Raw genomic sequence first — 57671 nt, forward strand, 5'->3', positions numbered from 1 at the left:
ACCCACCCCCCCCCACCCTGCTTCCCCCTTTTTTTTCTTATTCTCCGCCCCGCCCCCCCCCCCCCCCCCCCCCCCCCCGGGGGGGGGGGGGGGCCCCCCCCCCCCCCCCCGCCCCTCGCGTGCGTGGGGTGTGTGCCGGCGCCCGGGGTGCGAACCGGGCCCCGGGCTGCTAACGCGTCTCCCGCGCCGGGCGCCGGACCGCCGTCGCCGCCCGGTGCAGGGCCGCCGACCAGGCCGTTGTCGTCGCCGACCAACGCAGAGACAGGGACCAGGCCAGCCGCACGGCGGAGCGCGGAGCCAGCGCGGCACGCAGACGGGTCACCCGGGTGGCGGAGTGGCGGAGGCCGTCGCGGACGTGGTGGATGTCGGCGGCGAGGCCGGCGACGGGGTGCTGACGGGGGGCGTAGAGGGCCTGCTCGACCGCCGTGGCGATGCGGCGCGCGGCCTGGGCCGGCACGTCCACAAGGCCGCCTTCGCGGACGAGCCGGGCGACGGCACGGCGTGGCGTCTCGGAGTCGTCGGGCAGGACCCCGTAGTCCCACGCGGTGTCGACCAGCTCACGCCACGCGTCGAGCACCCGGTGCTGCCCCAGCCGCCGGGCCCGCACGCGCCGCCGCCACAGCATCGGTAGCAACGGCACGACGACCACGACCGCGCCGACGAACAACAGCACCACGCCGAGCAGCAGGGCCGGCAGCACCCCGCCGCCCGCCACGCCCAGCAGCCAGCCCCAGAGGCCGCCGCTCTTCGGGCCGCTGCCGGAGACCGCGGCGAGCGGGTCGCAGTCACCCTGCTGCGCCTGCTTGGCGGTGCACGTGGGCGACGCGGAGGCGCTCGCGCTGGGCGCCGCGCTGTTGTTGCGGGGCGGCACGTCGGGGCTGCTGGAGCCGGAGTTCGCCGAGGTCGGGTCCTGCGTGTAGTCGGGCTGCGAGCCGCGGGTCGGGGTGGGCTCGAAACGGGTCCAGCCGATGCCCTCGAAGTACAGCTCGGGCCAGGCGTGGGCGTCCTTCAGCCCGACCGTGTACGAGCCGTCGGTCTGCGGGGTGCCGGGCGTGAAGCCCACCGCGACGCGGGCCGGGATGCCCAGGGTCCTGGCCATGGCGGCCATGGTGAAGGCGAAGTGGACGCAGAAGCCTTCCTTGTTCTTCAGGAACTTGGCGATCGCGTCCACCCCGGTGCCCGAGGACACCGAAGTGCTGTACGTGAACTGGCCGTTGGTGAACCAGTTCTGCAGGGCGACGGCCTGCTCGTACTCGTTCGTGGCGTTCTTGGTGATCGACAGGGCGGTGTTCTTGACCACGGCCGGCAGCGAGTCCGGGACCGCCGTGTACTCGCGGACCAGGTTCGCCGAGGGGCTGGGCGCCGCGGCGAGTTGGGCGGCGGTCGGCTCCACCTGGAGGCTGGTCACCGAGTAACTGACGCCCGAGGTGGTCTGGCCACGGTCGCCGATGATCGTGCGGCCCACCGGCTCGTACCGCCAACGGCCGTTCACCCGGACCTGCTTGGCCGGGTAGGGGAGCGGCAGCCACAGCTGCCCGTAGTCCTTGGCCGCGGCGACGTTGGTCTGGACTTCGGTGGTCTTGATCTGCGGGCCGAGCCCCGCCGGGGTGGGCAGTTGAGCCGGTACACCGGTGAGGGACCGTTTGGCGGACTGCCACTGCTCGCCGTTGAACTCGTCGAGGGAGACGATCCGCAGATACAGGTCCGAGGTGTTCTTGGCGTTGGTCCGGTAGGTGAGGACGTCGCGATTGTCGGGCTGGTTGAGATTGTCCGTGAGGGCGACCAGCGGGTTGACCGCGAGGATCGAGCCTCCGCGTCCGGTGCCCTGGCCCGCGCCGGTGGCCGCCAGCAGACCGCCGCTGAGCGAGGGCAGCGCGGCGGGCGCGATCAGGGCGATGCCCAGCGCCATCGCGCCGATCCTGCGGCCGGTACGCACCGGGGCGGTCGCCGACCCCTCGGAACCCGAACCCCTGGAGAAGGCGGACGCCCCGCCCGCGTAACCGGCCGCCGCAGAACCGCCGCCCGGGCCGCCGAAGACCCGCCCCCAGCGCGACAGCCGGTCGCGGCCCTCGGCCAGCAACAGCAGCAGGTAGCCGGCCGCCGCGATCAGGAACCACAGCCAGCGGCTGCCCCCGCCCGCCAGCCCCGCCGCGATCGAGTACAGCGCCAGCAGCGGCAGCCCCGCCGGGGCCGCGCTGCCGTAGGTGACCGCCAGCGCGTCCACCGCCAGGGCGATCAGCAGTACCCCGCCGACCAGCAGCAGCCGGATTCCGGTGGTGACCGGCGCCGGGATCGCGAACTGGCTGACGTCCTGCACACCGGTGGTCAGCAGTTCGCCGAAGTGCCGGAAGACGCCCGTCCCCGGCAGGAAGCCGAGGAAGGCCTGCTGCTGCGCGAAGATCAGCGTCAGCAGCAGCAGGGAGGCCGCCGCCTGCGCCAGGATCGTCAGCGGCCGGGCCAGCGGCACCCGCCGGGCCAGCGCCCCGACCGAGCTCTGGATGATCACCAGGAAGAGGGCCTGGAGTATCCAGGCGCTGCTGTCCGTCAGCGGCAGCAGGGAGCAGGCCGCCATGATCGAGGCGGCCGCCGCGCACACCGCCAGCCTGGCACGTCCGCTCATCATCGGGCCCCCGCCTCCTCACGCGACCGGTAGCGGTCGGCCCGCTGCCACAGCTCGTCCAGCCCCTCGCCGGCCGCCGCCGGCAGCACCGTCCAGCCCGCCTCGCGCAGCATCCGCACCGTGCGCTTCTCCCCGCTCTCGCGTACGGCCTCCGGCGCGGGGTCGGCGCCCGTCGGCGGTACGTCCGGACAGCCGTCGTCGGTCTCGCGCAGGGCGGCCGTCCAGGCGGAGCTGTCCGTCACGAAGGCCACGGCGCCGCCCGTACGCTGGCGCATCCGGCCGACTATGGCCGCCTGCTCCTCGTCCAGGTCGCCCAGGAACGCCACCAGCAGCCCCTCGCTGCCGGCCCGCAGCACCTCATGGGCCCGGGAGAGCCCGGCCGCGTGCTCCTCGGAGTGGTCGATCACCGCGAGGGTGTCCAGCAGCACCCCGGCGGCGTCGGAGGAGTCGGTGACGCCGAAGCCGCCCACCCCGTCGGGGCCGGGCACCGAGCTGCCGGTGTCGGTGAGCAGCCGTACCGAGTAGCCGCGCTCCAGCATGTGCACGGCCACCGACGCCGCCCCGGCGACCGCCCACTCGAAGGCGGAGTCGGGCCCGGCGCCGTAGAAGGCCTCCCGCCGGGTGTCGAGCAGCACGGTGCAGCGGGCCTTGTGCGGCTGCTCCTCGCGGCGGACCATCAGCTCGCCGTACTTGGCGGTGGACCGCCAGTGCACCCGCCGCAGGTCGTCGCCGTGGCGGTAGCCGCGCGGTATGACGTCGTCCTCGCCGGCCAGCGACAGGGCCCGGGTGCGGCTCTCGCCGTAGCCGGAGGCCTCGCCGGCCAGCCGCACCGGCGGCAGCGGCTGGACCTTGGGGACCACGGTGAGGGTGTCGTAGGCGCTGAAGGAGCGGGTCAGCTCGCACATGCCGAAAGGATCCGTCAGCCGCAGCTGCAGCGGCCCCAGCGGATAGCGCCCGCGCAGATCGGAGCGGACCCGGTACGACACCTCGCGGTGCCCGCCCGGCTCCACCCGGTCCAGTACGAAACGCGGCCTGGGCCCGAGCACGTAAGGCACCCGGTCCTGGAGCATCAGCAGCCCGGTCGGCACCCGCGACACGTTGTCGACCCGCAGATGCACCCGGGCCTCGGACATCGCGGGCACCCGGGACGGCGCCAGCCGCCGGCTGCCCGCCACCCGGTAGCGCGTCCGGTGCAGCACGACCACGCACACCAGCGGCAGCGCCGCCAGCAGCAGCCCGACCCGCAGCAGATCCGGCTGGCCCAGCACGTAGGCGCACACCGCGGCCGCCACGCCCGCCGCCAGGAAGGACCGCCCGCGCGTCGTCAGCCCCGCGAGGGCCGCCCGCAGCCCGCTGCCCGGATCACCCGAGGGGTCCGGGGCGCCGGGGGCGGGACCAGGTCCGGAGCCGGACATCACAACCCCCGCGCCCCGCCGGGCGACGGGTGGCCGTACGGGTCCGGCACCGGCGTGCGCTGCACGATCTCGGCCACCACCTGCTCAGGCGTACGCCGGTTCAACTGCGCCTGCGCGGTGGGCAGCAGACGGTGCGCCAGCACCGCCGACGCCAGCGTCTGCACGTCGTCCGGCAGCACGAACTCCCGCCCGTCCAGTGCCGCCGCCGCTCTCGCCGCCCGCACCAGGTGCAGCGTCGCGCGCGGTGACGCGCCCAGCCGCAGGTCCGGGTGCTGGCGGGTCGCGCTCACCAGCGCCACCGCATACCGCTGCACCGGCGCCGAGACATGCACCGTACGCACCGCCTCGACCAGCTTCACGATCTCGTGCGCATGCGCGACCGGCTGTACGTCGTCCAGCGCCGGGGCGCCGCCGTGCACATCCAGCATCTGCAGCTCGGCCTCGGCGCTCGGGTAACCGATCGACACCCGGGCCATGAAGCGGTCGCGCTGCGCCTCGGGGAGTGGATAGGTGCCCTCCATCTCCACCGGGTTCTGGGTGGCGATGACCATAAAAGGGCTGGGCAGCTCATAGGTGGCACCGTCCACGGTGACCTGCCGCTCCTCCATCGACTCCAGCAGTGCCGACTGGGTCTTGGGCGAGGCGCGGTTGATCTCGTCCCCGACCACGATCTGCGCGAAGATCGCACCGGGCTTGAACTCGAAGTCCCGCCGCTGCTGGTCGAAGACGCTGACCCCGGTGATGTCGGACGGCAGCAGATCCGGCGTGAACTGGATGCGCCGCACCGAGCAGTCGATGGACCGCGCCAGCGCCTTGGCCAGCATGGTCTTGCCCACGCCCGGCACATCCTCGATCAGCAGATGCCCCTCGGCGAGCAGCACGGTCAGCGAAAGCCGTACGACCTCGGGCTTGCCCTCGATCACGTTCTCCACCGAGCGGCGCACCCGCTCCGCGGTGGTGGTCAGATCCGTAAGGCTCGCTCGTGCGTCATAGGTCGTCACCCCGGCCCTCCTCGGCCCAATTCCCCGTTCGCGTCCCTGACCTCGGGCGAGGTGGCGCGTTCGGAGCATTCTTACTCCAACTATGCTCCGCGTCACTCGTCTTCCGTTACTCAGTCGTGATTTCCCGCAGTAGTCCGGTGTGCACATCGAAGACAAACCCTCGAACGTCGTCCGTATGTGCTAGGAACGGCGACGTCCGCACCCGCTTCATCGACTGCCGTACGTCCTGGTCCACATCCCGGAAGGACTCGACGGACCAGGTCGGCCGCTGCCCGACCTCGTCCTCCAGTTGCGTCCGGAAATCCTCGGTGAGCGTCTCGAGGCCGCAGCCGGTGTGGTGGATCAGCACGATCGACTCGGTGCCGAGGGCGCGCTGGCTGATCGTGAGCGAGCGGATGGTGTCGTCGGTGACGACTCCGCCCGCATTGCGGATCGTGTGACAGTCACCCAGCTCCAGGCCCAGGGCGGCGTGCAGGTCGAGGCGGGCGTCCATGCACGCGACCACCGCCACCTTCAGGACCGGCCGGGCGTCCATGCCGGGATCGCGGAACTGGTCCGCATAGCGCCGGTTCGCCTCGACGAGCCGGTCGGTGACGGAGTCAGTGCCTCGGGTCGGCTGCTGCTCAGATATCGACATGACACGACCGTAGATGGCGCCAGGCCTTCCGACCTGCTGTGAGGTCCCACAAATCTCGGTCAATCGGCTGCATTGTGAGGTAACCCACAAGCGGGCGCCCCGGTTCCCCCAAAGGGATGAATCGGGAAGCGGGTGTCCGCGCGGGCGTGTGCGCCGGGGCGGGGTTCTCGTTGACCGTGGGGCTTAGTGGAGTAAAGTGGCGCGAAGTGGGTCGCCTGAGCCCGGCCCGAATTGCCTGACCAGCTGCGGGAGGTGCGGATGTTCCTCGGGACGTACGCGCCGCGGCTGGACGACAAGAGCCGGCTGGTGCTGCCCGCCAAGTTCCGCGAGCCGCTCGCCGAGGGCCTGGTGATCACCAAAGGGCAGGAGCGCTGCCTGTACGTTTGGCCGCTCGCCGAGTTCCAGGCGATGACCGAGCGGCTGCGCGAGGTCCCCGTCACCTCGAAGTCCGCCCGGGACTACATGCGCGTGCTCTTCGCCGGCGCACATGACGAGGTGCCCGACAAGCAGGGCCGCGTCACCCTCCCGCAGGGCCTGCGTGAATACGCCGGACTGCGCCGCGACTGCGCCGTCATCGGTGCCAACACCCGGGTCGAGGTGTGGGACACGACCGCCTGGGAGGGCTATCTGGCGGCCCAGGAAGACGCTTTCTCGGCGTTGTCCCAGGAGGTGCCGCCGGGCTTACTGTGACCCTCCCCCGGACTCCGTCCGGGGCCCCAACCGTAGCCTGCTGTCTCACGTACGCGTACGTGACGCTCGGCCTCCTCCCGCTCCCCGGTCCGCTGGCACTACTTCCCCGGTGCCAGCTGCCCTCCAGAGCGGGCGGGGACCAAGTGGTACGTCCCGAACACATGAGAAGGGCCCGATGAGCACCACCCCCTCCCACGTCCCCGTGATGCTGCGGCGCTGCCTGGACCTGCTGGCGCCCGCGCTGGCCACAAGGCCGGATGGGGTTCCCCATGCCGAAGGCCAGGGGCCGGTCGTGGTGGACGCCACGCTCGGGCTCGGCGGTCACAGCGAGGCACTGCTCGCGGAGTTCCCGCAGGCCCGGCTCATCGCGATCGACCGCGACCCGGCGGCGCTCAAGCTCGCCGGCGAGCGACTCGCCCCGTACGGCGACCGGGCCACCCTCGTGCACGCCGTCTACGACGAGCTGCCCGAGGTCCTCGACCGGCTCGGGATCCCCAGGGTCCAGGGCATCCTCTTCGACCTCGGCGTCTCCTCCATGCAGCTCGACGAGGCCGAGCGCGGCTTCGCCTACGCGCAGGACGCGCCCCTCGACATGCGGATGAACCAGAGCACGGGCATCAGCGCCGCCGAGGTGCTCAACACGTATCCGCCCGGCGAGCTGGTGCGGATCCTGCGCATGTACGGCGAGGAGAAGTTCGCCCGCAAGATCGTCGACGCGGTCGTACGGGAGCGGGACAAGGAGCCCTTCACCAACAGCGCCCGCCTGGTCGACCTGATCCGCGCCGCCCTGCCCCAGGCCGCGAAACGCACCGGCGGCAACCCCGCCAAGCGCACCTTCCAGGCCCTCCGCATCGAGGTCAACGGCGAGCTCGCCTCCGTCGAACGCGCCATCCCCGCCGCCGTCGCGGCCCTCGCGGTCGGCGGCCGCATCGCCGTCCTGTCCTACCAGTCCCTCGAGGACCGCATCGTCAAGCAGGTCTTCGCCGCCGGCGCCGCCAACACCGCACCCCCGGGCCTCCCCGTCGTCCCCGAGCGCTACCAACCGCGCCTCAAGCTCCTCACCCGCGGCGCCGAACTCCCCACCGAACTCGAAATCGCCGAAAACCGCCGGGCCGCCCCCGCCCGCCTCCGGGGGGCGGAGCGCATCCGCGAGGAGGAGCCCCGGTGAGCGGCGGGGGACTGCGGATGCCGTCGCGGCGGCCGGGGGCGGCGCGGTCGCCGTTCGTGCTGCTGATCGTGTTGCTGCTGGCCGGCGGGCTGTTCTCGCTGTTGTTGCTGAACTCGGCGGTGGTCCAGGACTCCTTCCAGCTGAACGATCTGCAGAAGCAGACGACGCAGCTCACGGACGAGGAGCAGGCCCTGCAGCAGGAGGTCGACGGGTACTCCGCACCGGACGCGCTGGACAAGCGGGCGCGTGAGCTCGGAATGGTCCCCGGGGGGAACCCGGCCTTCCTCGCGCCGGACGGGAAGGTGCGCGGCCAGGCGGACGCGGCGACCAGCGAGCCGCTCCCCGAGCCCTCCGTAACCCCGACCCCGACGTCGACGCCCACGCAAACGCCCACGCAAACGCCCACGCCGACACTGACGCCGTCGCCCACCGCGACGCCGACACCGACCGCGACCCCGAGCGTGACGGCCGCCGTGACCGCGACGCCCAGCGCCTCGGCGCAGGCCTCCGCAGCGGCCGCCGTTCAGACGACCACGAGGAGCAACGGGTGAGCGGGGACACGCCGCCGCGCAGGCGGCAGGGACGGCCCGACCGGCCGACGGCGCGGCCGGGGACACCCCAGCGCGCCCCGCGCAAGGCGGCGGCGCAGCCGCCACCACGGCGCCGCCCGCCGGACAGGCGGCCGGTGACAGCCTCCGGAGGCACGACGCTGCGGCTGGGCAAGCCGCGGCCGCGGCTGCGGCTGGTGAGCCTGGCGCTGACGCTGGTGATGCTGACGTTCGTCGTACGGCTGCTCCAGGTGCAGGCCGTCGACGCCTCCGCGTTCGCCTCGAAGGCCGAGGCCAACCGCTACCTCACGTCGACGCTGCCCGCCGAGCGCGGCACGATCACCGACCGGGACGGCGTGGACCTGGCCAACACCGTGGACGCGTACGACATCACGGCCGACCCGATGCTGTTCACGACGGCGGAGACCCAGGTGGACGACGCCCCGCAACAGGCGGCGGAGCTGCTCGCCCCGATCGTCGGCGGCGACGAGAAGAAGATCGCCAAGCAGCTCGCGAACTACCCCGCCTCCCGCAACGAGGTCGTCGCCAAACAGCAGTCGCCCCAGGTCTGGAACCAGATCAAGGACCTGCAGAGCGCCCTCGCCGACAAGGCCGCCAAGGGCAAGGGCGCCAACGTCCTGCTCGGCATCTTCCACCAGGCGCACAGCAAGCGGGTCTACCCCAACAACGACCTCGCCGCCGGAGTCATCGGCTTCGTCAACTCCGAGGGCAAGGGCGGCGGCGGCCTGGAGCAGCAGTACAACACCGAGCTGGCCGGCAAGGACGGCACGATCACCTACGCCCAGTCCGGCGGCCGCCGGATCCCGACCGCCGGCGTGCGGGAGAAGGCCGCCCAACCCGGCTCGACGGTCGAGCTGACCGTCGACCGGGACATCCAGTGGGCGGCCCAGCAGGCCATCAGCGACCAGGTCCGGCAGTCCTCCGCCGACCGGGGCTACGTCATCGTCCAGGACTCGCAGACCGGCGAGATCCTGGCCATGGCGAACTCGCCCGGCTACGACCCCAACGACCTCAGCAAGGCGGACTCCTCCGCCATGGGCAACGCCGCCCTCCAGGACGCGTACGAGCCCGGCAGTGTCAGCAAGCTGATGTCGATGGCCGCCGTCCTGGACGCGGGCGTGGCCACCCCCACCACCAAGGTCACGGTCCCGGGAACCCTTCCCCGCGCGGACCGCGTCTTCCACGACGACGTGGACCACGGCACGTGGCATCTGACGCTCAACGGGGTACTCGCCAAGTCCAGCAACATCGGCACGATCCTCGCCGCCGAACAGCTCGGCAAGACCCAGAAGCAGGCGAACAAGGTGCTCTACTCGTATTTGCGGAAGTTCGGGATCGGTCAGCAGACCGGCCTCGGCTTCCCCGGCGAGACCTCCGGCATCCTGGCCAAGCCGCAGGACTGGAACGCCTCGCAGCAGTACACGATCCCCTTCGGCCAGGGCCTGTCCCTCAATGCCCTGCAGGCCACGTCCGTCTACTCCACGATCGCCAACGGCGGCGTGCGGGTCGAGCCCACCCTCGTCAAGGGCACCACCGGCGCCGACGGCAAGTACGTCCCCGCGGCGACCCCCAAGAAGACCCGCGTCGTCAGCAAGCAGACCGCCACCACGCTCTCCCAGATGCTGGAGTCGGTCGTGGGCGACGAGCAGGGCACCGGCATCAAGGCCCGCATCGCCGGCTACCGCGTCGCGGGCAAGACCGGCACGGCCAACCGAGTGGACCCGGAAACGGGTCTGTACAGCGGCTACACGGCCTCCTTCATGGGCTTCGCGCCCGCCGACAAGCCCCGGATCACCGTCTCCTGCGTGATCCAGAACCCGACCAGCGGCAGCTACTTCGGCGGCCAGATCTGCGGGCCGGTCTTCAAGAACGTCATGGAGTTCGCCCTGAAGAAGCTGAAGGTCGAGCCCACCGGGACCAAGGCGCCCAGCCTGCCGGTCGACTGGAACCCGTCGAAATCGTGACAGCCGTGAGCGGAATCACGCCTTCCTCCCCACCCGGGGCCTCTTTTGGCCCCGGGACCGGCCCGGCGGGTACTCTCACCGCCGTGCCACTCGCTGATCAGTCCCAAGGAAAACCCGGAGCGAAACGGCCGGGTGCCCCCCGCCCGTCCCAGGTCCGGCCCAAGCCGCTGGCGGAGCTGGCCGACCGGCTCGGCGTCGCCCTGCCGTCCGCGTCCCCGCAGGTCCACGCCACCGGCATCACCCACGACTCCCGGGCCGTCCGCCCCGGCGACGTCTACGCGGCCCTGCCCGGCGCCCGCCTCCACGGCGCCGACTTCGCCGCCCAGGCCGCCGAGCTCGGCGCGGTCGCCGTCCTCACCGACCCGGCCGGCGCCGAGCGCGCCGCCGCCACCGGCCTGCCGGTGCTGGCGGTGGAGAACCCCCGCTCCCGGATGGGCGAGCTGGCCGCCACGATCTACGACCGGCCGGGTGACGCCCTGCTGCAGATCGGCATCACCGGCACCTCCGGGAAGACCACCACCGCCTATCTGGTCGAGGGCGGCCTGCGCGCGGTCCACGGCACCGCCACGGGCCTGATCGGCACGGTCGAGTCGCGGATCGGCGACGAGCGGCTCAAGAGCGAACGTACGACCCCCGAGGCCACCGACCTCCAGGCGCTGTTCGCGGTGATGCGCGAGCGCGGCGTGGAGTCGGTCGTCATGGAGGTCTCCAGCCACGCCCTGGTGCTCGGCCGGGTGGACGGCGCGGTCTTCGACGTCGCCGTCTTCACCAACCTCAGCCCCGAGCACATGGAATTCCACTCCGGCATGGAGGATTACTTCCAGGCCAAGGCGCAGCTGTTCACCCCGCGCCGGGCCCGGCTGGCCGTGGTCAACCTCGACGACGAGTACGGCCGCCGGCTCGCCGCCGAGGCCACGGTCCCGGTGACCACCTTCTCCGCCGAGGGCCACCCCGACGCCGACTGGCGCGCCGAGGGCGTCGAGATCGGGCCGATGGGCTCCCGCTTCACCGCCGTCGGCCCCAAGGGCGAGCGGGTCGCCGCCGCCGCGCCGCTGCCCGGGCCCTTCAACGTCGCCAACGCGCTGGCCGCGATCACCGCCCTGGTCACCGCCGGGATCGACCCGCAGCTCGCCGCCCAGGGCGTCGCCGCCGTGCCGGGCGTGCCGGGCCGCCTCGAACGGGTCGACGCCGGCCAGCCGTATCTGGCGGTCGTGGACTACGCCCACAAGACCGATGCCGTGGAGTCCGTGCTGCATGCCCTGCGCAAGGTCACCGACGGCAGCCTGCACATCGTCATCGGCTGCGGTGGTGACCGCGACACCACCAAACGCGGCCCCATGGGCGCCGCCGCCGCGCGGCTGTCCGACACCGCCGTACTGACCTCCGACAACCCGCGTTCGGAGGACCCCCTCGCCATCCTCGCCGCCATGCTGGCCGGGGCCGCCGAGGTCCCCGCCCACGAGCGCGGCCACGTCGTGGTGGAGCCCGACCGGGCCGCCGCCATCGCCGCCGCCGTCGCCCGCGCCCGCCCCGGGGACACCGTGCTGGTCGCGGGCAAGGGCCATGAGCAGGGCCAGGACATCGCCGGGGTGATCAGGCCCTTCGATGACCGCGACGTCCTGCGTACGGCGATCCAGGCCATCCAGAACGAGAAGGACCAGGACCAGCTGTGATCCCACTCACCCTCGCCGAGGTCGCACACGCGGTCGGCGGGAGCACGCACGACATACCGGACCCGCAGGCCCTCGTCACCGGGGCCGTGGTCATCGACTCCCGCCAGGTCGAGCCGGGCAGCCTCTTCGTCGCCTTCGACGGCGAGCACGTCGACGGCCACGACTACGCCGGGCAGGCCGTGGAGGCCGGTGCTGTCGCCGTCCTGGCCACCCGGCCCGTCGGCGTGCCCGCCATCGTCGTGGACGACGTACAGGCCGCCCTCGGCAGGCTCGCGAAGTACGTCATCGAACGGCTGGGCGCCACCCTCGTCGCCCTCACCGGATCGGCCGGCAAGACCAGCACCAAGGACCTGATCGCCCAGCTCCTCGAGCGGATCGCGCCGACCGTCTGGCCGGCCGGCTCGCTCAACAACGAGATCGGGCTGCCGCTGACCGCGCTGCGCGCCGACGAGTCCACCCGGCACCTCGTGCTGGAGATGGGCTCCCGGGGCATCGGGCACATCCGCTACCTCACCCAGCTGACCCCGCCCCGCATCGGCGTCGTCCTCAACGTCGGCACCGCCCACATCGGCGAGTTCGGCGGCCGCGAGCAGATCGCCCTGGGCAAGGGCGAACTCGTCGAGGCCCTGCCCGCGGCAGATGCAGGCGGCCTCGCCGTCCTGAACGCCGACGACCCCCTCGTACGGGCCATGGCGAGCCGCACCAAAGCGCGCGTCGTCCTCTTCGGCGAAGCCGCAGACGCGGACGTACGGGCCGAGAACGTACGACTCAACGACCGAGGTCAGGCGGTATTCACACTCGTTACACCTACCGGGTGCAGCGAAGTGACCTTGCGCCTGTACGGTGAGCATCACGTGTCGAACGCGCTCGCCGCGGCCGCCGTCGCCCGTGAACTGGGCATGTCCGTCGAGGAGATCGCCACCGCGCTCTCCACGGCCGGGACGCTCTCCCGCTGGCGTATGGAGGTCGTCGATCGGCCGGACGGCGTGACGGTGGTCAATGACGCCTACAACGCGAACCCCGACTCCATGCGGGCCGCCCTGCGCGCGCTCGCGGCCATGGGCCGGGGCCGGCGTACGTGGGCGGTGCTCGGCGAGATGGCGGAGCTCGGAGGGGAATCCCTCACCGAGCACGACGCGGTCGGGCGGCTCGCCGTCCGGCTCAACGTCAGCAAGCTCGTGGCGGTGGGCGGCCCTGCGGCCGCCTGGCTGCAAATGGGCGCCTACAACGAGGGTTCGTGGGGTGAGGAGTCGGTGCACGTGTCCGACGCTGAGGCGGCGATCGATCTGTTGCGCAGCGAACTGCGTCCGGGAGACGTCGTGCTGGTGAAGGCATCGCGTTCTGTGGGCCTGGAGCGGGTGGCGATCGCGCTTCTCGACGGCGCTGAGGGCGGGGTCACCGCCTGATGAAGCAGATCCTCATCTCCGGTGTCATCAGCCTGTTCCTGTCGCTGGTCGGTACCCCGCTGCTGATCAAGCTGCTGGCCCGCAAGGGCTACGGCCAGTTCATCCGCGACGACGGCCCCAAGGAACACCACAGCAAGCGCGGCACGCCCACCATGGGCGGTATCGCCTTCATCCTGGCCACGCTCGTCGCATACGCCGTCACGAAGGTGATCACCTCCGAGCGGCCGACCATCTCCGGCCTGCTGGTGCTCTTCCTCTTCGCCGGTATGGGCGTGGTCGGCTTCCTCGACGACTACATCAAGATCGTCAAGCAGCGCAGCCTCGGCCTGCGCGCCAAGGCGAAGATGGCCGGCCAGCTGATCGTCGGCATCACCTTCGCCGTCCTGTCGCTGCAGTTCGCCGACGCCCGGGGTCAGACCCCGGCCTCCACGAAGCTGTCCTTCACCCAGGACTTCGGCTGGTCGGTCGGCCCGGTGATCTTCGTCATCTGGGCGCTGTTCATGATCCTCGCCATGTCGAACGGCGTGAACCTCACCGACGGCCTCGACGGCCTTGCCACCGGCGCCTCCGTCATGGTCTTCGCCGCCTACACCGTCATCGGCGTCTGGCAGTACGGCCAGTGGTGCGGCAACCCGCTGATCGCGGACAGCGCGTGTTACGAGGTACGCAATCCCCTTGACCTGGCAGTCGTCTCGGCAGCCCTGATGGGCGCGTGCTTCGGCTTCCTGTGGTGGAACACCTCGCCCGCCAAGATCTTCATGGGCGACACGGGGTCGCTCGCGCTCGGCGGCGCGCTGGCCGGTCTCGCGATCCTGTCGCGTACGGAGCTGCTGATCGCCATCCTCGGCGGCCTCTTCGTCCTCATCACCATGTCCGTCGTCATCCAGGTCGGCTCCTTCCGCCTCACCGGCAAACGCGTCTTCCGCATGGCGCCGTTGCAGCACCACTTCGAGCTCAAGGGCTGGGGCGAAGTCCTCGTCGTCGTCCGCTTCTGGATCATCCAAGGCATGTGCATGGCGGTAGGCCTGGGCCTCTTCTACGCGGGCTGGGTGGCGGCGAAGTGAATGCCGCTCCGCGGAGCTGCGCGTTCACCGGGGCTGCGCCCCGGACCCCGCCCTACGCCCTGACGGGCGTGGGCGGCAAGGCTGCGGTCGACCCCGGGTTGGGGGTGGCCCGTTCCGAGGCGGAACGGGCTGGCCCAACCCGGCCACCGGTGGATAGCCGCCGACGAAACGGCAACCAGGCACAGGGGGTGGCGGCGTGACCGCGACGCGACTTGACCTGGCAGGACGGCACGTCACCGTCGCAGGCCTGGGCGTGAGCGGCGTGCCTGCCGCCAAGGTCCTCCGGGACCTCGGGGCGCAGGTCACCGTCGTCGACGGTGCCGACCACGAGAAGGCCCGCGCCCAGGCGGCTGAGCTGCAAGCCCTTGGGATCACGGTCCGCCTTGGCGACGGCGCGACGCTGCCGGAGGGCACGGAGCTGATCGTCACGACCCCTGGGTGGAAGCCGAGCAGCCCGCTCTTCGCCGCGGCGGAAGCCGCCGGCGTGCCCGTCTGGGGCGACGTGGAGCTCGCCTGGCGCCTGCGCGACACCCCGTCGGGAAGGGCTCCGGCCCCCTGGCTGGCCGTCACCGGGACGAACGGCAAGACGACGACCGTCCAGATGCTGGCGAGCATCCTGCGGGCCGCAGGCCTGCGTACGGCGGCGGTCGGCAACATCGGCGTGTCACTCCTGGACGTGGTCCTCGGGGACGAGCCGTACGACGTGCTCGCGGTCGAGCTGTCCAGCTACCAGCTGCACTGGGCGCCCTCCATCCGCGCCCACTCCGCCGTCGTCCTCAATCTCGCGCCGGACCACCTGGACTGGCACGGCTCGATGGAGGCGTACGCGGCCGACAAGGGCCGGATCTACCAGGGCAACCAGGTCGCGTGCGTCTACAACGTCGCCGACCCGGCCACCGAAGCCCTCGTCCGTGAGGCGGACGTCGAAGAGGGCGCCCGGGCGATCGGGTTCACGCTGGGCAGCCCGCGGCCCTCCGAGTTCGGGGTCGTGGACGGCATCCTGCTCGACCGGGCCTTCGTCGAGGACCGGCAGAAGAACGCCCAGGAGCTGGCCGAGGTCTCCGACATCAACCCGCCGGCCCCGCACAACATCGCCAACGCCCTCGCCGCCGCAGCCCTGGCCCGCGCCTTCGGCGTGCCGCCGGCCGCCGTACGCGACGGTCTGCGGGCCTTCACGCCCGACGCCCACCGCATCGCGCACGTCGCCACCGTGAACGACGTCGCGTACGTGGACGACTCCAAGGCCACCAACACCCATGCCGCCGAGGCCTCGTTGGCGGCGTACGAGCCCGTCGTCTGGATCGCCGGGGGCCTCGCCAAGGGGGCCAGCTTCGACGACCTGGTGACGGGCGCCGCCAAGCGGCTGCGCGGCGTCGTGCTCATCGGCGCCGACCGCGCCCTCATCCGGGAAGCGCTCGCGCGACACGCGCCCGAGGTCCCGGTCGTCGACCTCGACCGCACCGACACTGGGGCGATGGCGGCGGCGGTCGCCGCAGCGGCCGGTCTCGCCCACCCCGGCGACACGGTCCTGCTGGCCCCGGCCTGTGCCTCGATGGACATGTTCGCGAACTACAACGTCCGCGGAGACGCCTTCGCCCAGGCCGTACGGGACTTGCCGACAGGCACGTAGGCATCAAGGAGGGACATGACGGCCGACGACCACGACGGCAGTCTCTTTTCCCGCGTCCGGGCTGTCGCGGGGGGAGCCGGGCAAGCCCTGCGCGATGCCCTGGTACCGAGATCCGTGCCCGGCTCCGTGCCGGCTGCCGCGGGCCTCGCCCTGCGGGAGCGCACCACGGCCCGCCCGTCACAGGCCTCCGTGCCCCGGCCGGGCGGCCGCCCACGGGCCCCGCACCCGCCCGGCGGGCCCCGCCGCCCCAGCGCCCTGCGCGGGGCCGTAGCGGCCTTCGAGAAGGCGAAGCGGGCCTGGGACCGCCCCCTGACGGCGTACTACGTGCTGCTCGGCAGCAGCCTGCTGATCACCGCGCTCGGCCTGGTGATGGTCTTCTCGGCCTCGCAGATCAAGGCCCTCGAATACGGCCTGCCGTCCACGTACTACTTCCGCAAGCAGCTCTTCGCCGCCTTCCTGGGCACCGGCCTGCTGATCACCGCCTCCCGACTCCCGGTCCGCCTGCACCGGGCCTTCGCGTATCCCCTGCTGCTGGGCTCGGCCTTCCTGATGTGCCTGGTCCAGGTGCCGGGGATAGGGGAGTCGGTCAACGGCAACCAGAACTGGCTCTATCTCGGCGGCCCCTTCCAGCTCCAGCCCAGCGAATTCGGCAAGCTCGCACTCGTCCTGTGGGGCGCGGACCTGCTGGCCCGCAAGGACGCCAAGAACCTGCTCGCCCAGTGGAAGCACATGCTGGTGCCGCTGGTCCCGGTCGCCTTCATGATCCTCGGCCTGATCATGCTCGGCGGCGACATGGGCACCGCCATCATCCTCACCGCGATCCTCTTCGGCCTGCTGTGGCTGGCCGGCGCCCCGACCAGGCTCTTCGCGGGCGTCCTCAGCGTCGCCGGCGTCATCGGCATCCTGCTCATCAAGACCAGCGGCAACCGCATGGACCGGCTCGCCTGCATCGGCGCGACCGAGGTGACTCCCGGTGGCGGCTGCTGGCAGGCCGTGCACGGGATCTACGCGCTCGCCTCCGGCGGATGGTTCGGTTCCGGTCTCGGCGCGAGTGTGGAAAAATGGGGCCAACTCCCCGAACCGCACACCGACTTCATCTTCGCCGTGACAGGGGAGGAACTGGGTCTGGCGGGGACGCTGTCGGTGCTCGCACTCTTCGCGGCTCTAGGCTATGCGGGTATCCGCGTGGCCGGTCGTACGGAGGACGCCTTCGTCAGGTTTGCCGCGGGAGGCGTGACGACGTGGATCACGGCCCAGGCCGTGGTCAACATCGGTGCGGTGCTCGGCCTGCTGCCGATCGCCGGAGTCCCGCTCCCGCTGTTCTCCTACGGGGGATCGGCTCTCCTGCCGACCATGTTCGCGATCGGGCTGCTGATCTGCTTCGCGAGAAGCGAGCCCGCGGCGCGAGCGGCACTGGCCGCGCGGGGACCCGGCTTCCTGACGGGAGCCACGAAACGGACGATGAGGCGGTTCGTCAGACGGCGGCCGTCCGGAGAGCGGTGAATTTCGGTGCATGTCGTACTCGCTGGTGGGGGGACCGCCGGCCACATCGAGCCCGCGCTCGCCCTCGCCGACGCCCTGCGCAGGCAGGACCCGACCGTGGGCATCACGGCGCTCGGCACGGAGCGCGGCCTGGAGACCCGACTGGTCCCGGAACGCGGCTACGACCTGGCACTCATCCCGGCTGTCCCACTGCCGCGCAGGCCCACGCCCGAGCTGATCACCGTCCCCGGGCGGCTGCGCGGCACGATCAAGGCCGCCGAGCAGATCCTCGAGCGTACGAAGGCCGACTGCGTCGTCGGCTTCGGCGGCTACGTGGCCCTGCCGGGGTATCTCGCGGCCAAGCGCCTCGGCGTGCCGATCGTCGTCCACGAGGCCAACGCCCGTCCGGGCCTCGCCAACAAGATCGGCTCCCGCTACGCCCACGCCGTCGCGGTCTCCACCCCCGACAGCAAGCTGCGCGACTCCCGCTACATCGGCATCCCGCTCCGCCGCTCCATCGCCACCCTCGACCGGGCCGCCGTCCGCCCCGAGGCCCGCGCCGCGTTCGGCCTCGACCCGAACCTGCCCACGCTGCTGGTCTCCGGCGGCTCCCAGGGCGCGCGCCGCCTCAACGAGGTCATCGCCACGGTCGCTCCGCGGCTGCAGCAGTCCGGCGTCCAGATCCTGCACGCCGTCGGCCCCAAGAACGAGCTCCCCCGGGCCGACAACATGCCCGGCATGCCGCAGTACCTGCCGGTGTCCTACCTGGACCGCATGGACCTCGCCTATGCCGCCGCCGACATGATGCTCTGCCGCGCCGGCGCCATGACCGTCGCCGAGCTCTCCGCGGTCGGCCTCCCCGCGGCGTACGTCCCGCTCCCCATCGGCAACGGCGAGCAGCGTCTCAACGCCCAGCCCGTCGTCAAGGCCGGCGGCGGCCTCCTCGTCGATGACGCCGAACTCACCCCCGAATGGGTCCTCTCCACCGTCCTCCCCGTCCTCACCGACCCCCACCGCCTCTACGAAATGTCCCGCGCCGCCGCGGAATTCGGCCGCCGCGACGCGGACGAGCTTCTCGTCGGCATGGTCTACGAAGCGGTGGCCGCGCGGCGCTGACCGCCCGGCCACGGACTGCCCCCAACCCACCGGTGTTCGGTGGGTTCCGGCACCAACGGCGCCGCGAAGCGCAAAATGGAGCCCGCCGACAGACACGCACCGCACTCCGGAGGGCCCCGTGGCCGCAACGACCACCGCCGAGCAGCAGCAAGCGGCCCCGCCGTCGGCGCCGGTACGGCGTCGGCGGGCCACCTTGGTGGTCCTGATCGCGGCGACCGTGCTGGTCGCGGGCGGCACGTGGTTGCTGTACGGCTCGTCCTGGCTGCGGGTCACGCAGGTGAAGGTAACCGGCACCAAGGTGCTGACGCCGGTCGAGGTGGAGGCGGCGGCAGCGGTGCCGCTGGGGGGTCCGCTGGCGTCGGCGGACACGGACGGGATCGCGAGCCGGCTGAGGAAGCGGCTGCCCCGGATCGACCATGTGGACGTGGAACGGTCATGGCCGCACACGATCGCGCTGAAAGTGACCGAGAGAACGCCCGCCGCCCTTCTCGAAAGTAACGGAAAGTACGTCGAAGTGGACGCGGGCGGAGTCCGCTTCGCCACCATCGACAGCGCCCCGAGCGGGGTCCCGCTGGTGGAATTGACGCCGGCTCATGGCGCCGGCTACCGCTATTTCGGGACAAAGACACTGCTGCGGGCGGCCGTGAAAGTGGCCGGTGAGCTCCCGGACGCCGTGCGCCGCCAGGCGCGGGTCGTCCGGGTCACTTCCTACGACGGCATCACCGTCCGGCTGTCGGGCGGGCGGACCGTCGTATGGGGGAGCGCGGAGAACGGCGCGGAGAAAGCCGCCGTGCTCACGGCACTGATGAAAGCGGCGAAAGGCGCGGATCAGTTCGACGTGAGCGCTCCCACTTCGCCTGCGGCGTCACGTAGTTGACCAAACCGTTGACGGGACCCGTACCCTGGTTGGTCCGGCAGGTGCGTGATCACATAGGGTCAAAAGAAAAACGGGAGGGTTCGGCGTGTTCGTTGAACGCGAACCGCTTGTCGATTTAGTGTCCTGTCCCAAAGAGAAACATGCGGGACAGGCACACTGGTAACCCTAAACCTCACGGTTAGGGTTCGGGTCGGCCGGCGTTGAACCGTCCCCGCCCCACAGGCATACGTAACTCGAGGCGAGAGGCCTTCGACGTGGCAGCACCGCAGAACTACCTCGCAGTCATCAAGGTCGTCGGCATCGGCGGCGGTGGCGTGAACGCCATCAACCGGATGATCGAGGTCGGTCTCAAGGGCGTCGAGTTCATCGCGATCAATACCGATGCGCAGGCCCTGCTGATGAGCGACGCCGACGTCAAGCTTGATGTCGGCCGTGAACTCACCCGTGGTCTGGGTGCCGGCGCGAACCCCGATGTCGGCCGAAAGGCCGCCGAGGACCACCGCGAGGAGATCGAAGAGGTGCTCAAGGGCGCCGACATGGTCTTCGTCACCGCGGGAGAGGGCGGCGGCACCGGCACCGGTGGCGCGCCCGTGGTCGCTCATATCGCTCGCTCGCTGGGCGCCCTGACGATCGGTGTGGTCACCCGGCCGTTCACCTTCGAGGGCCGCCGCCGCGCCAACCAGGCAGAGGACGGCATCGCGGGTCTCCGCGAGAACGTCGACACCCTCATCGTGATCCCCAACGACCGGCTCCTGTCGATCTCCGACCGTCAGGTCAGTGTGCTGGACGCCTTCCGGTCGGCGGACCAGGTCCTGCTGTCCGGCGTGCAGGGCATCACGGACCTGATCACCACCCCCGGCCTCATCAACCTCGACTTCGCCGATGTGAAGTCCGTGATGTCCGAGGCGGGTTCGGCCCTCATGGGCATCGGTTCCGCCCGCGGCGACGACAGGGCGGTCGCTGCCGCGGAGATGGCCATCTCCTCGCCCCTCCTGGAAGCCTCCATCGACGGCGCCCGGGGCGTCCTGCTCTCCATCTCCGGCGGCTCCGACCTCGGCCTGTTCGAGATCAACGAGTCGGCTCAGCTGGTGAGTGAGGCGGCCCACCCCGAGGCCAACATCATCTTCGGCGCGGTCATCGACGACGCGCTCGGCGACGAGGTCCGGGTCACCGTCATCGCGGCCGGCTTCGACGGCGGGCAGCCGCCGACCCGTAACCGCGACAAGGTGCTCGGCGCGTACAGCGGCCCCCGCGAGGACGGCTCGGCCTCCTCCGGTGCCCCGACCCCGCCCCGGATCGAGACCCCGCGCTCCACGTACAGCGGTCTCGGCAGCGTCACGCCTCGTGAGGAGGAGCCGGAGCCGGTCGCGGAGGTCGCCCCGGCCACCCCGATCACCCCGCAGGTTCCCCCGGCCCGTCCCTACCAGGACACCACGGCCGAGGAACTGGACGTCCCCGACTTCCTCAAGTAGACGCAGCAGCACGTGATAACGCAGAGCCACGCAGTACCGGGCGGCGCGCACTTCGCCTTCACCGACAGGTGGGGCGGGGTGAGCGCCGCTCCGTACGACAGCCTCAATCTCGGCGGCGCGGTCGGCGACGACCCCGCCTCGGTGCTGGCCAACCGCGAACTGGCCGCCCGCTCGCTGGGCCTCGATCCGGCGCAGGTCGTCTGGATGCACCAGGTGCACGGCAACGAGGTCGTGATGGTCGCCGCCCCCTGGGGTGACGGTCCGGTCCCGGAGGCCGACGCGGTGGTCACCACCCGGCCCGGTCTCGCCCTCGCTGTCCTCACCGCCGACTGTGTCCCGGTCCTGCTGGCCGATCCGGTCGCCGGGGTCGCCGCCGCCGCGCACGCCGGCCGCCCGGGTCTGGTCGCCGGGGTGGTGCCCGCCGCTGTGGAGGCCATGGTCGGACTCGGCGCCAGTCCGGAGCGGATCATCGCGGTCACCGGCCCGTCCGTCTGCGGCAGCTGCTACGAGGTGCCGGAGGCGATGCGCGACGAGGTCGCCACCGTCGTCCCGGAGTCCCGGGCGACCACCGGCTGGGGTACGCCGTCGGTGGATGTCGCGGTCGGCGTGCATGCCCAGCTCGCCCGGCTCGGTGTGCGGAACAGTGAGAAATCCGATATCTGCACGATGGAGTCCGGGGATCACTTCTCGTACCGCCGCGAGCGCAGCACAGGACGGCTCGCGGGATATGTCTGGTTGGATGGCGGCATCTCGTGACCGATCGAAGAACCGAACTCGCCCGGAATCTGGCCCGAGTTGAACAGCGGATCGCCGACGCGTGCGCGGCCGCGGGCCGGGACCGGAGCGAGGTGACCCTGATCGTGGTCACCAAGACCTACCCCGCCAGCGATGTGATGATCATCTCGGAACTCGGCGTGCGCCATGTCGCGGAGAACCGCGACCAGGACGCCGCCCCCAAGGCCGCCGCCTGCGCGGATCTGCCCCTGACCTGGCACTTTGTCGGCCAGTTGCAGACCAACAAGGTCCGTTCCGTGATCCGTTACGCCGATGTCGTGCACTCGGTCGACCGGCTGAAGCTGGTCGACGCCCTGTCGGCCGCCGTACTGAAGTCCGACCGCGCCGACCGCGAACTGGGCTGTCTGGTGCAGGTCGCCCTGGACGCCGAGGCCGGCGCGCAGGGCAGCCGGGGCGGAATCGCACCCGATGCCGTCGAAGGGATCGCCGAAGCGATCGCGGCGGCTCCGGCGCTGCGCCTTGACGGGGTGATGACGGTCGCACCGCTGGCCGGACCGTACGCGGGTCAACCCCGCGCCGCCTTCGATCGGCTGGCGGAAATCTCATCCTTGCTGCGCGCGACGCATCCGACTGCGAACATGGTCTCGGCAGGGATGAGTGCGGACCTAGAGGAAGCGGTGGCTGCCGGTGCGACACATGTACGCGTCGGTAGCGCGGTGCTCGGAGTCCGTCCCGGGCTCGGGTAACGTCACCAAACAAGTCGGACCACACCAAAAATATGGTCTTTCCCCGCTGAGAGGACGCAGAGCATGGCCGGCGCGATGCGCAAGATGGCGGTCTACCTCGGCCTCGTGGAGGACGACGGGTACGACGGCCCGGGCTTCGACCCGGACGACGAGTTCGAGCCGGAACCGGAGCCCGAGCGTCCCCGCCGCCCGCACCAGTCCCATCAGGCGACACAACAGGACGAACCCGCACGTATCGTGCATGCTCCCGCCCCGAGGGAACCACGAATCGCCCCAGTGGCATCTATCACACAAGAACGTCATAGCCTGGAGAAGAACGCACCGGTGATCATGCCTAAGGTCGTGTCCGAACGAGAGCCGTACCGGATCACGACGCTTCACCCCCGGACGTACAACGAAGCCCGTACGATCGGGGAACACTTCCGCGAGGGGACCCCGGTGATCATGAATCTGACGGAGATGGACGACACGGACGCGAAGCGTCTTGTCGACTTCGCCGCCGGTCTGGTCTTCGGCCTCCATGGCAGCATCGAGCGAGTGACACAAAAGGTGTTCCTGCTGTCGCCTGCTAACGTCGATGTCACGGCGGAGGACAAGGCCCGCATCGCCGAGGGCGGGTTCTTCAATCAGAGCTGATTTACGGAACCGCAGGAACCCGGCCGAAGGGCCACTGGACGAGCAAGGGAGTTGTCAGCGCGATGGACATCGCACTCCAGGTGCTGTGGATCGCGCTGATGTGTTTCCTGATTGTCCTGATTTTCCGATTGGTGATGGACTACGTCTTCCAGTTCGCCCGTTCGTGGCACCCTGGCAAGCCGATGGTGGTCGTGCTGGAAGCCACCTACACTGTCACCGATCCGCCGCTCAAGCTTCTGCGGCGGTTCATTCCGCCGCTGCGTCTCGGGGGCGTGGCGCTCGACCTGTCCTTCTTCGTATTGATGATCATCGTGTACATCCTGCTTACCGTCGTAGGGAGCTTGCGAGGATGACCGATGCGGGCTCCCGATATGCCGACGATCACGTTGAGGTGAAGAGATGCCGCTGACCCCCGAGGACGTTCGTAACAAGCAGTTCACGACCGTCCGCCTCCGAGAAGGCTATGACGAGGACGAGGTCGACGCCTTCCTCGACGAGGTCGAGGCGGAGCTGACAAGGCTCCTACGAGAAAACGAAGACCTGCGAGCCAAACTGGCCGCGGCCACCCGAGCCGCCGCCCAGAACCAGCAGCAGGGCATGCGCAAGCCCGAGCAGCAGGACGGCCGAGGCCCCGGCGCCCCCGTGCCTGCCGCCATATCAGGCCCGCAGCCGGTACCGCCGCAGCAGATGGGTCCGCCCCAGCTGCCCGGCGCCCCGCAGCTGCCTGCCGGCCCCAGCTCGATGCAGCAGGGCGGTCCCATGCAGCAGCAGGGCCCCGGCCCGATGCAGCAGGGCGGCCCCATGGGTCAGATGGGCCAGGGCCCGATGGGTCAGGGTCAGATGGGCCAAGGCCAGATGGGCCAGCAGATGGGCCAGGGCCAGCTCGGTCAGGGCCCCGGCCCGATGGGCCAGCACCCCATGCAGGGCGGCCCCACCATGGGCGGCCACCCCATGCAGCAGCAGGGCCCCGGCGGCGACAGTGCCGCGCGTGTGCTCTCGCTTGCCCAGCAGACCGCTGACCAGGCGATCGCGGAGGCCCGTTCCGAGGCCAACAAGATCGTCGGCGAGGCGCGCAGCCGCGCCGAGGGCCTTGAGCGGGACGCCCGTGCGAAGGCTGACGCCCTTGAGCGGGACGCGCAGGAGAAGCACCGCGTCGCGATGGGCTCCCTCGAGTCCGCGCGCGCCACGCTTGAGCGCAAGGTCGAGGACCTGCGCGGCTTCGAGCGCGAGTACCGGACGCGACTGAAGTCGTACCTGGAGAGCCAGCTCCGTCAGCTGGAGAACCAGGCCGACGACTCGCTCGCCCCGCCGCGTACGCCCGCCGCTGCCTCCCTGTCCTCCTCTGCGGGCATGGGCGGCGGCACCATGGGTGGCGGCATGGCCTCCGCCGGTGCGGGTGCCATGGGTCACACCAGCGGTGCCGGCCAGTCCTACGGCGGCCAGGGCATGGGCGGCCACAACGGCCCCAGCCCGACCTACGGTGGCCAGCAGCAGATGTCGCCCGCGATGACCCAGCCCATGGCTCCGGTCCGCCCGCAGGCGCCCCAGCCGCTGCAGCAGGCGCCCACGCCGATGCGTGGCTTCCTGATCGACGAGGACGACAACTAGTCGTCGGTCCCACCCGCACCACACAGGGCCGGGCCCCCGAGGAATCGCTTCCTCAGGGGCCCGGCCCTTTTGTCGTCCGCGGCGTTTGTCGTCCCCGGGGCACCGTCGTCAGTGCGGAGCGCAGGGTCTCCAGGAGCCTGTGCTCGACGTTCTCGCCGGAGGTGTGCGCCTGCACCCTCACGCCCAGGTCGTCGGCGGGCCGGCCGTAGCAGTCGGCGATCAGGCCCGCAGGCTGCGTACGATCTCCAACCGGGGGGCCGCCTTGCCGTGCTTCCCTCCTGATCTCGTCGGCATCGGATGACGCCGCGAGTTTCTGTCGTCCGATGCCTTCTTGGCGCAGTGTGACAGGCACAGGCAGGCCGCCGCGATCGTCTTCCTCGCCTCGGACGCCGCCGGCGACATCACCGGTGTGATCCTGCCCGTGGACAACGGCTGGTCGGCTGTCCGACGGCCCGCTTTCGTGTCTGGGCCACGGGTTTACGCGCGGAGATGTAATTGCACTTTGCAGGGTGTGGATTTCGATGTGTTCCCGGCAGTGCTCCGCACCGTATTCCGATGATCTTTTTTCGGGGGTCCGGCCAGGCGATCTTGGGTAGCGATGTGACCGACAGTGACTGCAACTTGGCCTGGTTTAGCCGGACTTGGCGCAAACCGAGCGGTAGCTTTCTTACGGGGCGTCGGGAAAAGTGGGAATTACCGACGATGTTGTTGGCGTATCAGGGAATCGCTCCGGTACTGTCCCGGAACATGAGAAAGGCCCTGGCCAAGGTTTGGCGACCGCCAGGGCCCTACCTCATGCAATTGTCCACAGAACAGAGGACGTTGAGATGATCCCTGATCCGTGCCCGGGCAGTCGGCCGTGGTGGCCGCCGCTCGGAGCTTCCGACCGTAACATGCCGTCGTTGCGGGCAGCCGAAACCTGCTCCACGCTGAAATTTTCAGGTGACGTGCGGCTCGGTTTCTTCCTGGCGGTGATCGTTTACCCGCTGATTCTGATCCAGCAGCCCTCGGCGGCGCCGGAGTTGCTGTCCGTGGCCGTGATCCTCGGCGGTATGGCGAATCGTTCCCGTCTGCGCCTGCGCTGGCACCGGCGCGCCTGAACGCCCCGCGGGCGGGACCGCGCGGTCCCGCCCGCTCCGTCGGAACTCCCCACCAGCGCGAGGACATTCACCCACCCATGGCGCGTCGTACCGCGGTCTGCGAGATCTGCATGACCTCCTTCACCCCTGACAAGCCCCTCGGACGTCTTCCGCGGCGCTGTTCGCAGTCCTCCTGCCGCCGTGCGGCCGGTCCTTCCGACGACCACGCCGTCCATGACGACTGGGGCCGGCGCTTCACGGACGACCTGGTCAGCCTGGCCGTACGCATGCGGCAGCAGGCCGACGCCGACACCACGGCGGAGGACTCCGTCGCCCTGCTGGAGCAGGTGGCCGAACTGCGGGACCTCACCGAATACCTGACCCGGGTCGCCATCTTCAAGGCCCGGACGCGACACGCCATCAGCTGGGGGGACATCGGGCGCATCCTCAAGCTCGACGGGAAGACCGTCTCCAAGCGCTGGGCACCGGGCAACACGCTGTCGAAGGTGTACCACCGGCTCGGCGGTGGCGCCCCGGCGGACGACGCCACCGCACGAGCCGTCCCGCACCCGGGTCCTGACCCCGCGACAGTCGCCGACTCCGTGCCGCCGGCCACCGACGCGCCGGTCCCCAGGTACTTTCTGCGCGCGTCGCAGGCTCCCCCGACCGGCTGGTGGCCACCGCCCTCCTGGCCCACCTGGCCCGCCGCCGTGTGGCCCTCGGCGTCCGTCAAGGACCCCCAGCCGGACCGGACCGGGCGATGACCACGATGGCCGCCATGAATCCGAGCCCGCCACTGGCGCTGCCGGACACCTTCCTCGCCTTCCACACGCTGCGCTGGATCCCCTACCTGCGCTACGCCTGCCAGCGGCTGGACTCGGCCGATATCGCCGACCAGGCCGTACGCGAGACGTTCGGGGATCTGGCCATCACCTGGCCCCAGGTGCTGGGCGGCCCCAACCCGCCCGCCCACGCCTGGCGGCTGCTCAACAACCGCATACGCCGCCACGCGGCCGGCACCGGTACGCGCCGGTGCCGGCTGGCCGGGCCGGACGACGACATCACGGTGCTGCACTATCTCCAGTGCCCGCCCGAGCAGATCGCCGACCTCACCGGCATGAACGCCAGGACGGTCCGGGCCCTCCTCGCCCGGCGCTGCGGGTGAGGAGGGCTGTGGGCCTTACCGCTTGCGCAGGCGGAACGTCAGGCCCAGGGCCTCGTCCGTGAACGCGGCGCCGTAGGAGTCGTCAGCCTCGCCCTCCGCGAAGTCGGTCGCGAGGACCTCGTCGGCGACGAGCCCGGAGTGCTCGCCAAGGGCGGAGGAGAGCTCCGCGTCGGCCGACTGCCAGCGCAGGGCGATGCGGTCGGCGACGTCGAGGCCGGAGTTCTTGCGGGCCTCCTGGATGAGACGGATGGCGTCGCGGGCGAGGCCGGCACGGCGCAGCTCCGGCGTGATCTCCAGGTCGAGGGCGACCGTCGCACCCGAGTCGGAGGCGACGGACCAGCCCTCGCGCGGGGTCTCGGTGATGATGACCTCGTCCGGGGAGAGGGCCACCGCCTCGCCGTCCACGTCGACCGAGGCCGTGCCGTCGCGCAGGGCGGCCGAGAGGGCCGCGGCGTCGGCGCCGGCGATGGACTTGGCGACGGCCTGGACGCCCTTGCCGAAGCGCTTGCCCAGGGCGCGGAAGTTGGCCTTGGCCGTGGTGTCGACCAGGGAGCCGCCGACCTCGCTCAGCGAGGCGAGCCCGGCCACGTTCAGCTCTTCCGCGATCTGGGCGCGCAGCTCGTCACCCAGCGCCTCGAAGCCGGTGGCCGCGACCAGGGCACGGGACAGCGGCTGGCGGGTCTTGACGCCGGACTCGGCCCGCGTGGCACGGCCCAGCTCGACCAGCCTCCGTACGAGCGCCATCTGCTCGGACAGCGTCGGGTCGATCAGGTCCGGGTCGGCGGCCGGCCAGTCGGCGAGGTGTACGGACCCGGGGGCGGCCGGGTCGACGGGCACGACCAGGTCCTGCCACACGCGCTCGGTGATGAACGGCACCAGCGGCGCCATGAGCCGGCTGACGGTCTCGACCACGTCGTGCAGGGTGCGCAGCGCCGCCGCGTCGCCCTGCCAGAAGCGGCGCCGCGAGCGCCGCACGTACCAGTTGGACAGGTCGTCGACGAAGGCGGACAGCAGCTTGCCGGCGCGCTGGGTGTCGTAGGACTCCAGAGACTCCGTCACATCCCGTACGAGCGCGTGCAGTTCGCCGAGCAGCCAGCGGTCGATCAGCGGGCGGTCCAGGCGGGCCGGGTCGGTGTCGCCGGGGGCCCAACCGGCCGTACGGGCGTAGAGGGCCTGGAAGGCGACGGTGTTCCAGTACGTGAGGAGCGTCTTGCGGACGACCTCCTGGATGGTGCCGTGGCCGACCCGCCGCGCGGCCCAGGGGGAGCCGCCGGCGGCCATGAACCACCGCACGGCGTCGGCGCCGTGCTGGTCCATCAGCGGGATGGGCTGGAGGATGTTGCCGAGGTGCTTGGACATCTTCCAGCCGTCCTCGGCGAGGATGTGGCCGAGGCAGACGACGTTCTCGTACGCGTTGCGGTCGAAGACCAGCGTGCCGACGGCCATGAGCGTGTAGAACCAGCCGCGGGTCTGGTCGATCGCCTCGGAGATGAACTGCGCGGGATAGGTGCGCTCGAAGACCTCCTTGTTGCGGTACGGGTAGCCCCACTGCGCGAACGGCATGGACCCGGAGTCGTACCAGGCGTCGATGACCTCGGGGACGCGGGTGGCCGTGGCCGAGCAGCCGGACTCGGAGCAGTCGAAGGTGACCGCGTCGATGTACGGGCGGTGCGGGTCCAGGCCGGCCTGGTCGGTGCCGGTGAGGTCGGAGAGCTCGCTGAGGGAGCCGACGCAGGTGAGGTGGCCCTCGGTGCAGCGCCAGATGGGCAGCGGGGTGCCCCAGTAGCGGTTGCGGGACAGGGCCCAGTCGACGTTGTTGTTCAGCCAGTCGCCGAAGCGGCCGTGCTTGACCGACTCGGGGTACCAGTTGGTGCGCTCGTTCTCGCGCAGCAGGGCGTCCTTGACGGCGGTGGTGCGTACGTACCAGGACGGCTGCGCGTAGTAGAGCAGCGCGGTGTGGCAGCGCCAGCAGTGCGGGTAGCTGTGCTCGTACGGAACGTGGCGGAAGAGCAGCCCGCGCTCCTGGAGGTCGGCGACCAGCTTCTCGTCGGCCTTCTTGAAGAAGACACCGCCGACCAGGGGCACCTCCTCCTTGAAGGTGCCGTCGGGGCGGACCGGGTTGACCACCGGCAGCCCGTACGCGCGGCAGACCTTCAGGTCGTCCTCACCGAAGGCGGGGGACTGGTGGACCAGACCGGTGCCGTCCTCCGTGGTGACGTACTCGGCGTTGACGACGTAGTGCGCGTCCGGGATCTCCACGAGGTCGAAGGGCCGCCGGTACGTCCAGCGCTCCATCTCGCGGCCGGTGAAGGACTGCCCGGTGGCCTCCCAGCCTTCCCCGAGCGCCTTGCCGAGCAGTGGCTCCGCGACGACCAGCTTCTCCTCGCCGTTCGTGGCGACGACGTAACGGACGTCGGGGTGCGCGGCGACGGCGGTGTTGGAGACCAGGGTCCAGGGGGTCGTCGTCCAGACCAGCAGCGCGGCCTCGCCCGCGAGGGGGCCGGAGGTCAGCGGGAAGCGGACGAAGACGGAGGGGTCGATGATCGTCTCGTAGCCCTGCGCGAGCTCGTGGTCCGACAGGCCCGTCTCGTCGCGCGGACACCAGGGCGCGACGCGGTGGTCCTGGACCAGCAGGCCCTTGTCGAAGATCTGCTTCAGCGACCACCAGACCGACTCGATGTAGCCCGGGTCCATGGTCCGGTACGCGTCGTCCAGGTCCACCCAGTAGCCCATGCGGGTGGTCAGCTCGGTGAAGGCGTCGGTGTGCCGGGTCACGGACTCGCGGCACTTCGCGTTGAACTCCGCGATGCCGTACGCCTCGATGTCCTTCTTGCCGGAGAAGCCCAGCTCCTTCTCGACCGCCAGCTCCACGGGCAGGCCGTGGCAGTCCCAGCCGGCCTTACGGGTCACATGGTTGCCCTGCATGGTCTTGAAGCGCGGGAACACGTCCTTGAAGACGCGGGCCTCGATGTGGTGGGCGCCCGGCATGCCGTTGGCGGTGGGCGGGCCCTCGTAGAAGACCCACTCGGGCTTGCCCTCACTCTGCTCCAGGGAGCGCGCGAAGATCTTGTTCTCCTGCCAGAACGCGAGCACCTCGTGCTCCAGCGCGGGCAGGTCGACCTGGGCGGGGACCTGGCGGTACTGCGTCATCGGATTCTGCCTCCGGCGGACATGTCATTTCCGTCCGGAGGGACGAAAGCCACACGCTGTGCGCGCTGCTTCCGCGGTACCACCCTCCTTGACCGCGGACGGGTCCGTCCGCAGCCCCCTCATTGGGGTCGCGCTGCCGGTTCTACTCGCCCTCGCGGGCTTTCCTCCGGCGGCTCCGGGGTGATCTTCACGTCGCGCACACCCCCGGGCTTCCACCGTCCCCGGGTCGCTACTGGCTGCGTGCGGCGCTACTCGTCCCCTTCGACGCCTTTCGCTTCGCCCAGTGTACGGGGCCCGGGGGCGCGCCGTCGGCAGGTTTCCGGGTGGGCGGGGCGTGACCCGAATGGCCCGGTCAGCTTCGCCCTACCCGGAAGAACCGGAATACCTGGCGGTCAGCTGGGCACAACGGTTGCAGACCTCCTCCCGATCCGGGCATGGCGGGCGAATCCGGCGGCGAGCCCCGTTGCCGCGGCTCCGGAGTCGATTTATCGTTCCGGCACGATTCGCGCGCAAGATCACCATATGTGAAGGGGCCGCGTCCATGGTGGCGAAGAGAACGGCTGCGCCGGGCAGACCGGTAAGCGGTGCGGCCAAGAAGGCCGCCCCTGCGAAGGCGGCCAAGCAGGCGGCCAAGAAGACGGCGGCCAAGAAATCCGCGACCACGAAAACCGCGACGACCAAGAAGGCCACGGCGAAGAAGACCGCGCCCAGGAAGGCCGCGGTGAAGAAGACGGTGGCCACCAAAACCGTGGCCAAGACAACGGTGGCGACGAAGGCCGTGCCCAAGACGGCGGCGACGAAGACGCCGGCGAAAACGACCGCGGCGAAGAAGACCGCCGCGAAGAAGAGCCCGGCGGCCGCTGCCAAGGGCCGCGCTGCCGCGAAGCCGCCCACACCGGCTCCGGCGTCCGGCAAGGCAACCCCGGTCAAGAAGGCCGCGTCCGCCAAGAAGGCGGCTCCGGCCACCCGCAAGGCCTCGGAACCGGTGAAACCCATGAAACCGGCGAAGAAGAGGGCGGCATCCGCCGTCAAGGCAGCGAAGTCCACGAAGACGGGAGCCCAGAAGGTGGTTGCTAAGAAGACCGCGGCCGGGACGGCCGTGCCCAAGGCGACAGCCGTGCCCACGCCCCGCATCGCGGTGCCCGGGGAACTGCCCGTACGGCCGGGCGAGGATCCGTGGACCGCGGAGGAGGTCGACGAGGCGCGCACCGAGCTGCTCGCCGAGGGGACCCGGCTCCGGGCCGAGATCGCGACCTCGGAGGCCGCGGTCGCCGGGCTGCTGCGCGACTCCGGCGACGGAGCCGGTGACGACCAGGCGGACACCGGTACGAAGAACATCACGCGCGAGCACGAGATGTCGCTGGCCGCCAACGCCCGCGAGATGCTGGCCCAGACCGAGCACGCACTGGACCGGCTGGACACGGGCACGTACGGCCTGTGCGAGTCGTGCGGCAACCCCATCGGCAAGGCCAGGATGCAGGCCTTCCCCCGGGCCACGCTGTGCATGGACTGCAAGCAGAAGCAGGAACGCCGCTGACCCACCGCCGAGCCGTACGCCTGTGCCGTAACGTAACCTCGTCCTCGTCAGGAAGGGACGTACGTACATGGCGAACGCGGAGCCCACCATCGGTACGCAGCAGGACGAGGCCACGGCCGAGCCCACCCGCAAGGGCTCGCGTCGGATCGCCGTGCTGCTCGGCGTGGCGGCGCTGGCGTACGCTCTGGACCTGGTCAGCAAGATCTGGGTCGTGACCAGCCTCGAAGGGCATGCGCCGATCGACGTCTTCGGCCAGTACCTGCGCCTGGAGGCGATTCGCAACGCCGGCGCGGCCTTCGGCTTCGGCCAGGGGATGACGATCGTCTTCACGATCATCGCGACCAGCGTGATCTTCGTGATCGCGCGGATCGCCCGCAAGCTCTACAGCGTGCCCTGGGCGATCGCGCTCGGCCTGCTGCTCGGCGGCGCCTTCGGCAACCTCACGGACCGGGTCTTCCGTGCTCCGGGCTTCCTGGAGGGGCATGTGGTGGACTTCATCGCGCCCGCCCACTTCGCGGTCTTCAACCTGGCCGACTCGGCGATCGTCTGTGGCGGCATCCTGATCGTGCTGCTGTCCTTCAAGGGCCTGGACCCGGACGGCACCGTCCACAAGGACTGAGTACCGCGCCGAGTCCGTCATACTCGATCGGGTGAGCACCCTTCCCCAGAGCACCCCCGAGATCCGCACCCTGCCCGTACCCGACGGCCTCGAAGGCGAGCGGGTCGACGCCGCCATCGCCCGTATGTTCGGATTCTCGCGGACCAAGGCGGCCGAGCTGGCCGCCGCCGGGAAGGTCACCATCGACGGCAGCGCCGCCGGCAAGTCCGACCGCGTCAGCGGCGGCGCCTGGCTCGAGGTCGAGCTGCCCGCCCCGCCGCGCCCGGTCGAGATCGTCGCCGAGCCGGTGCCGGGCATGAAGATCGTGTACGAGGACGATCACGTCGTCGTCATCGACAAGCCGGTCGGCGTCGCCGCCCACCCCAGCCCCGGCTGGACCGGCACCACCGTCATCGGCGGCCTGGCCGCCGCGGGCTACCGCATCTCCACGTCGGGTGCGGCCGAGCGCCAGGGCATCGTGCACCGGCTGGACGTCGGCACGTCCGGGCTGATGGTCGTGGCCAAGTCGGAGATCGCGTACACCCTGCTCAAGCAGCAGTTCCGCGAGCGGACCGTGGACAAGCGCTACCACGCGCTCGTGCAGGGCCACCCGGACCCGATGAGCGGCACCATCGACGCGCCGATCGGCCGCCACCCCACCCACGACTACAAGTGGGCCGTCGTCGCCGACGGCAAGGCCAGCGTCACCCACTACGACCTGGTCGAGGCCTTCCGCGCGGCCTCGCTGCTCGACATCAAGCTCGAGACCGGCCGCACCCACCAGATCCGCGTCCACATGTCCGCCCACCGCCACCCCTGCGTCGGCGACCTCACCTACGGCGCCGACCCCACGCTCGCCAAGCGGCTCGGGCTCACCCGGCAGTGGCTGCACGCCGTCCGGCTCGGCTTCGAGCACCCCGAGGACGGCCGCTGGGTGGAGTTCGAGAGCGACTACCCGGACGACCTGCAGCACGCCCTCGACACGGTCCGGAGCGACAGTGCCTGAGCCCGAGCCCGAGCCCGAGCCCGAGCCCGGGCCTGGGCCTGGGTCTGGGCTGTACGACGTGCGGGTCGCCGAGACCCCGGCCGACCTGGCGGCGTGCTTCGCCGTACGGCGTGAGGTCTTCGTCGACGAGCAGAAGGTCCCCGCCGAGCTCGAGATCGACCAGAACGACGAGCCCGGCGCCAAGGCCGTCCACGTCCTTGCGACCGGCCCCGACGGCCCCCTCGGCGCCGGACGCCTCCTCCTCGGCGACGACGGCGTCGGCACCCTCGGCCGCCTCGCCGTCACCCGCGCCGCCCGCGGCCTCGGCCTCGGCGCCGCCCTGGTCCGCGCCATCGAGAACGAGGCCCGCCGCATCGGCCTCTCGGCCGTCGAGCTGCACTCGCAGACGCACGCGGTGCGCTTCTACGAACGGCTGGGATACGTGGCGTACGGCCCGGAGTACGAAGAGGCGGGCATCGCGCACCAGTCGATGCGGCGCGCTTTGAGCTAGTGCCGCGCCCGGCGAGGGTGCGCACCGCGAAGGTGGTGGCCGGGGCCGCGTCGGCGTCTGAACGTTCTCCTACAACCCGGATGAGCCCCCGGCAGGGCCGCCGCCAACCGGTCGGCGCGCCGTGGGCGCGTGGCAGGCTGTTCGGCGTGGATCAACTCGCGCTCTTCTTCGCCCTGATGCTGGCGGCGATCGTGATGGTGCCCCTGGGGGACCGGCTCGGGCTGCCGACGCCGGTGCTGATGACGCTGCTCGGGATGGCGATGGCGCTGCTGCCGTTCGTCCCGAACGTGGCGATCAACCCGGACCTCATCCTGCCGCTGGTGCTGCCGCCGCTGCTCTACGCCGCCGTACAGCGCACGTCGTGGCGGCAGTTCGCCGCCAACAAGCGGCCGATCTTCCTGCTCGCCGTGGCTCTGGTCTTCATCACCATGGCGGCCGTCGCCGCCGTGGCCCGCTCGGTCGTGCCGGGCATCACGCTCGCCGCGGCGGTCGCGCTCGGGGCGCTGGTCGCGCCGCCCGATCCGGTCGCGGCGACGGCGGTGGCGGGGAAGCTGGGGCTGCCGCGCCGGTTGATCTCGATCCTGGAGGGCGAGGGACTGTTCAACGACGTCACGGCGATCGTGCTCTACAACGTGGCGATCGCGGCCGTCGTCACCGGCAGCTTCTCCTGGCCGAAAGCCCTCGGCGAGCTGGTCCTGTCGGCGGTCGTCGCGGTCGCCGTCGGCGTGGTGCTGGGCTGGGCCGCGGGCAAGCTCATGGGCCTGGTCGACGATCCCACGCTGCAGATCGGCCTGACGCTGCTGGTCCCCTTCGCCTCGTACGCGATCGCCGACACCGCGCACGGTTCCGGTGTGCTCGCCGTGCTGACCACGGCGCTCTTCCTGGCCGAACACGTCGCCGACGCCGACGACGTGACGGGCCGACTGGCCGGCGGCACCTTCTGGGAGGTCGTCGACACGCTCGTCACCGGGGTCGCCTTCGGCCTGATCGGGCTGGAGCTGCACAAAGTCCTCGGCGTCGGCTCCGGCCGCTGGGGCACGATGGTCGCCCACGCGGGACTGGTCGTCGCCGTGGTCATCGGCGTACGACTGCTGTGGCTGCTGCCGGCCGCGTACCTCGCCAAGCGCATGCACCGCCGGCGGGACCTGGACGAGGACATCCCGATGAGCTGGCGGGAGACCGCCGTCATGTGGTGGGCCGGCATGCGCGGCGTGGCCTCCATCGCGCTCGCGCTGGCCATTCCGCTCCGTACGGACGCCGGCAGCGCCTTCCCGGCCCGCGACGAGGTGCTTTTCATCGCCTTCAGCGTCGTCCTGAGCACGCTGGTCCTGCAGGGCCTCACCCTGCCCTGGATCGTGAAGCGGCTCGGCGTCAGCAGCGACATCGAGGCGGAGCACGACCTGGAACGGATGCTCGCGCTGCGGGCCATGATGGCCGCCAAGCACCGCCTGAAGGAGATCGAGCAGGTGGAGGAACTGCCGGAGGAACTTGCCGAGCAGCTGCAGCGGCGGGCGGTGGACGTCGGCGTACGGATCTGTCCCGACATCCTGTCCGAGGAGCGGCGCGAGACCCACAAGAAGCGGGTCGGGCGGATCAAGACCGTTCAGCGGATCCAGGGCGAGATGCTGTCCGCCGCCCGGCACGAGGTGCTGTCGGCCCGGAGCGAGCCGGGATACGACCCGGAGATCGTCGACCGGGTGCTGCGACAGCTCGACCTGCGCAGCCTGCGGGGGACCGCTCCGCGCAGCGGGAGCACGAACACGCACCCGTAGGAGCCGGTGCTCAGTGGGAGCCGGGGCCCGGGCCCATGTACTCGGAGTTGGGGGCGGCCTGCTTACGGATGGGGGCCTCCGCGAGGCCGGGCGCGGGGGCGGTGTTGATGCGGGGGAGGGCGTAGGGGTGCTCGCGGCGGAGCCATTCGATGAGCTGCTCGCGGATGATGCAGCGTACGTTCCAGATGTCGTCGGCGTCCTTGGCCGTGGCCAGGGCGCGGACCTGGATGGTGGAGGGCGTGGTGTCGGTGACGACGAGGCCCCAGGCGCGGCCGTCCCACTGCTCGCACTCCTTGAGGACCTGGTGGAGGCGTTCACGCATCAGGTCGATCGGGGTGGCGTGGTCGAGGTGGAAGAAGACGGTGCCGGTCATGCGGGGGTTGCCGCGTGACCAGTTCTCGAAGGGCTTGCTGGTGAAGTACGAGACCGGCATGGTGATGCGCCGCTCGTCCCAGGTGTTCACGACCAGATAGGTCAGCGTGATCTCCTCGACCTTCCCCCACTCGCCCTCGACGACCACCACGTCGCCGATCCGCACCACGTCGCCGAAGGCGATCTGCAGCCCGGCGAAGAGATTCGACAGCGTCGACTGGGCCGCGACACCGGCGACGACGCCGATCACACCCGCCGAGGCCAGCATGGACGTACCGACCGTCCGCATCGCGGGGAAGGTCAGCAGCATCGCCGCCACCGCCACCACCCCGACGATCGCGGACACCACCCGCTGGATGAGCGTCACCTGCGTACGGACCCGCCGCACCCGCGCCGGGTCGTGGGTACTGGACGCGTACCGCGAGTACGTGGCCTCCACGACGGCCACCGCCACCCGCACCACCAGCCAGGCGCAGGCCCCGATCAGCACCAGGGTCAGTGCCTGCCCGATGGCCGCGTCGTGGCGGCGGCCGAGATGCGCGGCCTCGTAGGAGCCCCGCAACAGCGCGGCCAGGAGCGCCAGTTGAAGTGGCAGCCGACACCGGCGCAGCAGGTCCCACAGTGGCGTCTCGGGGTGCCGGGCGTCGACACGGCGCAGCGCCATGTCGACCACCCAGCCCACGGCGAGGGTCAGGACAACGGCGCCACCGGCCACGATGATCGGGCGGATGACGTTCTCCATGCTTTGAACGGTAGCTGGCACCATGGTCGCGTACCCGACCCCGAGCGAAGGCAGACCCGTGAATATCGTCCTCTTCCACTCGGCCTACGGCTTGCGTCCGGCCGTGCACGCCGCCGCCGACCGGCTGCGAGCGGCCGGTCACGAGGTGCACGTGCCCGACCTCTACGACGGCCGTACCACCGAGAGCCTGGAGGAGGGCCTGGCCATCCGGGAGGAGATCGGCCGCGACGAACTCCTCATGCGCGCCGTCACCGTCTCCGGACCCCTCTCCGAGCACGGCCTGGTCTACGCCGGCTTCTCCCTCGGCGGCTCCATCGCCCAGAACCTCGCCCTCGCCGACTCCAAGGCCCGCGGCCTGCTCCTCCTCCACGGCACCTCCGACCTCGCCGACGACGCCACCGCCCCCGGCCTCCCCGTCCAGCTCCACGTCGCCGACCCCGACCCCTTCGAGTCCGACGACTGGCTCAACGCCTGGTACCTCCGGATGCGCAAAGCCGGCGCCGACGTCGAAGTCCACCGCTACCGCGGCGCCGGCCACCTCTACACCGACCCCGCCCTCGACGACCACGACCCGGACGCCACCGAACGGACCTGGGCCATCGCCCTCGACTTCCTGGCCGACCTGGCCGACCTGGACGCCGAGTAGAACGGCAGCCGCCTCCAACTCGTCGAGACGCTGGAGGCGGCAGCCCACACTGCGGATATCCACCGCGCCCTCCCCCAACTCGCCGTCTGGGCCCAAACTCAGCGGGCGGCCGCGCTGTCGATCCAGGCGACGACGGCGTTGACCGTGGCGTCGTCGAGCCGCTGCGCGATGGTGTGCACCGCGGAGCTGTCCCCCGGCAGCGGGGGCACCCCCGCCGAAATGAGCGCGGCATGGAGCTCGACCCAGCGCGCGTCGATGGCGGACAGGGCATGGGGCACGCTCGCGGCGGCGGCCGCGGGCGCGGCGAGGTAGTAGTCGCCGCCGACTGACTGCAGTGGAGTGGAGAGAAGGCTCATGGTGTTTCCTCTCGGATCTCGGGCCACGTCGCCCGGACTTGCCGAACAGGACAACCCCCGGCGTCCCGCCGGTTGCGTCCCGGCCCCCGGCTTCACTCGTCCGGCCGCGTCGCGGCCCGCGGAGAGCCCAACTCCATGATCAGTACACCGGGAAGTGACCGTCCTCGCACCGCGATGCGCACCGCGCAAGTGCGCATGAGGGAGGTAGCCGCACAATGTGGCTGACCAGCATGGACGGTTGATGAGCTTAGGGCCTCCGGAGTACTCCTACGATCGATAGAGAGGCGCAATCAAGAGGCCGGCTCATCAGCTCGATTCGCGCCTCCATCGCCGTCTCCGTGGCGGTTTCGCCTTTCTTCCAACTCAACCGCATATACGGCGCTCAGGTCCCCATACAGGACTGACGCCCATCTAAGGCTCTTCCACCAAGGCGCCTCGGGGGTCAGTCCTAGGGCATGTAACATGCGGCGCCGCACCGGCCGAGGCCAGTGTCGCCAGCCTTCAGAGACGTCGTCGCTGGTCAACCAGCGAATAATCTTGGCTTCTCGATTTGATCCAAGCCGCACCCACTCAATGGGTGCGCCAACCATTATGGATAGGACGCCATCGGAGTTGGCTGTACCGCGGGATTCAGAGAATTGACCGCAGAACCGTGCACCCCCACTCAGCATCCACATATGGAAGTTACCGTGGCCGCCCTCGCCGCGTATTCTCCAGTAGTGCCCATCCAGAACGGAATCTTCATGCATCCGACCGCTCGACGTCCACACCCTCTCGTAATAGAATCGATGAACCCTCCACGATCGACCTTCGAATTCCCTTCCGGCGTGTCGCAACTTCAGGAGTTCGATGGACCAGGGCAGATCTTCTGATCCATCAAGGCTCCAGAGAGAGTGTTCACGTTCTTCTTGTGGCCCCCATTCGACTCCGCGTGTTGGCAACTCCGTGGGCTCTGAAATTACCCTCCTGCTCGGCGGGTACGTTATTTGCCACCACCAACCGTACAGAAAGCCGCGTCGTCCACGAAAGTACTTGGCGCAAATTCCCACCCCAGCCGTGAGCGCCGTCGCCAATATACTGGAGATCACTCCGATACTCAGAGCATTCACCCGGGCCACACTCTCTGTGAGTCGATACGGACACACTGCTCTAACTAACCACTACGCGTTCCAGCTTTCTGTAACCGGTCGAACGAGAGGCGCGATGCATCAATGTGGAATTGCTCCAGATGACAACATCGCCCGATTTCCAGTGATGAGCGTACGCATTATGCCCCCCGGTGACCACTTCGGTTTGGGAGCGTACATAACGCAGCACGGATTCACTGGCGTCAAAGTCGCCATCGAGGCGAGCACTATCCGCACACAGCTGACTCAAGTACAGACCGCATTTTCCAGAAAATGGATCCTCTCGGATCAATGGATGCCATGAATCCGGAAATCGAGACACTGCAGCTGCGCGATCACTGGCCGAGTAGGAGTCCCTTTGAAGGTTCCGATGATAGAAAGAGTAGGAATGTCGCACCTGAACCTTTAGCGCGTACTCAAGTTCTTTTCTATCGAGAGCATTGTATGCCGACCGCGTGCTGACGAACTCAGTTGCCCCGCCTTCCTTCGCAACGAAACGAGAGCACAGGAGCGTAGCTGTTGGAGGATCGGCCAGAAAGGACCTATCTGAGTGCCAGTACGAACTAGAAGGCTTACGGGTGTCACCATTCCCGTCAGATTCAACGCGCTCGATGATCTGGATAGTATCGTGCGCTACATGTGCCGTATCGATCGGCAAGGTGGGGGAAGGTGTGCCAAAGACCTCGGCTAGACCGAGGAATTGTGGCGAAGAGAATTCTACGCAGTCTCGAATTACAACGATCTGCTGCTCACCCAGAAGTCGACGGAGTTCAATTCTGTACTCGGGATCGTGTATCCTCTTTGCGGAAAAGTTGGTAATCACGGCAGGTTCAAGCTTGTAGTCACTGGTATCACCTGACATGAACTCTCCTTCCGTGCCGTCCACTTGAGGAAAATACCCAATCACGAACTTCGGTTGCGCCAGAAATGATTCCACCTCTGTCGAATCGATCAGCCGTTCCCGCACATCAAACTTCCAACGTACGGGCAGACAACGCAGCCTGACACGCAGTCACTACAGCTCGGAGCTGTGATGATCTCCACGGCACCATTGGCCCCCGTCAAACCCCACATAGACGGTACTAGCTGAAATACCAGGATGTTAGTGATCGGGCGAGATCGATCAACCTCACGTGAGGTCAGCCGTCATCCAGGGGCAGCTGTCGCCGATGTGGCGCTCCGCTGAGTGTCCAGCTGCGCTTCAACATTGGCGTCCTTCGGCGGACGCCCAGAGAGAGCCAAGGACAGTCATCCCAGGTCAGTGCCGTCGGCGCCGGCTCGGTCAGCCCCATGATCAGTACACCGATATGTGGACGTGATCGTAGTGGTTGAGGGTGATCGAGCCGCGGTCCTCCATGAGTTTCCAGCCCTGTTGGGGGAGGCGGCTGGACCAGATGTGCTGTTCGTAGATGACGTACCAGATGCCGTACTGCGCGGCGTGCCGGCGGACCCAGGCGACGATCTGCTCGCCGAGGGCGTCGGCGTGGCCGGTGGCGCGTTTGCCGGCGGGGGTGAGCATGAAGTCGCAGGCGCGGCCGAGGGGGTGTTCGCCGCCGCCGGGTATGCCGCCTTCCTTGCGGTAGCAGCCGGGGGCGCCCTGGAGGTGGAACTCCTTGACGACCGCGTCCCGGACCGCCCTCATGCGAGGGGTTATGTGGTCGGGGCCCTCCGGTTGCTGCTTGTCCCAACTCGCGGCCCGGACTTGTGCCTTGAGCGTCGGCCAGGCGGCAGCGGCCAGCACGAGGCCGGCGAGCAGCATGATCAGTACGACGCGGCGCCCGCGTCCCCGTCCCTTGGTCTTCTCCATCAGGACGGGAACGCGGGGGAGTCGGGATCAGTGCCCGGTCAGCTCGCGCGGTAGGCGGTCCACTGGTTCTGCATACGGGTCACCTGGCCGGAGGTGAACTGGTACATGCAGGAGTCGTACGTGTAGTCCATGAAGTTGTGGATCGGGTCGACGCCGGTGGTGGTGCAGGTGTCCCGGCCGGTGGGGCACTGGTACGCGGCGCTCTGCTCGGCGGGGGTGTCGGAGACCGAGTCGCCGGTGCCGCTGCAGCCGCCCTGGAAGGTGTGGTAGAGGCCGAGCCAGTGGCCGATTTCGTGGGTGGCGGTGTCGCCCTCGTTGTAGTTGGTGGTGGAGCCGCCGGGGATGGAGGTGTCGAGGATGACGACGCCGTCGTAGGTCTTGTTGGACGCGTACGAGCTCGGGAAGGTGGCCCAGCCCAGGAGGCTGTTCTGGAGGTTGGCGGAGTAGATGTTGAGGGCTCCGGCGCCGCCCTTGCGAAGGGTGGACTTCATGGTCTTCTCGGCGGACGAGCCGTCGGTGAGGTTGTACCAGGTGGAGTTGTTGGTGTAGTCGGTGCCGGCGAGGCTGAACTGGAAGCCGGAGCTGACGTTGCCGGTGCCGGAACCGCCGTAGGCGGCGTTGAGGACGGAGATCTGGCCGGCTATCTGGCTTGCGGTCAGGCTGCCGGTGGTGCCGCTGGTGATGACGTGCCAGTAGACCGGGATGGTCGTGGTGGCGGCGGCCGACAGGGTGGTCTTCTTGCCGTCGGCCTTGAGCGCCGTGAGCTTCTGCTTCAGGTCGGCGTTCATCCGCGTGACCTGGGCGGCGGTGAGGGCGTTGGGCTCCTTCGCGGTGGAGCCCTTCATCTTGCGGGCGGCGGCGTCGCTGTTGTCGGCACACTGTTGGGCGCCGGTTCTGGCGTGGTCGGCGGCGCTGCTCACGGTGGCGGTGGCGCCGGACATCGGGAGCAGGGCGAACGTTCCGGCCATGGCGGCGAGACCGAGGAGTCGGGAACGGGAGCGGGCGGCGCGGGGGGACATGGGCACTCCTGTGGGGGATCGGAGCGAGAGGAACTTCCTCCTCGCCGTCCGGAGGTTATGTGTCCATGTCAGGTCGAGTGCAGATCCGAACCGGCCCATTGGTAAAGGCAGGGTAATCCCTAGGTATGCAATAGCCCTGATACGCGGGACGGGCGATTTGCCGGATTTCGTACGTGGCAAACCTTTGTGTGCCCGTCCCGCGAGATCCCGGGTTAACGCGGTGAGCGGCCGGAAATCGACGGTGTGACCGTCAACTGACGGGCGAGTAGACCCGCTCGACCTTCTGTGTGCCGGTCCTCGTGCGGTAGGAGCGCTTCCAGGTGGCGGTGGCGGCGCGGTCGGTGCGGTCGGAGAGGACGTAGTAGTCCATCTGTGCGCGGGCGTCGGTGATGTCGAGGACTCCGTAGCCGTGGGAGTCGGTATCGAGCCACTTGACATGGCGGTTGGAGGCCTGGATGGCGGCCGCGGCGACGACGGAGACGGTGCCCGGCTCGACCTTGAGGATGTCGTCGAGGTTGTCGGAGGTCACCGACGTGACCACGAACTCCGCGGCGGCGGAGGCGGACAGCGGATACGTGGCCGCCTTGACCGGCACGTCGTTGGCCCAGGCCATGTGGATGTCGCCGGTCAGGAAGACCGTGTTGAGGATGCCGTTGCCGTGGAGGTGGGCCAGCAGCTCGCGGCGGTCGTCGGTGTAGCCGTCCCACTGGTCGGTGTTGATGGCCAGGCCGTCCCTGGGCAGGCTCAGCAACTCGTCCAGCGGCTCCAGGAGGTACGCGGGCAGGGAGCCGAAGGCGACCGGGGAGATCATCACCGAGTTGCCGATCAGCCGCCAGGTGGTCTGCGCGGCCGACGCCGTCAGGCCGGACTTGAGCCAGTCGAGCTGGGCCCGGCCGGTGATCGTACGGTCCGGGTCGTCGACGCCGCCGCTGCCGGCCGTGGCCTGCTGGGAGCGGAAGGAACGCAGGTCGAGCAGGGAGAGGTCGGCGAGTTTGCCGAAGCGCAGCCGGCGGTAGGTGGTGCCGGCGATGGAGGGGCGGACCGGCATCCACTCGAAGTAGGCCTGCTTGGCGGCGGCCTGGCGGGCGGTCCAGGTGCCCTCGGTGCCTTCGGTGTGGTTCTGGGCGCCGCCCGACCAGGCGTCGTTGGCGAACTCGTGGTCGTCCCAGATCGCGATCACCGGAGCCTTGGCGTGCAGGGCCTGAAGGTCGGGGTCGGTCTTGTAACGGCCGTGCCGGGTGCGGTAGTCGGCGAGGGTGATGATCTCGTTGGCCGGCGCGTGCGGGCGGACGACGGTGCCCCGGGCGGCGTACTCGCCGGTCTTGTACTCGTAGATGTAGTCGCCGAGGTGCAGCCAGGCGTCCAGGTCGCCGCGCGCGGCCAGGTGGCGGTACGAGGAGAAATATCCGGCTTCCCAGTTTGCGCAGGACACGACGCCGAAGCGCAGCCCGCTGACGGCGTCGTCGGCGGCGGGGGCCGTACGGGTGTGGGCGGCGGGGGAGTCGACGCCGCCGCTGGTGAAGCGGAACCAGTAGTCGGTGGCGGGCTTCAGGCCGCGGATGTCGGCCTTGACGGTGTGGTCGGCGGCCGCCGTGGCGGTGGTGGAGCCGGTGACGACCATGGAGTTGAAGGCCCGGTCCGCCGCGACCGTCCAGCTCACCTCGGTGTCCGCGCCCAGGCCCGAGCCCGGGACGGCCTCCGGGGTCGGCGTCACCCGGGTCCACAGCAGGATCCCGTCGGGCAGCGGGTCGCCGGACGCCACGCCGTGCAGGAAGGCGGGCGCGGCGCCGGTCTGGGCATGGGCGGCGGTGGCCGCCAGGGGTATCAGTGCGGCCCCGGCAGCGGCGGCCTTCACAACTGCGCGGCGGCTGGGGGCAGATGAGGATGCTGAGGTCTGTGAGGGTGCAGAGGTCTCGGTCACAGGCGCACAGGTTACGCACCAGTAACCCCTGTGCGAAGGACATTCCGCAGTGTTCGACGGAACTTCGCCGGCCGGTCCCCGGGGCGATGCCAGGGACCGGCCGGACGCGTCACGGTGCCTTTACTAGCCGATCTGCTTCTTGACCGCTGCCTCGAACTCGGCGGCCGTCATGGACTGCGGGTTCGCGATGGCGGTGCCGTCCAGCTTCACCGTCGGGGTGCCGGTGATGCCGTCGGTGGTGAACTGCTTGTCCATCGTCAGCGCCCACTTGTCGTAGGTGCCGTCCTTCACGGCCTTCTGGAAGGCCGTGTTGTTCTTGAGGGCAGGAACCTGCTGCGCGTACTTGATCAGGTTGGTGTCGCTGCCGAAGGCGTCCGTGGTCTCCTCCGGGTGGACGGACTTGGAGTACAGCACCTTGTGGTACTGCACGAAGGCGTCCGTGCTCACGTTCAGCGCCGCGCCCAGCGCGCTCAGCGCGTTCTTCGAGCCGGTGCCCTTGAGGTTGCCGTCCAGGAAGGCGCCCATGGTGTACGAGATCTTGTACGTGCCGTTCTTGGCAAGCGCCTGAACCGTGTCGCCAGAGGTCTGCTCGAACTGTGCGCACACCGGGCAGCGCAGGTCCTCGTACACCTTGAGGGTGTGCTTGGCGCTCGCCGAGCCGACGACGATGGACGTGCCGTTCGTGCCCGAGGAGTGCGCGGGCTTCACCAGTGTCTTGCTCGCGGCGGCCTCCCAGTAACTGGGCTTGTTCATCTTCACCACCGCGACCGCCACGCCGGCGAGTATCGCCAGCGTCGCGACCACGCCACTGGCGACGAGTATCTGGCGGCGCAGCTTGTCGCGCTTCGCCTGCCGCTCACGCTCGGCGCGCAGTCGCTCGCGGGCGGCGGTCTTGGCGGCGAGGCTGTTTCTCTTGCTCATGATCCTTCGTTCTCCGTCTGTGTACGTACGCGTGTGGGGGGCCGTGCTCAGGTCGCTCGCTCAGGAAGCGGCCGGGCAGGGCGGTCCACGTCGTACGACGGAGTGCAGCAGTAGCGGCAGCGGCAGCGCCGGCGCGGCGGCCACGCCCCGCCCTGCCCGGGCTGCCGGAAGGTGCCCGGGGACCGCAGAACCGCCCAGCGCCGCCGCCATGGCGACCGCCAGGGGCCCGAACGCCGTACGCAGCACCCGGTGCAGGGCCGCCTCGCCGCGCCGCAGCCACCAGGAGGCGGCCAGGCCGACCATGAGGTGGACGGCGAGCAGCAGCCAGGGTGAGGCCGAGTCGGCGGTGCCGGTGCCGGCGGTGTGCGCCAGGGTGCCGCCGACGGCGCCGCCGTCGCAGGTCAGGGCGCGCCAGGAGCCGGTGACGGGGCCACCGCCGGGGCCGTAACAGGTGTGCTGGCCGGCGGTGAAGGCGGTGTCGGCGGCCAGTTCCAGCGGGACCAGGAGGGCGGCGATCGCCCAGTAGCCGCGCTCGCGGCCGCCGAGCGCGTAGGCGGCCGCGAAGACCACCGCGTACACCCCCGCAACGGCCGTCAGCGGCAGCGGCACGCTGGAGAGCAGCACGTGGGAGGTGACGGACAGCGTGACGCACAGCGCGGCGAACAGTGCCGCGCGCAGTGCCCTCAGCTGTGGGTCGGTCCCCTCCATGGCGGAGAGTCTCGCACGAACGGTTGTATGAGTTGCCTAAAGGTCGGCTAACAGCACGCTGAAAGGCCGGGAGCCTGATAGCGAGTCCACAGACGCGTCAGAGCATCCGCACAGCGCGGCAGGCGATGATTCCCGATAACGCCGGTAACGCACCGAGTCAGAAGGGGAGATCGCCATGCGCAGGACAACCATCACGCGCGGTCTCGGAATCATCGCCGGGGTCCTGGCCACCGTCGTCGTCGGCCCGTCCGTCGCCGTGGCCGCCGCCCTGGACGAGGCCAACAAGGCGCCCGTACACGCCTCGGCGCACCCGGTTGTGGCCAGGGACGAGCGGAGGTAAGGCTCAGGCCTGGGGCGGCGGTGGCGCCGGGGTGTCCCAGTGCGGGGCGGGCTGCGCGTCACGGGGGCCGAAGGTCGAGATGAGGCCGAGGTGGACCAGCGTGGCCGCGATGGGCCAGATCAGCAGGGCACCCTTGGCACGCAGCTCCAGCGGGGCGTCGAAGACCTTCTTGGCGCCGACCGCCTTGGCATGCGCCACCAGGTCCTGCGTCGGCCCCAGCCAGACCCCGAGGCGCCACCCCAGCAGCGAACCGAGCACGGCCCCGACCGCCAGACCGAGCACGATGCCCACCCCGCCGCGCCGGCAGCGCCAGAAGGCGATGGCCCCGGTGACCACGCCCATCCCCAGGGCGATCACCACGAAGGTGCTGTCGCCGCCGGCCGCCTGCTCGCCCTCGGAGTCCTTGAGGTAGACGGCCTTGCCGTCGGAGACCAGCGGAATGCGGGGCGCCAGCCACAACCACAGCAGCCCCAGCACCACCCCGGACACCGCGACGAGCAGAGCCGTCAGTGCACCGCGCCTGAGCTCCTGGCCGAGGGCCATGCGCTCCTCCTCCGGCACGCCGGCCTCGTCATGGGGTCCTTCGGCCGACGGGTACGGCGGCGGCGTGGACGGCTGGTCATACGGCTGGTCATGCGGCGTCAGCGGTGCGGTCACGTTGCCATCGTGCCAGGTGCGGCTGTGACGCGCGTCATCGGTGGTCACCGGCAGGCGGCCCGGCGGTACGCCCACGTGGCCACGGCCAGCGACACCGCGCCCACCGCCGCGCACACCGACAGGTCGCCGCACAGCGCGAGCCAGTCCGGATGCGCGTCGAAAGCGCGGGCCAGCGCCTCGACGCCGTACGTCGACGGCAGCAGATCCCGTACGTAGCCGATCGGACCCGGCAGGTTCGCGGCCGGCAGCACACCCAGCAGCAGCGCCGCCGACATGCCCAACTGGCCGAACAGCGTGGCCAGTTCCTGGCGCGGCGCCAGCAGCCCCAGAGCCGCGCCGAGGCCCGACAGGGCGGCACCGGCCAGCGGGACGACCGCCGCCAGCACCCACAGGTTCGCGAACGGCAGCTGGAACAGCGCGCACCCCATGACCGCCGTCGCCACCGTGCCGGGCACGGTGAAGGACGCGTACGCGCCCGCCGCGCCCAGCACCACGGCGGCGGGCGGCACCGGCAGCGTCGCGTAGTGGTCCAGGCCGCCGGAGGCACGGAGCTGCCCGAAGTACTGCGCCAGCAGATTCAGCGCCACGAAAGCCACGACCAGCACGGTCGACCCGGCGACCACGGAACGGGCGGCGGGGCCCTGCGAGCCGCCGTCCACCACGCCGCGCATCAGCACCATGATCCCGACGGACTGGAAGGTCGCCACGAACAGCAGCGGGATCCGCGCCACCTTCGCCCGGGACAGCTGCGCCCGGTACACCGCGCCCAGCGCGGGCAGCAGCCGGGCACGCGGCGCGAGCGGGGCGGCCGCTTCGGCCGGCCCGACCGCATGGGGCTCGGCCGCGCGGCCCGGTGCGGCCTGCGCGACCGCGTTCATTTCCGCTCCTGCGGAGGCGACACTCATGCTGCGCCGCTCCTCCTCTGCGCCGGGTACACCCTCACGCCTTCACCAGTCCCTTCTGGCGGCCGCCGAGGGCCAAGTACACATCCTCCAGGCTCGGCGTGGCCAGCGTGAAATCGTCCAGCGCCGCGAAGGCCGGTCCGCCGGTCACCTCGGCCACCACCGCGCGGGCCCGCTCCTGCGGCAGCCGCAGAGTCCAGCGCCGGCCGGCGATGGTGGCGCTCGCGCGCAGCGCCGCGATCTCCGGCACCTGCAGTGGCGGCTCGTCCCGCCACACGAGGTCCAGCCGGACCTCGTCCGCGACCAGCGCCTTCAGCCCGGCCGGGGTGTCGCACGCGATCACCTTGCCGCCGTCCATCACCGCGACGCGGTCCAGCACGGTCTCCGCCTCGATCACGTTGTGCGTCACGAGCAGCACCGTCGCCCCGTGCTCCGCCCGGCGCCGGTCCACCGCCGCCCACACCGCGCGCCGCGCCACCGGGTCCATGCCGGTCGTCGGCTCGTCCAGCACCAGCACCGGCCGCTCGCCCACCAGTGTCGCCGCGAAGCAGGCCAGCCTGCGCTGGCCGCCCGACAGCCGCTTGATGGGGCGCCCGACGATCTCCGTCAGGCCCAGCTCCTCCAGTACGGCGTCCCGCTCGGCCCGCGCCGTCCGGGTGTCCAGCCCCCGCAGCCGGCCCGTCGTCTCCGCCGCGAGTCCTACCGTCAGCTCGTCCAGGGCGGTCGACTCCTGGCCCAGGTAGCCCAGCAGCCGCGCCGCGCGCTCCGGGTGCCGTACGAGGTCGTGGCCGAGCATCGCGATCGCCCCGGCGTCCGGGCGCAACAGCCCCGTCAACTGCCGTACGAGCGTCGACTTGCCGGCGCCGTTCGGCCCCAGCAGCCCGAAGATCTCCCCGCGCCGCACGTCCAGGTCGATCCCGTCGCTGGCTCGCACGGCCGCCGTGCCCTTGCCGCCGCTGCCTCTGCCTCGGCGTCCGCGCAGGGCCGGGTAGCTCTTCACCAGCCCGCGTACACGGATCACTGCCGTGTCGCGCGCGGCGGCTGCCTGGTCCGTGCCCGTACTCACGAGACCTGAGAGTACGCGCTCTGCGGCCGACGCCGTTTCCCGGGTTGTGGGTAGGCCGTCCGCCTGGCTCACGGGCCAGGCCCGTACGGGGTCGGCCCGTTGCCGGGTGCAGGCCGGTTGGGCCAGCCCGCTCCGCCTCAGGCGGACGGCCTACCCCCAACCTGGTGGGGGTGGAGCGCTACTCCGCGGCGGGGGTGGGTTGGCGGTCGGCTACGGAGCGGGCGTCGATCTCGCGCCAGAAGCCGGCGCGGATGGCGTAGCGGTCGTGCTCGTCGATCTGGTCGTCCTTGTGGGCGAGGAGGCCGAAGCGGGCGGCGTAGCGGAGGAGTTCGCCGTCGATGCGGTGGGGGACGCGGGGGTATTCGACGGAGAGCTGCTGGATGTTGGCGGGGTCGGCGAGGCGGGCGATCCAGCGGCGGGCAAAGACCTGGCCGACCTCGAAGGGGTCGCCGGAGACGGTGGTGATGTCCTCTTCGCGGTCGGCCCAGCGCTGTTCGGCGGTGGTGAGCTGGGCGAGGGTCGGCAGGGTGCTCTCGGCGGTGTCGGCGGCGCCGACCATGCCCTTGTCGGAGGACCAGCGGAGCGTGGCACTGGGGGCGGGGTGCGGCGCCGGGTGGGCGGGGGCGCGCAGGCCCGCGAGGTCCTTGGGGGTGGGGACGAGCTTGCCCGGGGCGGCCGGGGGGTGGGTGTCGGCGGTGGCGGCGGAGCCGTTCTTGCCGGCGGCGGCCTGCTCGTCCGGCACGGGCTGCGGCTTCGGCGCGGACTCGGGCAGCGGCGCGGAGAGGATCGCCGCGATCTCGGGCCGGGGGCTGAGCGGTGCGCAGACGCCGGCGACCTCGCGCACCCGGATGGCCCGGGTGATCCACTCGCGGTCGAGGACGCGCCGTTCGTCCGCCTCGGCGACCAGGTCCTCGGACTGGTTGTAGTCGCCGTCGGCGGCCTGGACGGCCCACAGGTGCACCGCGACGCCGTGTTCCTTGGCGGACATCATGCCGGGCAGCAGATCGCCGTCACCGGTCACCAGGACGACGTCCGAGCAGGCACGATTGCGGGCCAGCTCGGACAGCTCGGCATGCATGGCCGCGTCGACGCCTTTCTGCGCCCAGCGACCGTCCGTACGGGTGAGCGCGCCCAGCCGGACCGTGACGCGCGGCATGACCCGCAACCGTCGGTGCTCGGGCTGCGGTACGCGGTCGGGGGCGCCGTCGAACCAGTAGATCCGCAGCAGCGGCTGGCCGGTCTCCAGCTCGGCGCGCTCGCGCAGACCGGCGACGACGGCGGCGTGATCGACGGTGATCCGGGACCGGGAGGAGTCTCCGGCGAGGAGGCTCGCGGCGGCACCCAGCAGGTAGCCGGCATCCACCAGGACGACGCAGCGGTCCATCGGTCTCACCCTCTTCTCCGGTGTCCTGACGTCCCCCCGGTATGGATATTCCTCCGAGTCTGCCCGAACCCGGGGAGGTTATGAGCCGGAACTCGATCACCGGCGTGGCGATCCAGCCCTCTACGGCCCTTTGTGGCCCTACGATCGTCACACTCTGCAACTGCCCGAAATGCGACCTTCGTACTCCCATGGAAACGTGAGTGGTGCCCGACGTCCAAGGTTTCCTACAAGGAGGAACGATCGTGGGCAAGAACAAGAACCGGGGAGAACGCACCGGACAGCGTCACGACCGCCATGCCACGGCCACGATGCCCGATGACGACATGGCCAAGACTTCCGCCGCTTCGGAGCAGACGATGCCCGTTCCCGGCTCCGAGCAGCACGTATCGCACAAGCGCGGAAAGAAGTTCGGCCACAACTGAGGCCGGTGAGGCGTAGAGCACGCACTGAGGGGCACACCCGTCACGGGCGTGCCCCTCAGTCACGTCAGGCACATAAATCACTTCACGTCACATTGCGCCCGCAGCTCAGCCCGCCTGTTGCTGCTGGGCCGCCACGCCGAGGCAGGCCGGGCCGAGCAGCGCCTTGAGGTCGCCGAAGAGGGCGGGGTCGGCGGTGACCCGGTGCCGGTCGAGGCGTAGGACGGTGGTCTTGCGGGCGCCCTGGAGCTTGACGCGGACCTCGGTGTTGCCCTTGTGGCTGGCGAGGACTTCGCCGAGCCGGGCGACCAGTGGCGGGGTGACCTTGACCGTGGGGATGGAGATGGTCACCGGGGCGTTGGTGCCGGCGTCGGTCAGGTCGGGGACCATCAGCTCCATCGCCACCAGCCGGGGGATGTCCTCACGCTTGTCGAGGCGGCCCTTGACGAAGACCACCGCGTCCTCGACCAGTTGCGTCGAGACCAGCTGGTACGTCGCCGGGAAGAACATGCAGTCGATCGAGCCGGCCAGGTCCTCGACGGTGGCGATCGCCCACGCGTTGCCCTGCTTGGTCATCTTGCGCTGCAGGCCGGAGATGATGCCGCCGATGGTGACGATCGAGCCGTCGGAGTAGTCACCGCCGTTGAGGGCGGCGATCGCGGCGTCCGTCTTGTCGTTGAGGATGTGCTCGATGCCGAAGAGCGGGTGGTCGGAGACGTACAGGCCGAGCATCTCCCGCTCCTGGGCGAGCAGATAGCCCTTGTCCCACTCGTCCTCGCCGATCGGGGTGTCGAGGCCGAAGGTGGTGCCCGAGTCCGCCGTGTCGCCGCCGAGGTCGCCGAAGAGGTCGAACTGCCCCTCGGCTTCCTTCCGCTTGACCGCGACCACGTTGTCGATCATCGACTCGAAGATCGCCGACAGGCCCTTGCGGGTGTGCTTGAGCTCGTCGAAGCCGCCCGCCTTGATCATCGATTCGACGGTCCGCTTGTTGCAGACCACCACCTCGACCTTGTCCAGGAAGTCCGGGAAGGAGGTGTACTTCCCCTTCGACTTCCGGCACCGCACGATCGAGTCCACGACATTCGTACCGACGTTTCGCACCGCGGTCAGACCGAAGACGATCGTGTCGTCACCGCGCGGCGTGAAGTTGGCGTCCGACTCGTTCACATCCGGCGGGAGCACCTTGATGCCCATGCGACGGCACTCGTTGAGATAGAGCGCCATCTTGTCCTTGTCATCCTTGACCGAGGTCAGGAGCCCGGCCATGTACTCCGCCGGATAGTTCGCCTTCAGATAGGCGGTCCAGTACGAGACCAGGCCGTACGCGGCCGAGTGGGCCTTGTTGAACGCGTACCCGGCGAAGGGGACCAGGACGTCCCACACGGCCTGGATGGCCGCGTCCGAGTAGCCGTTCTTCTTGCAGCCCTCCTGGAAGAAGACGAAGTTCTTGTCCAGCTCCTCCTTCTTCTTCTTGCCCATCACGCGGCGCAGGATGTCGGCCTCGCCGAGCGAGTACCCGGCGAGGATCTGCGCGGCCTTCTGCACCTGCTCCTGGTACACGATGAGGCCGTACGTGACGTCGAGGACGTCGCGGAGCGGTTCCTCCAGCTCCGGGTGGATCGGGGTGATCTCCTGCTGCTTGTTCTTGCGCAGCGCGTAGTTGATGTGCGAGTTCATGCCCATCGGGCCCGGCCGGTACAGGGCCGAGACGGCGGAGATGTCCTCGAAGTTGTCGGGCTTCATCATGCGCAGCAGGGAGCGCATGGGGCCGCCGTCGAACTGGAAGACGCCGAGGGTGTCGCCCCGGCCGAGCAGGGCGTACGTGTTCGGGTCGTCCAGGGGCAGGGAGAGCAGGTCGATGTCGATGCCCTTGTTGGCCTTGATCGACTTGACCGCGTCGTCCATGATCGTCAGGTTGCGCAGGCCCAGGAAGTCCATCTTCAGCAGGCCGAGCGACTCACAGCTCGGGTAGTCCCACTGCGTGACGACCGCGCCGTCGTTCTTGGGCGAGAAGATCGGCACGTGGTCGATCAGCGGCTCGCTGGACATGATCACGCCGGCCGCGTGCACACCCATCTGCCGCACCAGGCCCTCGATGCCGCGGGCGGCGTCGATGACCTTCTTCACGTCCGGCTCGTTCTCGTACATCGCCCGGACCTCGCCCGCCTCGCTGTAGCGGGGGTGGTCCTTGTCGGTGATGCCGGAGAGCGGGATGCCCTTGCCCAGGACGTCGGCGGGCATCGCCTTGGTGATCCGGTCGCCCACCGCGTACGGATAACCCAGCACGCGGGCCGAGTCCTTGATCGCGTTCTTGGCCTTGATGGTGCCGTAGGTGGCGATCTGGGCGACCTTGTCGGAGCCGTACTTCTCGGTGACGTACCGGATCACCTCGGCGCGCCGGCGTTCGTCGAAGTCGATGTCGACGTCGGGCATGGAGATGCGCTCGGGATTGAGGAAGCGCTCGAAGATCAGGCCGTGCGGGACCGGGTCGAGGTCGGTGATGCCCATCGCGTACGACACGATCGAACCGGCCGCGGAGCCTCGGCCGGGGCCGACCGCGATGCCGTTGTTCTTCGCCCACATGATGAAGTCGGCGACAACGAGGAAGTAGCCCGGGAAGCCCATCTGGACGATGGTGTCCATCTCGTAGTCGGCGAGCTTCTGCCGGTCCTCCGGGATGCCGCCGGGGAAGCGGCGGGCCATGCCGCGCGCGACCTCCGCACGGAACCAGCTGACCTCGGTGTAGCTCTCGGGCACCTCGAAGCGCGGCATGAGGTTGCGGGACTCGAACATGCCGGAGGTGTCGATCCGGTCGGCGATCAGCAGCTGGCTGTTGCGGCAGCCCTCCTGCCAGGCGTCGGAGGAGTCGATCGCGTACATCTCGGCGGCGGACTTGAGGTAGTAGCCGGAGCCGTCGAACTTGAAGCGGCCGGGGTCGGACATGTTCGAGCCGGTCTGGATGCACAGCAGGGTGTCGTGGGCCGCCGACTCGTGCGGGTACGTGTAGTGCGAGTCGTTGGTGACGACGAAGGGCGCGCCGAGCTTCTTGGAGACCTCCATCAGGCCGTCGCGGGCGCGGCGGTCGATGTCGATGTCGTGGTCCATGATCTCGACGAAGAAGTTCTCCTTGCCGAAGATGTCCTGGTACTCCCCGGCGGCCTTGATCGCCTCGTCCATCTGCCCCAGGCGGATCCGGGTGGACACCTCGCCCGAGGGGCAGCCGGTGGTGCCCATCAGGCCCTCGGCGCAGTCGGAGAGGATCTCCCGGTCCATCCGGGGCTTGCGGAAGTACCCCTCGAAGGAGGCCCGGGACTGGGCACGGAAGAGGTTGTGCAGCCCGACCTTGTTCCGCGCCCAGATCGTCATGTGGGTGTAGGCGCCGGCACCGGAGACGTCGTCGCCCTTCTGGTGCGGCGCGCCCCACTTCACGGGCTTGTTGTAGTGCCGCGACTCCGGCGCCAGGTAGGCCTCGATGCCCATGACCGGGGTGACTCCGGCGGCCTTGGCCTGATGGAAGAAGTCGTACGCCCCGTGGAGATTGCCGTGGTCGGTGATCGCCACGTGCGACATGCCCATCTCATTGCAGGCCTTGAACATGTCCTTCAACCGCGCGGCACCGTCCAGGAGCGAATACTGCGTGTGGACGTGCAAGTGCGTGAACGGCTGGTCTGTCACGGGGAGTGACACCTCCGGCGGGGGGTCGGTCCTATGAACTTCTGGGTGCGGCGATGGGAATCCTAATCCCCGGCACCGACAGTCCGGGCACCTCCGCGTCGGGCAGACCCCGGCCGTCTCCCGGCACATCACCGACCCGGCGGCGCGGGCCGGTGGGCTTCGCCCACTGCTGCGGTTCCCGGGTCTGTGAGTCAGCCCTTGGCGCGCGCGATGGGGGCCGTGACGGCTCCCGTCAGCGCGACCAGGTCCTGCGGCGCCAGCTCCACCTCGAGGCCGCGCCGGCCCGCCGACACGAACACCGTGTCGTGGTCCAGCGCCGTGGCGTCGACCACCGTACGCAGCCGCTTGCGCTGCCCGAGCGGTGAGATGCCGCCCAGGACGTAGCCCGTCGTGCGCTCGGCGGCGGCCGGGTCGGCCATGGCGGCCCGCTTGCCGCCGGCGGCGGAGGCCAGGGCCTTGAGGTCCAGCGAGCCGGCGACCGGCACGACCGCGACGGTGAGGGAGCCGTCGACGTCGGCGACCAGGGTCTTGAAGACCCGCTCCGGAGAGGTGCCGAGGGCCTGGGCGGCCTCCTCGCCGTAGCTGAGGGCGGCGGCCGGGTCGTGGTCGTAGGCGTGGACCGTGAAGGGCGCTCCCGCCCGTTCCAGGGCCACGGTGGCGGGTGTGCCGCCGGAGGTCTTGGTCTTCTTGGCCATGGGATGCGAGCTCCGTCATCGTCATCTGGGGCAGGATCGCTGGCCCGAGGCCGGGCGACCGGCCGGCTGCCGCGACAACCCCCCGGCGGCGTGCAGGAGGTCAGTTGGGGCTGGGGGCCTGCCGGGTGAGCTCGACGGCGGGCAGCGTGCGGAGCTTACCGATGACGGCGGCCTCGCGGCGCAGCAGCCGCAGCTCCTCGCGCAGCCGGGTGGCGGTGTCGGGCGCTTCGAGGAGCGCCTGCTTGACCGGGGTCTCCAGCACGGTGGCGGCGGCCACCAGGTAGGACAGCACCGACGGCTCGTCCGGCAGCTCCTGTCCCGAGCCCGAGGTGAGGGTCCGCTCGCGGGCGCCCGCGACCCGCTTCTGGTACGTACGGAAGGCCCGGGCCACCCCCGCGGCCAGCGCGCCCGAGCCTTCGCCGGGCTCCTCGGGCAGGTCCTCGGTCTCGCCGATCAGATACGGGCCGCTCGGGTCCACCGACAGCAGGCGGAAGCGTGTGGTGCCGGTGGAAACCAGCTCGTAGCCGCCGTCCTCGTGCTCGCCGATCGTCGCGGCCTCGGCGACGCATCCCACCTCGAAGAAGGCCTTCGCCGGGTCCGTGCCGAACCCGGCCGCCGCGCCCTCGCCCTCCGAGATGCCCTTGGTGGCGGCCTCCAGCCCGTGGCCGTCACGGATGGCGACGACGCCGAAGCGGCGGGGTGCCTCCTCGGGGAGGGCGATGAGGTCGCGTACGAGGGCGCGGTACCGCTCCTCGAAGACGTTCAGCGGCAGTACGAGGCCGGGGAAGAGCACCGAATTGAGCGGAAAGAGCGGGATGCGAGCGGTCACAGCCAGCAAGCCTATGTGTAAGGCCCGCCCGGTTTGGCCCAGAGGCGGACGCTGGATGCGAGCTGGACGCGTACGCCGGTGCGCATCTCCAGGAATTCGCCCCGGGGTTCGCCGGTGCGCCGCCACGGAAAAGCCGTCGCGTGGACCCCGGTCGCCCGGAACTGGTCCAGGGCCTCGGACCAGCGTTTACGCAGGATCAGCATCTGGATCAGGACGTTGCGCACCTCGGCCGGCTCGCGGTCGCCGGGACTGTGCCAGGCCGACAGCTCCTGGGCGCCGGCGATGGCGGTGTCCACGTAGGAGTCCATGCCCGGTCCGCCGGAGAGCAGGCATTCGTACGCCGCGATCAGCGGCAGGCCCAGCACCAGCGAGCCGGGCAGGACGCTGTCGGCGGCGTCGGCGGCGAAGGCAAGGAACTCCTCCTGGCGGCAGTGCTCGTCCGCGCGCAGGAAGCGCAGGGCGCTGACGTGGCAGCCGAAGTGGTGCGGGGACCGGGCGACCGCCTGCGCCCACAGGCCCTCGAAGTCCTCGCGCTGGGCGCGCAGCCCGCGGGCGCGGGTGATGGCGGTGCGCCAGGGGACGGGATCACCGGTGCTCGCCTCGGCGGCGGCGCGGACCAGGGGGCCGGCCTCGCGCAGCAGGGCGACGCGGTCGGCGGCGGAGGGGGCCCGCCAGGCGTGCCGTACGGCGGCCTCGGCGCGGACGACGGCCACGTCGGGGCTGTCCGGGTCGGCGTCGAGCCACCCCCGCAGCCAGGTGCCGCCCGCGAGGTGGTGCTCGGCGAGCCAGCCGACATGCCGGTCCCGGGTCTCCCACCAGGCGGCGTCGCGGGTCCAGGCCAGCAGCTCGGCGACCGGCTTGAAGTCGCCGTCGCCGAGGTGGGCGGCGGCCGCCGCGAGCCGGTCGTCGGGCGCGTCGAGGAGCACCGCGTCATCGGGCGGCAGATCGGCACCGATGTGCGGGACGTGGCGCAGCATGCGCGACACGGCGACCATGGAGCGGAAAACAGGCATGATGCATTTATTGAACGGCCTTTTGCCGGTCGGATCCCTGTACTTTCGATGAAGATTCGATATCTGTCCGAGACTTGTGCATTCCGGTCAGCCGCGCCTCAGCAGCCGTGAGGCACCAGCCGCCACCGTGGTCGCCAGCACCCACCCCAGCACCACCAGCACCGCCGACGCCCACTGCTCGCCCCCGGCCGGTTTCCAGGCGCTGTCCTGGCCCAGGTCGATGACCGGTAGCAGCAGGTCCAGCGCGTACAGGGCGGCGCTCCAGTGCGGGGCCTCGTCCGCCTTCAGGGGTGGCGGCGGGTGGGCGGCGAAGAAGGTCGCGCCGATCGCCCACAACACCGCCATCCAGAGCGCGGCCCGCCCCGCCCGGTAGCCGTAGCCGACCGTGATGTCCTGGAGGTAGCCCCACAGCTTTCCGGCCAGCGGCAGCGTCTCGCGCCGACTCCGCTGCTTGGCGAGCAGCACCTCACGGGCGTCGGAGTCCTCGCCGCTGGCCCGCAGCGCGGCCGCCAGATGCTCGTACGGCTCCGGGCTGTACTCGGGGGTCGCCGCCGCCAGCCACGCGATGCGCTCACGCAGCGGAAAGGACCCTTCGGGGCTCAGCGAGCCGTACGTGAAGCCGGTCAGGTCGATGCTCGCCGTCTCCGGCCAGCTGGCCTGCGTGTCGGTGAGGTTGCCGACCCGCGCGCCGGCCAGCGAGATTCCCCCGCTCGGCGGCTCGTCCAGGGTCAGCCGCAGCTCGGGGGTCTGGACCCGGCGCAGGGACAGCTGCTGGCTGCCGGTGAGCCGGAAGCGCGCCTGGTTGATGATCACGGCGTTGCCGAAGCGGCCGTCGTCCAGCCGCAGCCCGCCCTCGCAGGTGAAGTGCCGGGTGCGCACTCCGTTCGGCGGGGTGCCGCTGCTCTGGCCCGAGCCCAGATAGCCCGCGCTCAGATACAGGGTGTGCTCGACCTGGACCCGGGCGGCATTGAGCGCGTACCGCCCGTACGGATTGTGCAGCACGCTGCCGCGCAGGCTCAGCCGGCCGCCGATCCGGGCGCTGCGCAGGCTGATCTCACCGGTGGCCTCGATGAGTTCGGCCTCGACGTCCTGGGCGACGTTGAGCCCGTCGGCGGCGATCGCGCGGCCGTGCCGGTCGCGGCGGACGGTGAGCTGGTTGAGCAGTAAGTCGGTGCCGATGTGGGCGTCGGTGAGCCGGATGCCGCCCTCGACGGTGCACTGCGGCAGATGCAGGTCGCCGGTGGTGTGCAGCCGGGCGGCCTCCAGGCGCGGTATGGCGCAGTGCACCATCCGTACGGTCGTGAACTGGCACTCGGACAGCATCACGACCTGCTCGAAACGGCAGTCCCGCAGCTCGACATACGGCACCACATTGCCGCCTGACAGCTGCAGTTCCCCGCTGATCTGGGCGCCCGACAGCTTGACGCACGCGACCCGGCCGGAGATGGCCGGCGGCCCGTCGAGCAGCAGCCTGGCGATGGACTCGGCCCGTACGGTCCGGTCGGGCCCCCAGAAGCGGTCGGCGGCCGGGTCGTCGCGCTCGGGGATACCGGTGCGCAGGTCGTACCACTCGCCGAGGCGGTAGGCCTCCCACAGCCCCTGTTCCACAGGCGTCCAGTCCTGCGGCGGCTGATGCGGCTGCGGAGCGCCGTCCGACGGCTCGGTCACCGGTATCCCCTCCCGTGGCTCACAGGACAACCGAAGTTGCCTTGATCACCTTAGGAGAAGAAGAGCTTCTCCGGGGACTCCACCAGGATGCGGTGCCG

The 57671-nt window shown here is 70.3% G+C and carries 51 protein-coding genes and 1 pseudogene (1 of these 52 running past the window's edge); 29 read left to right on the forward strand and 23 right to left on the reverse strand.

Annotated elements, in window-relative coordinates:
* Window positions 1-169 precede the first annotated feature (169 nt).
* From ACFXJ5_RS14860 to ACFXJ5_RS14875, 4 genes are all read right to left on the reverse strand, one after another.
* Complete coding sequence (locus ACFXJ5_RS14860) at window positions 170-2620, reverse strand: DUF3488 and DUF4129 domain-containing transglutaminase family protein (protein ID WP_384630914.1); 2451 nt, start codon at window positions 2618-2620, stop codon at window positions 170-172.
* Window positions 2620-4035, reverse strand: coding sequence for a DUF58 domain-containing protein (locus tag ACFXJ5_RS14865; RefSeq protein ID WP_384630768.1), 1416 nt, complete (start codon window positions 4033-4035; stop codon window positions 2620-2622). Before ACFXJ5_RS14865 ends, ACFXJ5_RS14860 begins: the two co-directional genes overlap by 1 nt.
* On the reverse strand, window positions 4035-5036 hold the full coding sequence (locus tag ACFXJ5_RS14870) for an AAA family ATPase (RefSeq protein WP_384630769.1): 1002 nt from the start codon (window positions 5034-5036) through the stop codon (window positions 4035-4037). Before ACFXJ5_RS14870 ends, ACFXJ5_RS14865 begins: the two co-directional genes overlap by 1 nt.
* A 106-nt stretch (window positions 5037-5142) precedes the next feature.
* Window positions 5143-5673: a beta-class carbonic anhydrase gene (locus ACFXJ5_RS14875; protein WP_384630770.1), complete on the reverse strand. Its 531-nt coding sequence runs from the start codon at window positions 5671-5673 to the stop codon at window positions 5143-5145.
* A 258-nt stretch (window positions 5674-5931) separates the two neighbouring features.
* Here ACFXJ5_RS14875 and mraZ point away from each other — a divergent pair, with 258 nt between their 5' ends.
* The 21 genes and pseudogenes from mraZ (at window position 5932) to ACFXJ5_RS14980 (ending at window position 26753) form a co-directional block, all read left to right on the forward strand.
* On the forward strand, window positions 5932-6363 hold the full coding sequence (gene mraZ, locus ACFXJ5_RS14880; RefSeq protein WP_384630771.1) for a division/cell wall cluster transcriptional repressor MraZ: 432 nt from the start codon (window positions 5932-5934) through the stop codon (window positions 6361-6363).
* 175 nt (window positions 6364-6538) lie between these two features.
* The gene (gene rsmH / locus ACFXJ5_RS14885; RefSeq protein ID WP_384630772.1) at window positions 6539-7531 is read left to right on the forward strand and encodes a 16S rRNA (cytosine(1402)-N(4))-methyltransferase RsmH; all 993 of its coding nucleotides are present in this window, start codon (window positions 6539-6541) and stop codon (window positions 7529-7531) included.
* A complete protein-coding gene (locus ACFXJ5_RS14890; RefSeq protein ID WP_384630773.1) occupies window positions 7528-8082 on the forward strand; it encodes a septum formation initiator family protein in 555 nt (184 codons plus the stop codon). Before rsmH ends, ACFXJ5_RS14890 begins: the two co-directional genes overlap by 4 nt.
* Entirely contained in the window at window positions 8079-10064 is a 1986-nt protein-coding gene (locus tag ACFXJ5_RS14895; RefSeq protein ID WP_384630774.1) for a peptidoglycan D,D-transpeptidase FtsI family protein, read from the forward strand. The genes ACFXJ5_RS14890 and ACFXJ5_RS14895 overlap by 4 nt, the downstream gene beginning before the upstream one ends.
* 5 nt (window positions 10065-10069) lie before the next feature.
* On the forward strand, window positions 10070-11737 hold the full coding sequence (locus ACFXJ5_RS14900) for a UDP-N-acetylmuramoyl-L-alanyl-D-glutamate--2,6-diaminopimelate ligase (protein WP_384630775.1): 1668 nt from the start codon (window positions 10070-10072) through the stop codon (window positions 11735-11737).
* Entirely contained in the window at window positions 11734-13143 is a 1410-nt protein-coding gene (locus ACFXJ5_RS14905; protein WP_384630776.1) for a UDP-N-acetylmuramoyl-tripeptide--D-alanyl-D-alanine ligase, read from the forward strand. Before ACFXJ5_RS14900 ends, ACFXJ5_RS14905 begins: the two co-directional genes overlap by 4 nt.
* On the forward strand, window positions 13143-14207 hold the full coding sequence (gene mraY, locus ACFXJ5_RS14910; protein ID WP_384630777.1) for a phospho-N-acetylmuramoyl-pentapeptide-transferase: 1065 nt from the start codon (window positions 13143-13145) through the stop codon (window positions 14205-14207). Before ACFXJ5_RS14905 ends, mraY begins: the two co-directional genes overlap by 1 nt.
* A gap of 196 nt (window positions 14208-14403) precedes the next feature.
* Window positions 14404-15837, forward strand: coding sequence for a UDP-N-acetylmuramoyl-L-alanine--D-glutamate ligase (murD, locus tag ACFXJ5_RS14915; RefSeq protein ID WP_384630778.1), 1434 nt, complete (start codon window positions 14404-14406; stop codon window positions 15835-15837).
* Window positions 15838-15852: 15 nt separating this feature from the next.
* A complete protein-coding gene (gene ftsW / locus ACFXJ5_RS14920) occupies window positions 15853-17340 on the forward strand; it encodes a putative lipid II flippase FtsW (protein ID WP_384630779.1) in 1488 nt (495 codons plus the stop codon).
* Between the two features lie 6 nt (window positions 17341-17346).
* Window positions 17347-18435 (forward strand): undecaprenyldiphospho-muramoylpentapeptide beta-N-acetylglucosaminyltransferase, encoded by a 1089-nt coding sequence (gene murG, locus ACFXJ5_RS14925; RefSeq protein ID WP_384630780.1) that lies wholly within the window; start codon window positions 17347-17349, stop codon window positions 18433-18435.
* Between the two features lie 118 nt (window positions 18436-18553).
* On the forward strand, window positions 18554-19312 hold the full coding sequence (locus ACFXJ5_RS14930) for a cell division protein FtsQ/DivIB (RefSeq protein ID WP_384630781.1): 759 nt from the start codon (window positions 18554-18556) through the stop codon (window positions 19310-19312).
* A gap of 254 nt (window positions 19313-19566) precedes the next feature.
* A complete protein-coding gene (gene ftsZ / locus ACFXJ5_RS14935) occupies window positions 19567-20784 on the forward strand; it encodes a cell division protein FtsZ (RefSeq protein ID WP_384630782.1) in 1218 nt (405 codons plus the stop codon).
* A gap of 15 nt (window positions 20785-20799) precedes the next feature.
* Window positions 20800-21540, forward strand: coding sequence for a peptidoglycan editing factor PgeF (gene pgeF / locus ACFXJ5_RS14940; RefSeq protein ID WP_384630915.1), 741 nt, complete (start codon window positions 20800-20802; stop codon window positions 21538-21540).
* Window positions 21537-22265, forward strand: a complete 729-nt coding sequence (locus tag ACFXJ5_RS14945) for a YggS family pyridoxal phosphate-dependent enzyme (protein ID WP_384630783.1) — start codon at window positions 21537-21539, stop codon at window positions 22263-22265. The genes pgeF and ACFXJ5_RS14945 overlap by 4 nt, the downstream gene beginning before the upstream one ends.
* 63 nt (window positions 22266-22328) lie before the next feature.
* Window positions 22329-22901 carry a cell division protein SepF gene (locus tag ACFXJ5_RS14950; protein WP_384630784.1) on the forward strand — a complete coding sequence of 191 codons (573 nt, stop codon included), beginning with the start codon at window positions 22329-22331 and terminating at the stop codon, window positions 22899-22901.
* Window positions 22902-22963: 62 nt separating this feature from the next.
* On the forward strand, window positions 22964-23254 hold the full coding sequence (locus ACFXJ5_RS14955) for a YggT family protein (protein ID WP_384630785.1): 291 nt from the start codon (window positions 22964-22966) through the stop codon (window positions 23252-23254).
* Between the two features lie 46 nt (window positions 23255-23300).
* Entirely contained in the window at window positions 23301-24509 is a 1209-nt protein-coding gene (locus ACFXJ5_RS14960; RefSeq protein WP_384630786.1) for a DivIVA domain-containing protein, read from the forward strand.
* 355 nt (window positions 24510-24864) lie between these two features.
* A pseudogene (locus ACFXJ5_RS14965) lies at window positions 24865-24954 on the forward strand (3-ketoacyl-ACP reductase); the annotation flags it as partial.
* Between the two features lie 457 nt (window positions 24955-25411).
* Window positions 25412-25609, forward strand: a complete 198-nt coding sequence (locus tag ACFXJ5_RS14970; RefSeq protein WP_384630787.1) for a hypothetical protein — start codon at window positions 25412-25414, stop codon at window positions 25607-25609.
* A 77-nt stretch (window positions 25610-25686) separates the two neighbouring features.
* Complete coding sequence (locus tag ACFXJ5_RS14975; protein WP_384630788.1) at window positions 25687-26352, forward strand: hypothetical protein; 666 nt, start codon at window positions 25687-25689, stop codon at window positions 26350-26352.
* Window positions 26349-26753: a hypothetical protein gene (locus ACFXJ5_RS14980; RefSeq protein WP_384630789.1), complete on the forward strand. Its 405-nt coding sequence runs from the start codon at window positions 26349-26351 to the stop codon at window positions 26751-26753. Before ACFXJ5_RS14975 ends, ACFXJ5_RS14980 begins: the two co-directional genes overlap by 4 nt.
* Window positions 26754-26768: 15 nt before the next feature.
* Here the strand turns inward: ACFXJ5_RS14980 and ileS are convergent, their stop codons facing one another.
* Window positions 26769-29903, reverse strand: coding sequence for an isoleucine--tRNA ligase (gene ileS / locus ACFXJ5_RS14985; RefSeq protein ID WP_384630790.1), 3135 nt, complete (start codon window positions 29901-29903; stop codon window positions 26769-26771).
* 541 nt (window positions 29904-30444) lie between these two features.
* On the opposite strand from ileS, the gene ACFXJ5_RS14990 reads away from it, so the two are divergent.
* From ACFXJ5_RS14990 to ACFXJ5_RS15010, 5 genes are all read left to right on the forward strand, one after another.
* Complete coding sequence (locus ACFXJ5_RS14990; protein ID WP_384630791.1) at window positions 30445-31440, forward strand: TraR/DksA family transcriptional regulator; 996 nt, start codon at window positions 30445-30447, stop codon at window positions 31438-31440.
* Between the two features lie 67 nt (window positions 31441-31507).
* Entirely contained in the window at window positions 31508-32059 is a 552-nt protein-coding gene (gene lspA, locus ACFXJ5_RS14995) for a signal peptidase II (RefSeq protein ID WP_384630792.1), read from the forward strand.
* 31 nt (window positions 32060-32090) lie between these two features.
* The gene (locus ACFXJ5_RS15000; RefSeq protein WP_384630793.1) at window positions 32091-33044 is read left to right on the forward strand and encodes an RluA family pseudouridine synthase; all 954 of its coding nucleotides are present in this window, start codon (window positions 32091-32093) and stop codon (window positions 33042-33044) included.
* A gap of 49 nt (window positions 33045-33093) precedes the next feature.
* On the forward strand, window positions 33094-33534 hold the full coding sequence (locus ACFXJ5_RS15005) for a GNAT family N-acetyltransferase (RefSeq protein WP_384630916.1): 441 nt from the start codon (window positions 33094-33096) through the stop codon (window positions 33532-33534).
* A gap of 146 nt (window positions 33535-33680) precedes the next feature.
* Complete coding sequence (locus ACFXJ5_RS15010) at window positions 33681-35306, forward strand: Na+/H+ antiporter (RefSeq protein WP_384630794.1); 1626 nt, start codon at window positions 33681-33683, stop codon at window positions 35304-35306.
* A gap of 10 nt (window positions 35307-35316) precedes the next feature.
* Here ACFXJ5_RS15010 and ACFXJ5_RS15015 read toward each other — a convergent pair whose 3' ends face one another.
* Window positions 35317-36420: a mechanosensitive ion channel family protein gene (locus ACFXJ5_RS15015; RefSeq protein ID WP_384630795.1), complete on the reverse strand. Its 1104-nt coding sequence runs from the start codon at window positions 36418-36420 to the stop codon at window positions 35317-35319.
* A 22-nt stretch (window positions 36421-36442) separates the two neighbouring features.
* Between ACFXJ5_RS15015 and ACFXJ5_RS15020 the strand changes: the two genes are divergently transcribed.
* Entirely contained in the window at window positions 36443-37066 is a 624-nt protein-coding gene (locus ACFXJ5_RS15020; protein ID WP_384630796.1) for a dienelactone hydrolase family protein, read from the forward strand.
* Between the two features lie 98 nt (window positions 37067-37164).
* Here ACFXJ5_RS15020 and ACFXJ5_RS15025 read toward each other — a convergent pair whose 3' ends face one another.
* From ACFXJ5_RS15025 to ACFXJ5_RS15055, 7 genes are all read right to left on the reverse strand, one after another.
* Window positions 37165-37422 (reverse strand): hypothetical protein, encoded by a 258-nt coding sequence (locus tag ACFXJ5_RS15025; RefSeq protein ID WP_384630797.1) that lies wholly within the window; start codon window positions 37420-37422, stop codon window positions 37165-37167.
* A gap of 1149 nt (window positions 37423-38571) precedes the next feature.
* The gene (locus ACFXJ5_RS15030; protein ID WP_384630798.1) at window positions 38572-39516 is read right to left on the reverse strand and encodes a TauD/TfdA dioxygenase family protein; all 945 of its coding nucleotides are present in this window, start codon (window positions 39514-39516) and stop codon (window positions 38572-38574) included.
* A gap of 327 nt (window positions 39517-39843) precedes the next feature.
* Window positions 39844-40356, reverse strand: coding sequence for a hypothetical protein (locus ACFXJ5_RS15035; protein WP_384630799.1), 513 nt, complete (start codon window positions 40354-40356; stop codon window positions 39844-39846).
* Between the two features lie 38 nt (window positions 40357-40394).
* The gene (locus ACFXJ5_RS15040) at window positions 40395-41375 is read right to left on the reverse strand and encodes a zinc metalloprotease (protein WP_384630800.1); all 981 of its coding nucleotides are present in this window, start codon (window positions 41373-41375) and stop codon (window positions 40395-40397) included.
* 250 nt (window positions 41376-41625) lie between these two features.
* Window positions 41626-43296 carry an alkaline phosphatase D family protein gene (locus tag ACFXJ5_RS15045; RefSeq protein ID WP_384630801.1) on the reverse strand — a complete coding sequence of 557 codons (1671 nt, stop codon included), beginning with the start codon at window positions 43294-43296 and terminating at the stop codon, window positions 41626-41628.
* 123 nt (window positions 43297-43419) lie between these two features.
* Window positions 43420-44217, reverse strand: coding sequence for a thioredoxin domain-containing protein (locus ACFXJ5_RS15050; RefSeq protein WP_384630802.1), 798 nt, complete (start codon window positions 44215-44217; stop codon window positions 43420-43422).
* 60 nt (window positions 44218-44277) lie between these two features.
* Window positions 44278-44925 (reverse strand): hypothetical protein, encoded by a 648-nt coding sequence (locus ACFXJ5_RS15055; protein ID WP_384630803.1) that lies wholly within the window; start codon window positions 44923-44925, stop codon window positions 44278-44280.
* A gap of 175 nt (window positions 44926-45100) precedes the next feature.
* Between ACFXJ5_RS15055 and ACFXJ5_RS15060 the strand changes: the two genes are divergently transcribed.
* Window positions 45101-45265: a hypothetical protein gene (locus ACFXJ5_RS15060; protein ID WP_384630804.1), complete on the forward strand. Its 165-nt coding sequence runs from the start codon at window positions 45101-45103 to the stop codon at window positions 45263-45265.
* 3 nt (window positions 45266-45268) lie between these two features.
* Here the strand turns inward: ACFXJ5_RS15060 and ACFXJ5_RS15065 are convergent, their stop codons facing one another.
* The 4 genes from ACFXJ5_RS15065 to ACFXJ5_RS15080 form a co-directional block, all read right to left on the reverse strand.
* Window positions 45269-45922 (reverse strand): ABC transporter permease, encoded by a 654-nt coding sequence (locus ACFXJ5_RS15065; protein WP_384630805.1) that lies wholly within the window; start codon window positions 45920-45922, stop codon window positions 45269-45271.
* A gap of 44 nt (window positions 45923-45966) precedes the next feature.
* A complete protein-coding gene (locus ACFXJ5_RS15070; RefSeq protein ID WP_384630917.1) occupies window positions 45967-46800 on the reverse strand; it encodes an ABC transporter permease in 834 nt (277 codons plus the stop codon).
* Between the two features lie 61 nt (window positions 46801-46861).
* Window positions 46862-47890: an ABC transporter ATP-binding protein gene (locus tag ACFXJ5_RS15075; protein WP_384630806.1), complete on the reverse strand. Its 1029-nt coding sequence runs from the start codon at window positions 47888-47890 to the stop codon at window positions 46862-46864.
* 178 nt (window positions 47891-48068) lie between these two features.
* The gene (locus ACFXJ5_RS15080) at window positions 48069-49274 is read right to left on the reverse strand and encodes an NYN domain-containing protein (protein ID WP_384630807.1); all 1206 of its coding nucleotides are present in this window, start codon (window positions 49272-49274) and stop codon (window positions 48069-48071) included.
* Between the two features lie 242 nt (window positions 49275-49516).
* Here ACFXJ5_RS15080 and ACFXJ5_RS15085 point away from each other — a divergent pair, with 242 nt between their 5' ends.
* Window positions 49517-49696, forward strand: coding sequence for a hypothetical protein (locus tag ACFXJ5_RS15085; protein WP_384630808.1), 180 nt, complete (start codon window positions 49517-49519; stop codon window positions 49694-49696).
* Between the two features lie 105 nt (window positions 49697-49801).
* Here ACFXJ5_RS15085 and dnaE read toward each other — a convergent pair whose 3' ends face one another.
* From dnaE to ACFXJ5_RS15115, 6 genes are all read right to left on the reverse strand, one after another.
* Entirely contained in the window at window positions 49802-53368 is a 3567-nt protein-coding gene (dnaE, locus tag ACFXJ5_RS15090) for a DNA polymerase III subunit alpha (protein ID WP_384630809.1), read from the reverse strand.
* Window positions 53369-53559: 191 nt separating this feature from the next.
* Window positions 53560-54063, reverse strand: a complete 504-nt coding sequence (gene ybaK, locus ACFXJ5_RS15095; protein ID WP_384630810.1) for a Cys-tRNA(Pro) deacylase — start codon at window positions 54061-54063, stop codon at window positions 53560-53562.
* A 100-nt stretch (window positions 54064-54163) separates the two neighbouring features.
* A complete protein-coding gene (locus tag ACFXJ5_RS15100) occupies window positions 54164-54892 on the reverse strand; it encodes an LON peptidase substrate-binding domain-containing protein (RefSeq protein WP_384630811.1) in 729 nt (242 codons plus the stop codon).
* A gap of 11 nt (window positions 54893-54903) precedes the next feature.
* The gene (locus tag ACFXJ5_RS15105) at window positions 54904-55905 is read right to left on the reverse strand and encodes a hypothetical protein (protein ID WP_384630812.1); all 1002 of its coding nucleotides are present in this window, start codon (window positions 55903-55905) and stop codon (window positions 54904-54906) included.
* An 87-nt stretch (window positions 55906-55992) separates the two neighbouring features.
* Complete coding sequence (locus tag ACFXJ5_RS15110; protein WP_384630813.1) at window positions 55993-57573, reverse strand: oxidoreductase; 1581 nt, start codon at window positions 57571-57573, stop codon at window positions 55993-55995.
* A 50-nt stretch (window positions 57574-57623) separates the two neighbouring features.
* On the reverse strand, window positions 57624-57671 hold the final stretch of the coding sequence (locus ACFXJ5_RS15115; RefSeq protein WP_384630814.1) for an amidohydrolase family protein. It continues 264 nt past the right edge of the window; 48 of the gene's 312 nt are visible here — the last part of the coding sequence; the start codon falls outside the window, past its right edge; it ends in the stop codon at window positions 57624-57626.

Origin of the sequence: Streptomyces sp. NPDC059373 (assembly GCF_042751495.1) — a bacterium.
Lineage (GTDB): Bacteria > Actinomycetota > Actinomycetes > Streptomycetales > Streptomycetaceae > Actinacidiphila.

Coding starts and splice junctions, on each gene's coding strand:
- ACFXJ5_RS14860 (WP_384630914.1), bottom strand. CDS start 2,620: ATGAGCGGACGTGCCAGGCTGGCGGTGTGCGCGGCGGCCGCCTCGATC.
- ACFXJ5_RS14865 (WP_384630768.1), bottom strand. CDS start 4,035: ATGTCCGGCTCCGGACCTGGTCCCGCCCCCGGCGCCCCGGACCCCTCG.
- ACFXJ5_RS14875 (WP_384630770.1), bottom strand. CDS start 5,673: ATGTCGATATCTGAGCAGCAGCCGACCCGAGGCACTGACTCCGTCACC.
- mraZ (WP_384630771.1), top strand. CDS start 5,932: ATGTTCCTCGGGACGTACGCGCCGCGGCTGGACGACAAGAGCCGGCTG.
- rsmH (WP_384630772.1), top strand. CDS start 6,539: ATGAGCACCACCCCCTCCCACGTCCCCGTGATGCTGCGGCGCTGCCTG.
- mraY (WP_384630777.1), top strand. CDS start 13,143: ATGAAGCAGATCCTCATCTCCGGTGTCATCAGCCTGTTCCTGTCGCTG.
- ftsW (WP_384630779.1), top strand. CDS start 15,853: ATGACGGCCGACGACCACGACGGCAGTCTCTTTTCCCGCGTCCGGGCT.
- ACFXJ5_RS14950 (WP_384630784.1), top strand. CDS start 22,329: ATGGCCGGCGCGATGCGCAAGATGGCGGTCTACCTCGGCCTCGTGGAG.
- ACFXJ5_RS14955 (WP_384630785.1), top strand. CDS start 22,964: ATGGACATCGCACTCCAGGTGCTGTGGATCGCGCTGATGTGTTTCCTG.
- ACFXJ5_RS14960 (WP_384630786.1), top strand. CDS start 23,301: ATGCCGCTGACCCCCGAGGACGTTCGTAACAAGCAGTTCACGACCGTC.
- ACFXJ5_RS14975 (WP_384630788.1), top strand. CDS start 25,687: ATGGCGCGTCGTACCGCGGTCTGCGAGATCTGCATGACCTCCTTCACC.
- ACFXJ5_RS14980 (WP_384630789.1), top strand. CDS start 26,349: ATGACCACGATGGCCGCCATGAATCCGAGCCCGCCACTGGCGCTGCCG.
- ileS (WP_384630790.1), bottom strand. CDS start 29,903: ATGACGCAGTACCGCCAGGTCCCCGCCCAGGTCGACCTGCCCGCGCTG.
- ACFXJ5_RS14990 (WP_384630791.1), top strand. CDS start 30,445: ATGGTGGCGAAGAGAACGGCTGCGCCGGGCAGACCGGTAAGCGGTGCG.
- lspA (WP_384630792.1), top strand. CDS start 31,508: ATGGCGAACGCGGAGCCCACCATCGGTACGCAGCAGGACGAGGCCACG.
- ACFXJ5_RS15015 (WP_384630795.1), bottom strand. CDS start 36,420: ATGGAGAACGTCATCCGCCCGATCATCGTGGCCGGTGGCGCCGTTGTC.
- ACFXJ5_RS15020 (WP_384630796.1), top strand. CDS start 36,443: ATGGTCGCGTACCCGACCCCGAGCGAAGGCAGACCCGTGAATATCGTC.
- ACFXJ5_RS15025 (WP_384630797.1), bottom strand. CDS start 37,422: ATGAGCCTTCTCTCCACTCCACTGCAGTCAGTCGGCGGCGACTACTAC.
- ACFXJ5_RS15035 (WP_384630799.1), bottom strand. CDS start 40,356: ATGGAGAAGACCAAGGGACGGGGACGCGGGCGCCGCGTCGTACTGATC.
- ACFXJ5_RS15040 (WP_384630800.1), bottom strand. CDS start 41,375: ATGTCCCCCCGCGCCGCCCGCTCCCGTTCCCGACTCCTCGGTCTCGCC.
- ACFXJ5_RS15050 (WP_384630802.1), bottom strand. CDS start 44,217: ATGAGCAAGAGAAACAGCCTCGCCGCCAAGACCGCCGCCCGCGAGCGA.
- ACFXJ5_RS15055 (WP_384630803.1), bottom strand. CDS start 44,925: ATGGAGGGGACCGACCCACAGCTGAGGGCACTGCGCGCGGCACTGTTC.
- ACFXJ5_RS15060 (WP_384630804.1), top strand. CDS start 45,101: ATGCGCAGGACAACCATCACGCGCGGTCTCGGAATCATCGCCGGGGTC.
- ACFXJ5_RS15070 (WP_384630917.1), bottom strand. CDS start 46,800: ATGAACGCGGTCGCGCAGGCCGCACCGGGCCGCGCGGCCGAGCCCCAT.
- ACFXJ5_RS15080 (WP_384630807.1), bottom strand. CDS start 49,274: ATGGACCGCTGCGTCGTCCTGGTGGATGCCGGCTACCTGCTGGGTGCC.
- ybaK (WP_384630810.1), bottom strand. CDS start 54,063: ATGGCCAAGAAGACCAAGACCTCCGGCGGCACACCCGCCACCGTGGCC.
- ACFXJ5_RS15105 (WP_384630812.1), bottom strand. CDS start 55,905: ATGCCTGTTTTCCGCTCCATGGTCGCCGTGTCGCGCATGCTGCGCCAC.